The organism is Actinosynnema sp. NPDC037264, assembly GCF_055603705.1.
In genome coordinates this window covers 113998-170002 of the sequence record NZ_JBVJVK010000002.1, presented here as the reverse complement: position 1 = coordinate 170002, position 56005 = coordinate 113998, and the positions used below count along the sequence as shown (strand labels likewise).

The following is a 56005-nucleotide window of genomic DNA, read 5'->3' as shown; positions in this document are numbered from 1 at the left end:
GTCTGGGCGGTGGACCGGAGATTGCCGGGTGCGGCGGGCGCCTCGGTGTCCGGCCGCGGCTGGGTGCGGGCGGTGACGGGCGGGCCGGCCGGCGAGCGGTTGCCCGCCGCGTCCTTCGCCACCACGGTGAACGTGTACTCGGTGTCCGGCGTGAGGCCGTCGACGGTGGCGCCGGTGCCCTCCGCGGTGGCGGCGAGGGTGTCGCCGTTGTAGACGTCGTAGCCCGTCACGCCGACGTTGTCGGTGGCCGCGTCCCACGACAGGGGCACGCTGGTCGGCGTGGTCGCGCCGGCGGTCAGGCCGGACGGGGCCGTGGGTGCCTCGGTGTCCTGCGCCGACGTGACGGTGACCGTGTGCAGCACGGTGCGCTGGGCCGCGTCGACCGGCGTGCAGTCCGCGACGAACGTGCCGAGACCGGTGTCGGTGCCGTCGGCCTTCTTCGGGGTCATGGTGAGCACGAGGTCGTGCACGGACAGCGTCGCGGTGCCCGGCTGGTCGAACCGGAGCGCGGGCGCGGCGCCCGCGGCGTCGATGACCAGGTCGCCGCTGGGCGGGATCGGCTGGTTCGGCACGGCCGCCGGCACCGCCACGGCGAGGTGGCCGCCCGGCGTGCGGACCAGCGACGTCGCGACCGCCGTGCCCTGGATGGTCTCCGCGCCGACGAGCCGCAGGCCCTGGGTCGCGGTCGGCCCGGCGTTCGACACGGCGGTGATGTCGAGCTGCGGCGTGAACTCGCCGACGCCGATCTCCGCCGGCAGGTCGGTGTCGATGTCGACGGTGACGTTCTGGTTGCCGATCAACGGGAACGGGCACGTGTAGACCTGGCGCAGCGGTGGCGTGCCGCCCGTGCCGGCCGGTGTCTCGGGCGTGACGGCGGCGCCCGAGACGGTGTAGGTCTGCAGCACGGTGTCCTGGTCCGGCGTCGGCGTGCAGTCGGCGACGAACGTGCCGAGGTCGGTCGGCGTGCCGTCGGCGCGCAGCGGGGTCATCTCCAGCACCAGGTCGGTCACCTCGACGGTGGCGGCGCCGGGCTGGTCGAAGCGCAGGCCCGGCGCGGAGCCCACGGCGTCGAGCACGAGGTCGTTGCCGACGGCCGGGATCGGCTGGTCCGGCACGTCCGCGGCGACCTGCACGGTGAGCGCGCCCTGGTCGCCGGGCGCGGTGACCTTCGAGGTGGCGCGGGCGGTGCCGCGGATCGTCTCGGCGCCGACGAGCCGCAAGCCCTGCGTGGCCGTCGGGCCCGCGTTCGACACGGCGGTGATGTCGAGCTGCGGGGTGAACGCGCCGGCGACGACCGTGCCGGGCTGGGTGGTCTTGATGTTCACCGAGACGTTCTGGTCGCCGATCAGGGGGAACGGGCAGCTGTAGGTCTGGGTCAGGTCGCCCTGGGCGGCCGAACCGGTGCCCGTGCCGATCGCGAGGCCCGCGACGACCATGGCCGCCACGCCGAGCCTCGTCAGCCCGAGGGCTGGTCTGCTGTGTCTCACGGAAACGTCCTCCCTGACGCCGAGCGCACGTCGGCAATTAAGGGGTGGAATGGTTCGCAGACGTGCTGCAAGGGGAAATTAACCAGGCCGCAACACTTGCGCAAGACTGCCGGATGACCATTCGCGGACGGGCCGGGAAATTGTCATTTTCGGACAATTACCCGGCCCGTGACCTGCATGGACGAGACACAGAAAGGGAAATGGCGAACGATTGGCACGCGGACGCGTATTTCCGGGACGACTTTTGGCACACCTATGACAAACCGCGCGCCGAGTGCTCGGCGCGCGGTCGTCGGGTGGTGAGGTCAGAAGGTGAGCCGCCAGGCGTCCACGTAGCCGGTGTCCTGGCTGTAGACGTCCTGGACCTTGAGCCGCCACGTGCCGTTGGCGACCTCGGAGGAGGCGTTCACGGTGTAGGTCGCGACCACGTTGGGCGTGCTGGAGCCGCTGGAGCTCTTGACCCGGTAGGTGGAGCCGTCCGGCGCGACCAGGTCGATCACCAGGTCACCGCTGTAGCTGTGCTTGATGTCGACGCCGACCTTGAGCGTGGAGGGCGCGTTGCCCGCGATGCCGCTCACCGTGACGTTGCTGTAGACCGCCGCGCCCGCGTCCGGGATGTTCACGTTGTCCAGGTTCTCGAACACCTTGCCGGGCGGCTGGGGCGTGCCGCCGAGGTCGGCCGCCGCCTGGTTGATGGCCGCCGCGAACGTGCTCACCTCGGTGTAGACGCCGGGGTTGTCCGGCCGCGCGCACCCGTTGCCGTGGCTGACGATGCCGACCTGGACCCACGCGCCGTTGTTGTCGCGGCGGAACATGGGGCCGCCCGAGTCGCCCTGGCACGTGTCGACGCCGCCCGCGAGCTTGCCCGCGCACAGCTCGGCCGCCGGGATCAGGTCCGCGTAGTACGGGTCGGAGTTCTTGCACGTGGTGTCGTCGATGTAGTCGACGTTCGCCTTGAGCAGGTAGCGGGACTGGCCGCCGTCCTCCCGCGTGGCGCCCCAGCCGGCCACGGTGAACACGCCGGTGTTGTAGGCCGCGGTGGTGGCGATCGGCAGCAGCGCCGCGCCGGTGATCGGGCTGGCCAGCTTGATGATCGCCCAGTCGCCGCCGGTGGCCGTGCCGTAGGTGGGCGCGCGGTGCACGTAGGTGGACGTGCGGGTGACGCGAGTGGTGTCCTGCAGGTCCACCACGCCGTAGGTGGCGGTGATGGACGTGTTGTTGCCGGTGCGGCTGACGCAGTGCGCCGCCGTCAGCACCAGCTGGTCGGTCAGCATCGAGCCGCCGCAGCCCATGGACAGCCGCACCATCCAGGGGAACTCGCCCTTGGCGGCCTGGGTGCCGCCGACGACCATCGGCGTGGGGTTGACGGTGTCCGGCGGCGGGGCGGCGATCGCCTGGCCCCCGAAGGCGGCCAGGGCGGCGACGATGCCCACACCGAGGGCAAGCGTCCTTCTCACGGTGTCGCGCACGGTTGGTCCTTCCCGCGCCCGGCCGGGATCGTGCTCGCAGGGTGGCCGGACGTCGAGATCGCAGGGAACTATCCAGCCGGCCCCTCTGCCGGCGACTCATCGTGCGTGGCGAACGGCCTGCTCACAATCCGTCGATCGACGGGAGTTCTTCCGGTGTGGTCCGTGGTAGGGCGTGGTTCTGCCGGTCGTGGCTCCGAGCACCGGCGAGCGGTCCGACTTGACTTCCACAGGTGTGAGTGGTTGATTACACCCGTGCCTGCCGCATCGAGTGAACGCCGCCTGTCGACCGCCGAGGAACGTCGGGAGACGGTCCTGCGCACCGCCATCGGCGCGTTCGCCGCCCGCGGCTACTACGGCACGACCACCGGCGAGGTCGCGAAGTCCGCCGGCATCTCCCAGGCCTACGTCTACCGGCTGTTCCCCGACAAGGAGGCGTTGTTCCTGGCCGTGGTGGAGCACAGCTTCGCGCGGGTCAGGGAAAGCCTCGCCGACGGGGTCGCCGAGGCCAAGGGCAGCGCACCGGAGGACGTCCTGTACGCGATGGGCGACGCCTACGCCCACCTGATCTCCGCGGAGAACACGCTCCTGCTGGTGCAGATGCACGCCCAGTGCGCCGCGATCTCCGAACCGGCCGTGCGCGAGGTCTTCCAGCGCGGGGTGGCGCGGACGGTCGAGTACGTGCGCAGCGTGTCGGGCGGCAGCGAGGAGCAGGTGCAGCAGTTCTTCGCCATGGGCATGCTGTGCCACCTGGTGGTGGCGGCGCAGGCGGACGACATCGACGCACCGTGGGCCCGAACCCTGTCGAAGGGCATCCGCCACTACTGATCCCCTGCCTCCCTCAAGTGAGTAATCAACCAGCCACAGTGGTGTGCTGTGACCACAGTGGACAGTCCGCACCCCTTGCGGCCCTTGGGGCATCCGTTGACGTGACACCGGGCTGATCTCTAGGTTCGGGAGTGACACCGCCTCGTCAACGTCGTCGAGGAAAGGGCTTTCCCGTGACAGTGAGTCGACGTGGTCTCCTGGTGGCGGGCGGCGCCGGACTGGCCGCTCTCGGCACGTCCGGCCTCGGCCGGGCCGCCGCCTGGGAGACCGTCATCAACGGATCGTTCGCGAGCTACAGCACGTTGGAGTCGGTCTGGAACTACCGCTACCCGTGGGGTTCGGACCACAACGGCACGGCGCGGATGTACGCGAGCGCGTCCGACCACAACCACGTGTTCCTGGAAGGGTCGACGCTGGTCATCAGGGCGACCCGGATCAACTGGGACGAGGGCAACAGCTCCGCCGACCCGCACCTGCCGATCCGGTACCACTCCGGTGCGGTGCACGCCCGGCAGCACGTGCTGGTCAACGACCAGTTCCCGAACTGGGAGGTGCGCGGCGAGTTCCAGGCTCCGTCGACGCGCGGCACGTGGCCCGCGTTCTGGCTCACGGGTGCGAACTCGTGGCCGCCGGAGAGCGACATCCTGGAGTACAAGGGTGACGCGCGGAACTGGTTCAACACTTACAAGAACGCCTCGGGTGGCTGGTCGAACACCATTCGCCCGGTGTCGTCGCCCGGTTCCTGGCACACCTACCGGGCGTGGATCGCCAAGGTCAGCGCGACCGATGTCGACATCCACTACTACCTCGACGGGACGTGGGTCGGCCAGCACCGGGGCGCCAACTTCGTCGGCAAGCCAATGTGGATCATCATCAACCTGCAGATGGAGGGCTCCTCCGGCACCACCGGCCCAACCACCGACACCTACTACCGCGCCCGCAACCTCTACGTGGGCCGCACCCGCGCTTAACCTTGTCCTACCCGCGCGCCCCTTCGTTCCCGCCGTCCCCATTTCACCCGACGGCGGGAACGCACGCGCTTGCACGTTCCACAATTTCGTGCAAGCTAAGGACCTACCTTCAACCCACCTCTCCCCACCCACCCACACCGCCTCCATCCACCACCCTGAGTTCACCCTGATGGGTTACGTCGTCAGGAAACTTTGAACACACCATTGACGTTGCCGGGAAAGAAGGAGGCGGCAAGGCACGGCGGGCGGCCTGTCACGGAGACAGCCACGACACCCACCACGACCACTGTCAGGGTGCCAGCAGCCTCAGGGTGCCAGCACCGCCGGGCGTCACCCAGCACCGCCGAGCGTCACGAGGCGCCAAAGCGGACCTCGCGGGAGCACGGGGTGCGGGGAGCACGGGGTTCGCGGGCCCCGGGAGTGGGAGTGCGCCGCAGCCACCACGTCGCGGTCGTGGCCCTCCGAGTTGCGTGGGCCCGGTTCGTCGTGTGGGCAGGTTCGTCGTGTGGGCCCGGTTCGGCCGAGCTGTGCCAGGTTCCGCCCGGTTCCCTCGATTCGGGCGATCGCGGGTGGGGGCGGAACTAAGATCGACTTATGCCGTCGACCTCGCTGTTGTTCGCTGGTGATCCGGTTGAGAAGGGGCACGGGTTGCGGGCGGTGGTGTCTTGTGTGGTTGCGGATGAGGTGGTGAGTGGAAATGGGAGTGGGGCGTCGCGGCGGGCCGGGGGTCAGGTCCTGCTCGTGCCGCCGTTGGTTCGGTTGATCGGTGCGCGTGGTGAGCGGCGGGTTGTGGTTGGTGGGGCGAGGGTTGTGGTGGAGGCCGGTGGTGGGACGTCGGTGGCGTTCGTGGTGCAGGCGGTGTGGCGGGAGAGTGGTGGGTGGCAGCAGGAGGCTGGAGGTGGGAGTGGTGGGGCGGAGGCGGATGTCGGGCGCCTGAAGGCGGAGGTGGTGGCGTCGTTGGCGGAGCCCGCGCACCTGGTCGACGGTGAGCCGCGGATGGCGGTGGTGACGGTGGCGAAGGCGTTCGCCGAGGCGTCGCGCAACGAGGTGACGCGGTTGCGCGGGTTGCGGTACGAACTGGAGCGGCAGGTCGCGGATTTGTTGGCGCAGCGGCGGTCGACGGCGTTGCGGTCGTTGTTGGCGCAGGTGATCGAGTTGTCGATGGCGTTGAGCCGGGCCCGTGACCACGCCCGCGAAGCGGTGCGCGACGGGCTTGGGATCGCGTTGTGGGACGTCGACACGTATCGGCACAACCGCGGCGAGGTGGTGGGTTCCACCCGGCCGTGGACGGAGACGCATCGGGCGGCGTTGCGGCACTGCGAGGCGATGGACGTCGAGTTGGCCGAGGAGGTCGCGCGGTTGCAGGCGTTGTTGAGCAGCATGGCGACGTTCGCGGTGGCGCAGGATGGTGAGGCGCAGCAGCGGTTCAACATGGTGGCGGCCGCGGCGGCGGCCGGGCTCGGGTTGCCCGCGTTGATCCTGTCGCTGTACGGCGCGGACTCGTTCCTGCCGTTCTCGTTCGACCGGGCGTGGCGGGCGTTGCTGCCGATCGCGCTGACGGCGTTGCTGGCGGTGGGGGTCGTGTTGCGGCGGATGCCCGGCCGGGCCACGTGGCGGCACTACGTGATCGCGGTCGGGTTGGTGGCCCTGTTGGTGTGCGTGCTGCTGGTGGCCGGATTGCTCGCGCCCACGACTGCATGACGGCGACCACTGCATAACGGCGACGACTGCGTGACGGCGGCACTGAGCGAGAGCGGTGCGCAGCCGCGCGAGCGGCCCGCCTCCCCCCGAGTCGAGGGAGGCGGGCCGAGGCGCGGGACGGGTCAGCCGTTCGCGGTGGTGATCACCGAGAACGTCGACCGCAGGCTCGCGTAGCGGGTGTGGATGTCGGTCAGGATGGTCTCGACCGGCACGTAGTTGTTCAGCTCGCCGGAGACGCACGCGCCCGTGCGGGACTGCTGGTTGCCTTCCAGGATGCCCAACGCGGTGTGGTCGACCTGGCTGAACAGCGGTCCGCCGCTGTCACCCGGGCGGGCGCAGATGTCGGTGTTGATGCCGACGTCGGTCGACAGCACGCGGCCGCAGCGGGTGCCCGGCTTGTAGCCCTTGCCCGCTCCGCTGTCGACCGCGCCGGGCGAGTCGATCGCGTTGGAGGCGGAGCCGGTCGCGCACACGACCCAGCCGGCCTTGACCTCGGCCAGCGTGTGGGTGCCGGTGATGTACTCGTCCGCCGACGTCTCCTGCACGCCGCACGGGGTGTCGGCGTTGCTGTCCGTCCCACCGTTGAAGCAGTACTTCAGCACCCGGTTGCGGCCGGTGTGGTTCTCCAGCCAGGTGTTGCGGGTCGGGGTGTCGACGTACAGCAGCGCCGCGTAGTCGTACGGGTAGGAGTTCCTCTCGATGCCGTGCTGCTGGAGCACGGGCACGCCGTTGTGCTGCGTCGGCGTGTTGTTGGTCTTGGTCGCCATGCAGTGGCCCGCGGTCAGCACCCAGGCCTTGCCCGGGTGGCCGCCGCCGGTGGAGCGCAGGTTGAAGCCGGCCGTGCAGCCGCCCCAGGTCCCGTTGTCGCGCTTCATGTCCAGCCGCAGGCCGCCGCGCATCGGCCCGTAGTTGACGCACGCGAGCGGGTGGCAGGCGCCCTGGTCGGGGAACGTGGCCGCGAGCGGGTTCGGCTTGGGCAGGACCTTGGACCGCACGGCCACGCCGGTCCCGCCGGACTCCTCGGCCACCGCCCGACGTGCCGCGTCACCTTCGTGCGCGACCTCGGCGTCCTTGGCCACCGCGACCTTCTCCCGCGCGACCCACGAGCGCTCCCACAGGACGACCTCGTTGTCGCGCTCGTTGACCGCGGGCAGGTACACGGCCTCGGAGCCGGCGCCCACCTTGGCGGCGATCCGGTCCTTGGCGGCGGTCAGGTCGGCCAACGAGTGCCGCACGGCCTGCGTGCGGACGTGCGCCCGGTCGGGCAGGTCCGCCAGGAGCCGGTTCGCGGCGGCCGGGTCGGTCAGCGCGACCACCAGCTCGCCGGTTTCCTGGTCGAGCCACATGCCGCCGTACTCGGCCGCGTTCTCCTGGCGCAGCACGCCGTCCAGGCGCACCGCCTCGTGCTGGAGCTCGAGCCGGCGCAGCGCCTCCCGCTCGCTGACGCCGTAGTTGTCGACGAGGTACCGCACGGACTCCGCGACCGCCGCCGGGTTCAGCGTGGCGCGTGCCGAGGGCGCGGCGGTGGCACCTCCCGTCGCGCTCACCACGGTCGCCGCGACGACCAGCGAGGCGAACAGGGCCCCCAAGCCCTTTGCTCTACCCACGGACATCTCCTTGCTCGGTGGATGGGGAACATGAGCATTCAACCTGACGTGGACTGGCCGCATCGGTGAAGCCCTGCCGCGCGAGACTAAGACACGGGGTTCCACTTACTTCATGTCCTCACGCGGACGATCGGTTGTCACGAAGTCGCCGGGGACTCCGTCAGGCGTCGAGGAAGGGGATCAACTGCTCCTCCTCGTAGGTCAGGTGGGCCTCCAGCTCGCCGATCAGCCGGTCGACGTCGGCGCGCAGGGTCGTCGCGTCGCCGCGTTCGAGGGTCTGCCGCAGTTGTGCCAGCAGGGCGGCGATCGCTTCGTGCTCCTCGGTGAGCCGGTCGAGGGTGGGCGCGAGTTCCGGGTACCGGTCCCGCAGCATCGTGAACATGCCGGTGTCCTCGGACGTGTGGTGGAAGCTCAGGCCCTGGCACGCGGTCAGGCAGTTGACCTTGAGCTGCGCGCCGAGCGTGGGCTTCGACGCGGCGACCTCCCGGCGGATGGTGGCGAGCTCCCGGCGGAACGCGCCGTGCACGAGCTTGAGCGCGGCGCCCCAGCTCGTCGCGTTCGGCGGGCCGCCGGAGACCTGGGTCAGCGCGACCACGGGGATCAGCCGGGACGTCTTGGCCTGGTACTCGGCCCAGCCCGGGTCGGACTCGACGGCCCGCTCCCACAGCTCGTCGCGCTCCGGTCCGGTCAGGACGGTCGCCTTGGCCTCGTAGGTGAAGACGCCGTCCTCCACCTGCGCCACCGGGTTGGCCACGAGGTTGTGGAACCAGCCGGGGTGGCGTGGCGAGCCGCCGCCGGACGCGATGACGACGATCCGGTCGCCGTCCGGCAGGTAGCCGAGGGGGTGGGTGCGGCGTGCGCCGGTCCGCGCGCCGGTGGTGGTCAGCAGGATGAGCCTGCCTCCTTCGAAGGGACCTCCGACGTGGCCCGCGTTGGCGCGGAACTCGGCGATCACCTGCTGGTGGAAATCCATCTGCGGTTCGTCTCCTGATTTTGGGCATGACCGGATCACCACGGGTGAATTGCGCCGTGGTTTTCGGTGAAGGTTTTGTGGAGGCGCGCGGGCACGACGGTCCCGCGCGGTGGCACGCGTGCGCGCGCCAGTGCGCCGATGCGCTGGTGTGTGGGGGGAACGGGGTGCGGGTGCGTCGCGGCTACGTGCGCGGAAACCCGGGAATCCCCGGTGTGCGGCGGGCCTCTGGCCCACCCGGCGGTCAAACCTTGGCCGGGTGACTCTCTCGCTCGTGGCTCAAGGCCGACCCGGCAGTCACGGGCGTGAGCATATCTCGTGAATGCGCGGTCGAGCAACTTCCCGTCATTGTGCGACGATCGGTGACGTGCCCCGTCTTCCTTTCCTGCTGGTGTGGCGAGTCGGCGGTGACCGGGTTGTTGTGGCGCAACAGCTCGGCCTGCGGCCGTGGACCGCCGCGCCCTGACCCCGCACGACCGGTGCGGCTACGCCCGCATGACGGTGGAGATCGGGATGCGGGCCGCGCGCAGCGCCGGGACGAGGCCGCCGAGGATGCCGGCCACCAGGCCCGCGACCACACCGGCCACGCCCGCCTGCCACGGGAACGCCGTGCCCTCCAGCGACGGGAACCGCGAGCCGAACACCACGAGCGCGAGCTTGAGCCCGACCACGCCCGCGCCGATCGCCAACGCCGCCGTGAGCAGGCCGGTCAGCAACGTCTCGGCCAGCACGATGCCCGCCAGCAACAGCCGGGGCGTGCCGACGGCCCGGCGCAGCGCGAACTCCTCGATGCGCTCGCCGACGGTGGCCAGGCCGACGTTGAGGATGCCCGCCACGCCGATCATGAGCACCAGCGCCGCCATGCCGAGGAAGATCCAGCGCATCAACGCCAGCTCGGTGGACATGCGCTTCAGCGTCTCCACCGTCTGGACGTGGATGCGGTCCTCGGGCGTGCCCGCCGCGACGAGCCTGGCGCGCAGGACGTGCTCGACCTCGACCGCCGTCGGCGTCATGAGCACCTGCAGGCCGGGGCCCGTGTCGCCGCCGCTCATGCTGGTCACCGGCAGCCAGTTCAGCAGCTCGTCGGACCGCACGTAGGCGGTCGGCTGGTAGCCGCCGTCGTCCACCACGCCGATGAACTGCGGCGTGGGGTTGGCGTCCGCGCCGTCGACCCTCATCTCGGCCGGCACCTGGTAGCGGCTGAAGGCCTTCGCCGCCTCGAGGTTGAGCACGAGCCGGGGCGCGAGCGACGGCGCGCCGCCGAAGTCGAGCCACTGGCCCTGCGCCGGGCGGAACGGCCGGAACTGGCGGATGTCGCCGGTGAGCCCGACGAGTTGCAGCTCGATCGCCTGGCCCTGCGGCGCGGTCGCGTTGCCGTCGTCGAGCGGGCGGCAGCCGTTCTCGTCGCACGTCATCGGGGGGCCGCCGGGCTGGTCGATCGGCCCGCCGCCCTCGTTGATCGGCTTCACGCCGGGTTCGCCGATGATCGCCCGCGCGCTGGTCATGGCGACGGCGTCGGTGCGGCCCTTCAGCACCTCCAACGCCACCGGCACGGCCTGGCCCTCCGGCGACAGGTACATCTGCCGGGTGCCGTCCTTGCCCTGGTACAGCTCGACGTCGGCGAGCATGGCCCGGTTCGCGATCTCCGCGCCGGCCTGCACCACGACGACGGCCAGCACGCCGAGGAACAGGCTCACCATCGACAGGAACGTGCGCAGCTTGCGGGCCCGGATGCCCTGGCCGCCGATGATCAGCGACGCCCGGAGCCTGCCCGACAGCCTGATCACGCGACCACCCGCTGCCCGGCCGGGCGCAGCAGGCCGTCGGACAGGTGCAGCACCCGGCCCATCTTCGCCGCGTGGTCGTGGTCGTGGGTGACGAGCACGAGCCCGCAGCCGACGTCGGTGGCCTGGCGCAGGACTTCCACGACGAGGTTGCCGGTCTCGGTGTCCAGGGCGCCGGTCGGCTCGTCGGCCAGCAGGATCCGCGGTTCGCGCACCAGGGCGCGGGCGATGGCGACGCGCTGCTGCTCGCCGCCGGACAGCCGGGGCGGCTTGTGCTTGGCCAGGTGGCCGATGCCGACGCGCTCCAGCGCCGCGAGCACCTTGGCCTTGCGCTTGCGCCTGGGCAGCCAGCCCTGGCCGTTGACCAGCGCCATGGCCACGTTCTGCGCCGCGGTGAGGTGCTTGAGCAGGAAGAAGCGCTGGAACACGAACCCGAACTCGGCGCTGCGCAGCGCGGCGGCCTTGCGTTCGGGGATCTTCGTGATGTCGCGGTCGCCCAGCAGGTACTGGCCGCCGTCGGGTCGGTCGAACAGGCCGATCAGGCTGAGCAGGGTGCTCTTGCCGGAGCCGGAGCGGCCGAGGATGGCGACGCTGTCGCCCGCGTGGACGGTGAGGTCGACGCCCGCGAGGATGGTGCGCGGCTCGTCCTGGCCCTTGAGGGTCTTGGTCAGGCCGGTGAGGTGGATCAACGGAGGCGACGCCACGGGTGGCGGCACGAGCAGGGGTGACGTGGTCACTTGCGGCCCGCCCCGGGCTCGACCTGGCCCGCGGCCTCGCCGGGTGGCAGGTTCGGTCCGGGCACGGCCAGCGTCTCCTCGCCCGTCAGGCCCGACTTGATCTCCACGACCTTGCCGTCGGTGAGGCCGAGCTCGACGTCGGTGGTCACCTTGGCGCCGTCGGGGCCGACCACGTCGACCTTGCCCTTGCCCTGGCCGCCCGCGACCGCCTCGACGGGCACGACCAGCGCGTTCTGCGCGGACGCGGTGACGAGTTCGAGGGTGGCGGCGGCGCCGTTGACCATCTTGACGTCGGCGGGCGCGGTGCACACCAGGCGCAGGCCGGTCGGCTCGGAGGAGGTGTCGGGCTCCCGCGGCTGCTGCTGGGGCGGCGGCGCGGGGGTGTTGGCGCCGGTCGCGTCGGTGTCGTCCGGGTCGGGCTGCGCGGGCGGCGGCGCGGGCACGGTGCCCACGGGCAGTGCGGCGATCGTGCCGAGCAGCGTGCACGGGAACGGGCCGGGGCCGTTCTTGATCTGCGCCTGCACGGTGCCCTGCGCGGCCTCGGAGATCCGGTAGGCCTGCTCGCCGTCGATCTCCGCGACGATGCCGTAGCCCGCGTGCTTCGCCGAGGCGATCGGCATGCCCGCGGTGACGGTGGCCCGGTCGTCGACCAGGCGTCCGCCGAACGTGGAGCCGGCGGGCACGTCGACGTTGGTGGGCTTGCCGTCCGTCCAGACCGTGGCGATCCGGGTGGGCCTGGTCGGCGTGGCGGTCGGTTCCTCCACGGTCCAGTAGCGCACCTGGCCGGCGACCGGGGCCACGATCCCGAACAGCGGGTTCATGGTGACCTTGCCGGTCAGGCTGACCTTGTTGGTCAGGTCCTGCCTGGTCGGCGTGGCCGTGGTCTGCACGGTGCCGCGCGGCGCGAGCTCCGGGTTGACCGGCTCGGCTCCGGTCGACGTGCACGAGGCCGCGGCGAGTACCGCCGCGGCCAGTCCGCACACGCGGACGAAGGCAGATTTCGACACCGGTCCCCCCAAAGCGATTCCCCTGTCCGGTCTCGCCAATTTACCCATATGACGCCGGGGGGATCATCGGGGTTGCGTGTGACGCGGAAACCGCTCTCACCCCGGCTGGGGCGAGAGCGGTTTCCGGTGGTCAGGGCCTGCTACGCGACGGCGTGCAGGTTCCCGTCGGCGCCGGCGAGGCACCGGGCCGAGCCCGCGCCGCCGTTGACGAACTCGGTGAGGCAGCGGCCGAGCTGCTCGTGGCCGGCGGCGTTCGGGTGGAACGACTGCTGGGCCAGGTGCAGGCCGATGGCGTCCAGGCCGCCGGTGACCAACGCGTACGGGTCGACGGTCAGCCTGCGCTGCCACTCGCCCGCGGAGCTCTCGCCCTTGCTGCACGCCTCGCGGTTCTCCGTGGCGCGGGAGAAGTCGAGGAACTTCACGCCCGACCGGGTCGCCACCCCGCGCAGCGCCTCGGACAGCTGCGGCACGGCGGTCGTGCGGCCGTAGCCCGCGTCGGCCAGGCGCAGCGGGCAGCCCTGCGGGCCGTGCAGGTAGCGGTCCATCTTCTCGGTCACCGGCGAGGCGTACGAGGTGAGGATCAGGTTGTAGGAGGAGGTGGCGTACCCGGCCTGGGTCATCGCGGTGCGGACGTCGCGCAGCGCGTTCTCGACCTTGGGCGCCATCCCGGCCAGCCGGCCGGGCCACTCGCGCTCCAACGTGGACCGGCAGCTCGCGCCGAACGGGTTCACCCACGCGGCCACGCAGTCGACCATCGTGTCGGCGAACCGCACGTCGTCGTTCGCGCCGACCTGCACGACGACGGTGGTGACGCGGTACTGGCGGGCGATGTCGATCAGCCGCCGCGCCTGGGAGCCCTCGGTGTAGTGCACGGTGTCGGCCAGGGACACGTTCGCCGAGTCCGCGCCGGAGCACGCGAGGTTGAACGTCCGCTCGGCCAACCGGGTGCGGTGGACCATGGCCTGGGTGGAGCGGTGGCACCAGTTGCCGTTCTCGCCGGCGGTGCCCGGCTCGTAGGACCCGGCGCCCTCGCCGGACATCGCGCTGTCGCCGAGCGACACCACGGCGGTCGGCCGGTCGTCGACGGCGCCGGCCGTGACGGGGACCGCGAGGAAGGTGGAGCCGGTGAGCAAGAGCGCGCTGATTACGGCGCCAACCTGTTTCCGCGACACCGCAGGCCTCCAAAGGGGTTGCCCTCGATCGGACGTGATCCGACCGTAGGGTGCGCGTAACGTGCCGACAACGTCCGATCGGCTGTTTTGCCCGAACCTTCGGCGGTCCGCAGGCGACCGACCCGCGGCGGGCCACGTCGGTCCACAAAGGACGACCGACGATCAGCCCCAGGCGGCGAGTTGGTCCGCGCAGGCCCGGGACACCGCGGCCTCGTCGGACCCGTCGGTCAGCCGGTCCATCGGCAGGGCCGCGCGGACGTCGGCGGGCAGGTCCTCCACGATCTCGGCGGCCTTCTGCGCCACCCACCGCGACCCGGCGCGACCGTCGGCGAACATCCGCGCGACGCGGGTGCAGGAGAGCGCGGCGGCGGCGAGGTCGGCGGGCGGGATCGCCGCGCCGCAGTCGGCCAGCGCTCCCGCCAGCACGTCGCGCACTTCCCCAGGGTCCTGGCCGCTGAGCCCGGCCAACGCGCGCAGGCCGTCACCGTCGTACCCCGCGATCAACCAGTGCGCGGCCCAGCCCGGCACGTCCTCGGCGGGGACGGTGTCGAGGGCAGCCAGGAGCGCGACCAGTTTCGGCGTGGGGACCATGCGCACATCCTGCGGTGCGGGGGGCCGTGGGTCGAACGAGATAGAGCGGTGTGGTGGAGCGGAGGGGAGGCCGCCCCACCACACCCGATCGGAGCTACTCCTCGAAGCCGAGGTCCTCGCCGCCGTCGAACACCTCGTCGACGACCTCGCCGAGCACCATGCCGCCGACGACGCCCGCCGCGACACCGCCGACCACCGCGCCCATGCCCGGCCCGCGGTGGTGACCGTGGTGGCCGTGCTGACCCGGGTGGCCGTAGGCGGCGTGGCCGCCGCGTTCGGCGATCTGCGCCATCCACTGGCCGATCGCGCCCGCCCAGTCGGTGTTCACCGCGTCGGCGTGCGAGGCGTGGAACCGGCCGAAGGCGTCCGAGCCGGAGGAGAACACGCCGCCCCGCTTGTCCGCCTCCAGCACCACGACGAGCTCGTGCGGGCTGGTCACGAAGGTGAGCTCCACCTGGTTCACCCGGCCCGCGAACTGCGCCGGCGGGAAGAACTCGATCTCCTGGTAGAAGCCGAGTTCCTGGTGCACGCCGTGGATCCGGCCGGCCTCGACGTCGGCGGAGCGGAACTGGAAGCCGAGCTGCCCGAACGCGTCGAGCACCCGGTCCTGCGACGGCAGCGGCCCGACCAGCACCGGGTCCAGGTCGCCCTTGTCGGGCGCGCCGGAGATCACCAGCTCGGTCCGCACGCCCACCGTCACGCCGGGCAGCGGCTGGCCGCCGACCGCCGTGATCGGGGTCTCCCACGGCAGCGGCAGCTGGAACGGCACCGCCACCAGCTGACCGGCCGAGACCCGCACGTCCTGCGCCACGTCCAGGCGCAGGAACTCGGAGACGCCGCCGTACTCGTGGTCGCCGTGCTCCACCTCGACCCGGGTGACGAGGGACAGCACGATCCGGTCGATCCGGGCGTCGTTGCTGCCGCCCTGGATGCGCACCTGCCCGGTGATCACCTGGCCGGGCTGGGCGTGCGGCGTGTCGAGGACGGTGTCGACGGACGGTCCGCCGACGCCGAAGGCGCTGAGCATCCGCTTGAACATGGGGTGATGTCCCTCCGGGGCGTGGTCAGTTCGGTTGGTCGGTCTCGTCCTCGAAGTCGCCGATCAGCTCTTCGAGGAGGTCTTCGAGCGCGGCGATGCCGACGACGCGGCCCTCCGCGTCGGCCACCAGCGCCAGCTGCGCCCGCTCCGCGCGCATCCTCGTCACCGCGCCGGCGACCGGCAGTTCGGCGGGCAACGTCAACGGCGTCGTCATCAGGTCGCGGGCCGGGGTGTCGGCGCCGGCGGCGGTCGCCCGCACGGCCTCGCGGATGTGCACCAGGCCGACGAACCGCCCGTCGGCGTCGGTCACCGGGAACCGCGAGCGCCCGCACGCGCGGCTGCGGTCCTCGATCGCCCGCGCGCCGAGGTGCTCGGCGACGGTGACGGTGTGCTCCACCGGCACCATCACCTGCGCCACGGTGGTCTGCTGGAGCTGGAGCATCCGGGTCAGCAGCCGCCGCTGGCCCTCCGGGATCAGGCCGTGCTCGGCGGACTGCCGCACGAGCATCCGCACGTCGTCGGGGTGGTGCTCGCGGGTCAGCTCGTCCTTCGGCTGCACCTTCACCAGGAGCAGCAACGCGTTCGTGGTGGTGTTCAGGCCGCTCAGCAGCCGGCGCACGGCGTGCGCGAACACCCGGAACGGCATCGCCAGCAGCAGCGCCGACCGCTCGGGGTGGCTGATCGCCCACGACTTCGGCGCCATCTCGCCGAGCACCATGTGCAGGAACACCACCAGCACCAGGCTGATCGTGAACGAGACCGCGTACGACACGCCGGCCGGCAGGCCGACCGCGAGCAGCAGCGGGTCGAGCAGGTCCGCCACGGCGGGCTTCGCCAACGCGCCCAACCCCAGCGTGCACAGCGTGATGCCGAGCTGCGCGCCGGCGAGCATCAGCGACAGCTCCCGCACGCCCGCCAACGCGGCGCGCGCCGCGCGGCTCGTCTCGGCGGCTTCCTCCAGGCGGTGCCGCTTCGCCGCCATCAGGGCGAACTCGGCGGCGACGAAGAACGCGTTGGCCGCCAACAGGAACACCGACAGGAGCAACGACCAGGTGGTGCTCATCGCGGCACCCCCGTGGTGAGCAGGACCCGGCTGGGCACGTGCCGCGCCACGGCCGTGACCCGCACGCGGACGGCGCCGGTCGCCACCTCGTCGCCCACGTCGGGCGTCCGGCCGAGCCGGTGCAGCACCAGGCCGGAGACCGTGTCGTAGCTGTCGTGCGCGGGCAGCTCGATGCCGGTGGCGTCGGCGATCTCGTCGATCCGCAGCCGGCCCGGCACCTCCCACCCGTCGGCGCGCCGCTCCACGGTGTCGCGCACCACGTCGTCCTCGTCGTGGATCTCGCCGACCAGCTCCTCGGCCAGGTCCTCCAACGACACCACGCCCGCGAAGCCGCCGAACTCGTCCACCACGCACGCCAGCTGGCGGCGTTCGAGGCGGAGCCGTTCCAGCACGGCGGGCAGCGGCAACGTCGACGGCACCACCAGAGCGGGTGACGCGATCTCACCCACCGGTGTGGTGGCGCGGTCCTCGGGCGCGACGGTCAGCACCTCGGCCAACCCGACCACGCCGCGCAGGTCGTCCAGCCCGTCGCCGACGACGGGGAAGCGGGAGTGGCCGGTGTCCAGCAGCTCGACCACGCGCGTCACCGGCTCGTCGGCGCGGACGGCGCGCACCGAGACGCGCGGCGTCATGGCCTGGTCGGCGGCGAGGCCGCGGAAGTCGAGGCCGCGGTCGAGCAGGCGGGACAGCTCCGGGTCGAGGTGGCCCAGCGCCTGCGCCTCGCCGATGATCTGCCTGAGGTCGTCCGGGGTGGCGCCCTGCGGCAGCTCCTCGACCGGCTCGATGCCGACCGCGCGCAGCAGCCGGTTCGCCGCCGCGTCGAACAGCCTGATCACCGGGCCGGTGACCTTGAGGTAGGCCAGGGTGGACGCGCTCAGCGCCTTGGCGAGGGCGTCCGGTTTCGCGATGGCGAGGTTCTTGGGGAACAGCTCGCCGAGCACCATCTGGACCGCGGTCGCGAACGTGAGCGCGACGGCCATCGACAGCGGCACGGTCAACGCGGGCGACAGGCCCGTGCTCTCCTCGCCGAGGACGGCGGCCAGGCCCTCGCCCAACAGGGGTTCGGCGACGTAACCGGCGAGCAGCGCGGTCACCGTGATGCCGAACTGGGCGCCGGAGAGCATGAAGGAGAGGCGTTGCGTGACGCGGTAGGCGCGGTCGGCGGCCTTGTCGCCGTCCTCGGCCTGCTGGCGCAGGCGGCCCCGGTCCACGGCCAGGTAGGCGAACTCCTGGGCCACGAAGTAACCGGTGGCGGTGGTGAGCAGCACGATCGCCAGCGTGCCGGCGAGGATCAACATGGCGCGGAGTCGTTCAGCCGGGCCTGACCCGGCCGGTTACTGCAGCCTTCATCGGACATACCTCACACTAGCACGTGACACTGTATGGTTTGGGTGGAATCGGTCGAGGTCACGTGCGCGGGAGGTGAGCGGTGGCGGAGGTGCTGCTCAAGATCGGCGAGCTGGCCGCGCGCGCCGGCGTCAGCATCCGCACCGTCGACTACTACACGAGCCTGGGGCTGCTCTCCCCCGCGCGGCGCACGGCGGGCAACTACCGGCTCTACGGGCCCGGTGACGTGGAGCGCATCCACCTCGTGCGGCGGCTGGAGGTGCAGGGCGTGCCGCTGGAGGAGATCGCGACCGCGTTCACCACGCGGCAGGCCGACGTCGGCCCCATCCTGGACCGGATCGGCGAGGACCTGCGCGCGTTGCACACGGCGGCGGAATCGGCCTCGCCGGAGGCGCACGGCGTGCTGACGGCCATCGCGAACCGCGTGCACTCGTTGATCACGCTGGCGCTGGAGATGCCTCCCCTGCCTTGAGACCCGAGACCCGTTTCAGGAGGCCTGTCGTGACCACGCCGGAACCCGGCCCGTTCCAGCCGTACATCTCGGCGCACGACACGCCCAGCACCGCACCCACCTGGAAGCACCACTCGGTCAAGGCGTCGCTGCACCGCATCCGCCACAGCCGGACGGTCGAGGACGCGCACGCCCAGGCGACGACCGAGGCGGTGGTGCTCCTGCACTCGATCCGCCGCACCCTGGTGTGGATCGCGGTGCTGATCACGTTCGTCGTGGTGGTCTTGGTGATCGTGCCGTGGGCCGCACTCGTGTTCGGGTAGCCGCCGTGGACCCCGCCGCGCGGGCGGCGGGGTCGATGACGGAGCCGATCAGCCCAACCAGGGGGCGAAGTGCTCGGCCACGACGGTGGTCAGGCCGCCGACGCTGAGCCGGCCGTCGACCTCGATCACCCGCAGGCCGTGCTCCCGCGCCCGGTCGACCACGTCCTCGGCCAGGAGGCGGTCCCGTTCGAGGCGGTTGGCCTGCGCCCGTTCCGGGTCGCTCACCGCGACCGACACCTTGGCGGCCCTGGGCAGTTCGCGCAGCTGCCGTTGCCGGAACGCCTCGGTCGGCACCAGGAACACGGCCTGGCGCGGGTCGGCGAGCAGCGGCGCGACGAGCTCCGGCCGCAGGCCCCACCCCTCGGCGACGAGCGGACGGCCGCTGGACAGGGCGCGCAGGTCGTCGAGCACCATGCCGAAGCGCTCGGCGTGGCTGTGCTTGCTGTGCTCGGCCATCTCCTGCGGCGACGGCCGCACCCACGTCGTGTCGGGGTCGTGCGCCTGGAGGGTCTGCCACGCGTGCCGGTGCGGGTAGCGACCGGCCTGCGCCAGGGCGCGGTCGTAGTGGCCCCGGGCGTCGTGGAAGTCGTAGTGGTAGGCGGTCAGTCCGAATCGGCGCGACAAGAGCCAGGCGACGGTCGACTTGCCCGACCACTGCGCGCCGCCGATCCACAGGACAGTGCTGAGTTCACCAGAAGGTCCCCACCTCATGGTGGCAAGGGTGACGGCTCCCGATGGCGCGCACAAGTCTTGTTTTTGCTGGTCAGAAGTGGTTTAGTGGTAGGTGTTCAGCCGGTTATATGGTCCCCACCTCGACCGGCGGCAGTCAGGCCCCACCCGTCGCGGGCTCGGTGTGCACGGTGACGGCGGTCAGGCGCGGCACGGCGCGCTTGAGGTGGTGCTCGACCTCGTGCGCGATGCGGTGGCCCTGCTCGACGCTCAGCCCCGCGTCCACCGCGATCGCCAGCTCCGCCCGCAGCACGTGCCCGGTCCAGCGCATCCGCACCCGGTCGGCCCGCACCACGCCGTCGACCTGCGCGGCGGCGCGTTCGGCCAGGTCCACCGACGCCGGGTCGACCGCGTCGAGCAGCCGGCCGAAGACCTCGCCGGCCGCGTCGCGCAGGACGACCAGGATGGCGACCGTCATGCCGAGACCGACGAGCGGGTCGGCGGCGGGGAAGCCGAGGGCCACGCCGGCGCCGCCCAGCACGACGGCCAGCGAGGTGAAGCCGTCGGTGCGGGCGTGCAGGCCGTCGGCCACCAGCGCGGCCGAGCCGATGTCCCGGCCGACGCGCATGCGGTAGCGGGCGACCAGTTCGTTGCCGAGGAACCCGACCACGCCCGCCGCCGCCACGACCCAGAGGTGCCGCACCGGCTGCGGGTCGAGCAGTCCGCGCACCGACTCGTACCCGGCGTACACCGCCGAGGCGGCGATCACCAGCACGATCGCGACGCCGGCGAGGTCTTCCGCGCGACCGAGGCCGTAGGTGAACCGGCGGGACGCGGCCCGGCGGCCCAGCACGAACGCGATGGCCAGCGGCACGGACGTGAGGGCGTCGGCGAAGTTGTGCACGGTGTCGCCCAATAGTGCGACCGAGCCCGTGACCAGCACCAGCACCGCCTGGACGACCGCCGTGGCGAACAGCGCCACGAACGAGACGACCAGCGCCCGCATCCCGCGCCTGCTGCTCTCCAGGGCGCTGTCCACGCGGTCCGCCGAGCGGTGCCCGTGGCCGTGACCGTGCCCGTGGCCATGTCCGTGCGTTCTGTCGGTCACCGTTCCGCCTCTGGTCGACCTCTGACTGGGACGTTGGCAGCATACCTGCGCAGTCACGCAGATACGCAACCAAGTAGGCTTACCCCCATGCACACCGCGTTGTCGGACTTCGACATGCCCAACGACGAGCAGGTCCACCTGGCCGCCGAGTCGTTCCGCCTGCTCGCCGACCCGACCCGGATCAAGGTGCTCTGGGCGTTGTTGCAGGGCGAGTCCTCCGTCGCCTGCCTCGCCGAGCTGGCGGGCGCCGCGCCGACCGCGGTCAGCCAGCACCTGGCCAAGCTGCGCCTCGCGGGTCTGGTGAAGGGCCGTCGGGAAGGGACGTTCGTCTACTACTCGGCCGCCAACGACCACGTGAAATCCCTTCTGGCGCAAGCGCTCTTCCACGCCGACCACGTCGACCGCGGCATCCCGCCCGCCGACGACGCCGAGCAGGAGGTCGCGCACCACCAGCACTGAGCGACACCGGCGGTTTCACCCTTACGTCGCAACGAATCGGGCTTATCAGTGCAGCTCAGCGGGTATCCGAAGCGTCCCCACCCGGTTCGACGAGGAGCAGGATCATGGGCACCTCCCCCTCTCCCCTCCGCGACGGGAGGCCGTGATGGCGCAGTCGCGGGACCTGATCGACATCCGCAGCGGAGACCTCTTCCACCAACCCGTCCCCTACGGCCTGGTGTACCCGACGTGCACGGCGGACGGCGAAGCGCCGCCCAGCCAGCGCGGCCGGACCTGGGAGCACCTGACCGCCTCGGGCCGCGTCCTCGAGCCGGTAGCCCGGTGACGCGCGGCAGCAGTCCCCCGACGGGGCCGCGGGCAGCAGCCCGCGGCCCCGTTCTCGTTGCGGTGCAAGGGAACCTGCCGATGACCGACGCCCGCCGGACGAGGGCGTGACGGCCCGCGTCACGACCTGACGCGCGCCGCGCACACCGCGCAGTCCGGCACCGCCCGGTCCGGCACGCCGAGCGCGGCGAACCCCTCCGCCGCCGCGCGCCACGACCGCACCGCCTCGCCGTGCCGCCCGGCGGCGCACTCCGCCCGCGCCACCCCGTGGTGCCCGCGCGCCCGCTCGTACCGGCCGCCGGCCCGCCGGGCGTGCTCGAAGTGCCGCAACGCCAGTTCCGGCTCGCCGGTCGCCAGGCGCAGCAGCCCCAGCTGGTACCGGACCTCGCCGAGCAACGGCACGTCGTCGGCCACCACGCCGACCGCCAACGCCGCGTCGAGGTGGTCGCGGGCCTGGCTGAGCCCGCCGCGCGCCAGGTGCACCGAGCCCAGCCCGCACAACGCCTCGCCCTCGTGCCGCTGGTCGCCGAGCTCGCGGAACCGGACCAGGGCGTCGCGGTAGTGCGCGGTCGCGCGGTCGGGTTCGCCCGCCTGCCGGTGCACGTGCCCGAGGTTGAGGGTGGCGGCGGCGACGCCGAACCGGTTGGCCAGCTTCTCGAACACGGTCAGCGCCCGCTGCCCGTGGTCGAGCGCGCGGACCGGGTCGCCGAGCCGGAGGTGGAAGCCGCCGAGCGCGGTGTGCGCGACCGCCTCGCCGAACGCGTCGTCCTGGCCGAGCCGCAGCGCCAGCGCCCGCTCGCCCTGCTCGACCGCGTCCCGGTAGCGCCCGGCCAGGTAGTGCACGACGGCGATGTTGGTCGACGTCCGCGCCGCGCCCGCGTGGTCGCCGAGTTCTTCCCACAGCGCCGACGCCTGCTCGTAGGCGTCCACCGCGTCGGTGTGCCGCTGGGAGGTCTGGTGGGCGACGCCGAGCGCGTTGAGCGTCTCGGCCTGTGCCCGGATGTCGCCGAGGGCGCGCGCGGACGTCAGGGCGACCTCGTGGGTGGCGGTCCAGTCGTCCAGCAGGCCGAGGGTGAACCAGTGCCGCCACAACGCGTTCGGCAGGCGCCAGGCGTGCTCGTGCCGGCCGGAGGCGGCGGCGAGGCGGGTGGCCGCGACGAGGTTGCGGCGCTCGTCGTCCAGCCACCGCGCGGCGGTGTCGCGGTCGCCGGCGCCCGCGTCGGTCTCGACCGCGGCCACCGCTGCCGCCGCCCGGTCCAGGTACCAGTCGAGCACCCGGACGACGACGGCGTCGCGCTCGTCGGGGTCGGCCAACTCGGCGGCGTACACGCGCAGCAGGTCGTGCAGCCGGTAGCGGTCGAGCCCGACCTCCTCGACCAGGTGGCCGGAGGCGAGCACGGCGAGCGGGCGGTGGACGTCCGACCCGGTGGCCGCGGCGGCGGCCTCGACGTCGAAGTCCGCGCCGGGTAACGCGCCCAGCAGCCGGAACACGCGCGCCACGTCGGGTGTCAGCGCCCGGTAGGACCAGGAGAAGACGGCGCGCACCGCGGCGGACGGGTCGTCCGGGGGCGAGAGCAGGTCGATCCGCCTGGTCTCGTCGGCCAGCTGCGCGGCCAGCGCGGTCAACGTCACCGAAGGTCGGCGCACGGCCCGGTGCGCCACGACCCGCAACGCCAGCGGCAGCCCGCCGCACAGGTCGACCAACCGTGCGGCGGCGGCCGGTTCGACGTCCACGCGTCGGCCGAGCACACCGCGCAGCAGCGCCACGCCGTCGTCGGCCGACAGCGGCACGACGGCGACCGGGTGCGCGTTGTCGCGGGCGGCGAGGCCGGCGAGCTCCGCGCGGCTGGTGACCACGACGGCGCAGCCGGGCGCGCCGGGCAGCAGCGGCCGGACCTGCTCGGCGGAGCGGGCGTTGTCCAGGACCAGGAGGACGCGGCGGTCGGCGAGCAGGGACCGGCACAGCGCCGAGCGCTCGGCTTCGCTCTCCGGCACGTGGTCGCGGTGCACGCCCAACGCGCGCAGGAACTCGCCCAGCACGGCCCGCGGCAACGCCGGCTCGCCTTCCCCGTGCCCGCCGAGGTCGGCGTAGAGCTGCCCGTCGGGGAACCGCTCGGCGACGCGGTGCGCCCAGCGCAGCGCGAGGGCGGTCTTGCCGACACCGGGCGTGCCGACGAGCGCGACCACGACGGGCCCGGCGAACCCCTCCCCCACCACCGGACCAGCGCCCGACCCCGCCCTCGGGCTCACCGCCGCCCCACCGGCAACCGCCGCGAGCGGCCCGTCCCCCGCCCGAGCCGCCGCCTGCGAGGCGAGCAGGGCGTCCAACCCGGCCAGGTAGCCCTCCCTCGCGACCAGGTCACCGGCCGGAGGCAGCTGGCGAGGTGTCGGCGTGGTGGCGGGGGCCGGGGTGTCGGCGTCGGCCAGCAGCCGTTGGTGCAGGTGGCGCAGGTCCGCGCCCGGTTCGACGCCCGCCTGCTCGATCAGCAGCCCGCGCAACCGCCGGTAGACCTCCAGCGCCTCCACCCGCCGCCCGCAGCGGTGCAGGGCGAGCATCAGGGCGCCGGCCACGCGTTCCCGGCCGGGGTGCTCGGCGGCCAGCGCGGTCAGGTCGCCGACCACGTCGTGGTGCCGCCCCAGCTCCAGGTCCGCCTCCAGCCGGTCCTCCAGCGCGGCCAGCCTCTCCTCGGCCAGCGCGACCACCAGGCGGTTGCGCAGCGGGCCGTCCGCCGTGTCCGCCAACGGCGCGCCGCGCCACTCCCCCAGCGCCGTCGCGAGCAGCCGCCGCCGCACCGCCACGTCCGCCGTGGCCCGCGCCCGGGCCACGCCCTCCCGGAACCGGTGCAGGTCGACGTCCGCCGGGTCGACGTCGAGCCGGTAGCCGCCGCCCGTGCCGACCAGCGCCACGCCCAGCCCGCCGAGCAGCTTGCGCAGCCTCGACACGTACACCTGGAGCGTGCCGCGGGCGGTCGGCGGCGGCACGTCCCACAGCGCCTCCGCCAACCGCGCCACCGGCAGCACGCGACCGGCTTCCGAAGCCAGCACCGCCAGCACGCACCGGAGCTGCGGGCCCGGCACCGGGATCACCCGATCCCCGTGCGCCACCTCGACCGGACCCAGGACCGACAACCGCACCGCGCCCCCCATGGCGAGTGAAGCTAGCGACAGATCCGGCCCGGACACAGGCTGTCCGGCCGTCCGGAGCTGTCCCGGACAGCCGTCCGGGCCGCGCGCGACCGCCCGCGCACCCGCCGCGGCGAAAAGCACGTGACTGTCGGTGGTGATCGGTAGGCTCACCGTGCGGACCCACAGCGGAGGAGGCCGAGTGACGGCGAGCGACGGGCGGCTGGTCGGCGACCTGGCCAGGGCCATCGACGAGTCGGACTTCGCCTGGTCGCTGGTGCTCGTCGGCGAGGACCAGCGCGACAAGCTGGCCGCGCTGACCAGCGACCTGCTCGGCAAGCCGTCGACCAGCGGCGACGGCAAGCAGATCGCCTCCGGCTACGCCTACTGGGGCATCGGGCCGACGATCGCCTGGGCGCACGCCTGCGCCGACCCGTTCTACCTGGTGATGAAGCAGAGCCTGGACTCGTTCACCCGCCGCTGGGGCCGGGTGCGCGGCCGGATCGGCGAGGGCTTCCACCACGTCAGCTTCGGCGTCGGCACCGGGCACAAGGACCGGCTGGTCCTGGAGCACCTGCTGGAGCGCAACCCCGGCCTGCTCTACGTGCCGGTCGACATGAGCTCGGAGATGCTGCGGCTCGGCACGCAGGAGGCCACGCACCGCGTCGGCCTGCGCGGGCACCGGGTGGTGCCGGTGCAGCTCGACTTCTCCCTCCGCGACAACCTGGCCGAGCTGCGCGAGCTGATCCACCGGCTGGTCGGCGACGAGCCGGTGCTGTACTCGCTGCTGGGCAACACGCTGGCGAACTTCGACCACGACGACGAGCTGCTCGCGAACCTCACCGCGCTGGTCCGGCCGCAGGACCTGTTCCTGCTGGAGGTCGCCACCACCGAGGCGTTGAACGACGACCTGGCGCAGGACGCGGTCGAGGAGTACGCGCGCAGCCGCGCCTACCGCGAGTTCGTGACCAGCTCGCTGCTGCACAACACCGACCTGACGATCAACGTGGACGCGGTGCAGTTCCGGGGCGCGGTCGAGGGCGACCGGGCGTTGGCGGTGAAGGTCGTCTACCAGAACCAGACCGGCGGCGACATCATGATGATGCTGCCCGACCGCAACCGGGTGCCGTTCCCCGACCGGGACACCATCCGCCTCTACCTGACCCGCAAGTACGCGCGGAAGGCGTTGGACGGGATCGTGCGCGAGGCCGGGATGCGCAAGGTCACCGGCACGCACTCCGACTTCGGCGTGCCGCGCTCGTCGCAGGGCTTCGGCATGGACCTGCTGCTGCTCGCGCCCGGCGAGCCCGTGCCCGCGCCGAGGACGGACGACAACGTGGCCGACGTCATCTGGGGGAACTGACCCCCGATGACCCGGATCGCGATCACGGCCCTCACGTTCGGCGCGCTCGCGGTGGCGATGGCGCTGGGCGTGAGCTGGTTCGTCGTGTCGCCGCCGGGCGAGCGGTGGGAACCGGCGGTGAACTCGTTGGCGCTGCTCGCGGGCATCACCGGCATCTTCGCCGAGCGGTGGGCCTCGCAGCGCGAGCAGCGCAACCAGGCGATCGAGTCGATCCGGCTGGAGATGGCCCGCAACCGGGAGACGCTCGACGGCGAGGCGTTCAGCGCGTCGAGCTCACGCGGGCGGCGGGTGTACCCGAGGCTGGTGCAGTCGGCGGTGGACTCCGCGCTGTCGTCCGGCGCGCTGAGCCCGCACCGCGACGCCGAGCTGATCGACCTGCTGCACCGGTGGCGCACGGCGGTCGCGTCGGTGAACCGGCGGTTGGAGCTGACCGAGATGCTGGTGTTCACCAGCGCGTCGGACGAGAAGGCCGAGCAGTTCCACACGGCGCTGCACCGCGCCAGCAGCTTCTTCCAGGGCGTTCGGACGCTCCTCGACGAGGCCCAGGCCACCCTCGGCGGGCCGGTGCTGCCCTAGCTCGCGGCCAGCAGCTCGCCGTCGCCCAGCACGAGGCCGAGCCCGTCCACCCAGCGTGCCACGACGGCGGGTTCCGGCCGGACCGGGCCGCGCAGCCTGGCCAGCACGAACGGCGGCTCGGCGCTGTCGGTCTCCACCGCGACCGACCAGCCGCGGTCCTCGTCCCACAGCAGCGCCACGTCGCGGTCGGCGAAGCCGGGCAGGTGGCCGTCGAGCGCGAGGTAGGCGCCCAGGCGGGAACCGTCGGACTGCACGCACGAGCACTCGCCGCTGAGACCGAGCGCCCGCGTCACGTCCGAGACGTAGGCCAGCACCGCGCGCACCGCGCTGTCGTCATCGAATTCCCAGTCCATCCCGCACCACCGTCCCCGCCCCCGCCGTCCCTGGTCGGCGCCGACCACTCGACGCGGTCCGGGGTAGCCCGATCGTGCGGTTTCAAAACCCGGACGTCCGGATTGTTTGGCCGCCGGGACGTCAGGGAGCGGCCGGACCAGGCTTTTCGTACAGGTAGGCACCCACCCAGTCGACCGCGTCCCGGGTGGGCTCCGCCGGAGGGGCGGCCACGAAGTTCGCCGCGTCGTCGACGCTGCCGGTGCCGTCGTAGCGGGCGGTCAGCGGGTACGGGAACACCGGCCGGGTGCGGACCGCGTCGCCCGCCCGGCCGGTGGCGATGACGCGCTCGGGCGCGGTGCCCTGCTCCACCCACGCCAGCAGCTCGCGGATCGGGTCGAAACCGCTCAGCGTGCTGCCGCCGCCGCAGTGGTACATGCCGGGGACCATGAACACCCTGGCCCAGGAGCGGACGTCCTCGTCACGCTGCGCCAGCCGTTCGTAGTAGTCGAGCAGGGCGCGCGGCGGAACGCCCTGGTCGCTCCAGCCGTGCCAGAGGATCAGCTTGCCGCCCGCCGCGCGGAACTCGTCCAGGTCGAGGCTCATCGCGTTGCCGCGCACGCCCTCGACGTTGAGCCGGGCGAACTCCTCGGCGGTGAACTCGACGTCGGCCAGCGACGAGCCCGGCGAGCCGACCGGGAAGCCCATGTGCTTGAGGAAGTTGTCCGCGAGCAGCGCGGAGAACGTGGCGGCGCGGGGGCTGGTGGTCGGGGTGATCCAGTCCACCCAGGCCCGCTCGGAGCCGCGTTCCTGCCCGGCCGGGTAGAGCCGCTTGCCGCGGGCGTCCTTCGGACCCGCGTACAGCTTGCGCACCACGTCGAGCTGCTCGGGCGTGAGGCACTTGCCGCCGGCCGCCGGGCACAGCAACGGCGCGGGGTCGTAGTCGCACCGGCGCGGGTCCTCGATCTGGTCGTCCACCAGGCCGTCGATGCGGTCGCAGTGCTTCATGACGGCGTCGTGCAGCACGGGCAGCAGGTCGGCGGTGAGCACCGGCAGGCCGTCCGCGCCGGTGTTCGTGCGGGCCAGCCACGCCTGGTAGAGCACCAGCGGGCTCTGGTAGTTCGCGGGCGCGCCGGCGATGACGCCGTCGAAGTCGTGCGGGTAGCGCTGGGCCAGCAGCAGCCCTTCCCGGCCGCCGTTGGAGCAGCCGGCGAAGTAGGAGAACGAGGGCGGGTCGCCGTAGAAGTCCTCGATGACCCGCTTGGCGGCCATCGAGACCACGTGCGGCGCGCGGAAGGCGAAGTCGTCGCGGGCCGCCTGGTTGGCGGCGGCGGGCCTGCCGTCGGCCGACCTGACCGTGCCGCGACCGACGTGCCCGTCGTCCGTGGCGGCCACCGCGACGCCGCCGACCTCCGGTCCGCAGTCGGGGAACGAGGGCGACACGAGCTCTCCGCAGAACCCGCCGCAGCCGTACTGGAGGTAACGGCCGGTGTAGGTCGTGATCGGCAGCTTCAGGTGGAACCGGACCTCCGGCTCGACGTACCCGAGCACGGAGCAGTGCGCCGCCTCCTGGCCCTCCCCCACCGCTTCCGCCTGCGTCACGTGCGCACGCGTGCCGGGGAGCTCGAAGTCGCGCACCAGGTCCGCGCACTCGGCCACGGGCCGGATCACCGCGCCCTGCTCGCCGGGCGCGGCGGCGAGGGCGGCCACCAGCGCCACCACCATGCCGACCAGCACGCCCCACCGGATCACTCGCACCTCCATCCCCGCCCATTCTGCCGATCACGCGCGCACCGATCGGATCCCGGGTCCGACGGCGGCCGGGCACGAGCCCGTGCGTGCGGAGTATCCCCTGTTCGGGGCGTTGACGGACGGGAAACGGATCAGGGGCGGGGTGTGAGCACCGCAACGCCCGCGATGTCGTCCAGGTACGCGGAGGTGAACCCACCGGCGACGTTCTCCACCTCCGCGATCACCACCGTGACGCCGTCGAGCACCGCGGAGTCGTAGTTGTGCGCGGTGAACGGGACGTCGGCGACCTGGAGGAGGGAACCGGACAGCGGCGTGAGGTCACCGGTGCCGTGGACGTCCTCGAGCCGCTTGAACTCGCGGGCCTGGTCGCGGTCGTCGAACTCGACCCAGGCGACGAACACGACCGCCGTCCCACCCTTGTCGTCCGTGAGGGTGAACAGCATCCGGTCGAGGGCCACGCAAGGCACGGCCTTCAACAACTCCTGCACCTGCCCGAACGAGTGGGAAACGCACTCGTCGTCAGCGCGGGTCGCCCTGTCGACCACCCGGAGCCCGGTGTCGCGCCAGATCTCGTCCGGATCGCCAGGCGCCGCGAGCCCACCGGCACCAGCGGCAACCACACCGGCCAACGCGGCGGCGGCGACCAACCCACCGGACCCCATCCCACCACCTCCGCCACGACCGGCACCTGTCACCCACTGGTACCCGCTTCGACGGTAACTCCCACCTGCCGACGACGGACAGGCCCAACACCACCAACCCACGCCACACCACGACCACCGGCCGGCGCAGTCGGAACCGCGCCGCCATCCCGAACCCACCCGACACGGACCTCACGAGGGGTTCGGCAGCCGAGTGTCGAATGTAGACGGTGGCGGTGGCAGTGGGCGAAGACGTCGCGTCGGACGTGGCTTCGGTCGTGTGTAGGGCGAACGCCTGACACGCTCGCCCGCTTCGCGACGCTACGTTCCGGCACCATGGGGTATCGAAGCAGGGGGCTCGTCGCGGTCGTGATCGCCGCACTGGCCGTCACTACTGCGTGTGGCGATCGCGGCGGGAGCGGGTCACCGGCCGGCGGCCCGACATCAGGCACCGACCCCGGCAAGTCGAGGAAGATCGACAGTGCCGACGAGGTGATCAAGGTGGTCGACCTGGGGTTCGTCACCTACAGCGTCGGGAAGTCCGTCAAGCAGGACTACCTGAGCTGGGGGTTCGTCATCGAGAACGTCTCCGACGAGGTGGCCCTCAGCGTCTCGGTCGAGGCGGACTTCACCGACGGAGCAGGACAGCCCGTCCCGGGCACCGAAGAAGCCGGCTCCTTCACCGTGGTACTACCCGGCCAGAAGATGGGCGTGGGCGGCAACAGCATGTACGACGGCCCGGTCGTGGCCGACATGGAGGTCAAGGTCACGATGATCGGGTCGCTGGACACCCCGGACGGCAAGCGCCACCGGGACCCGCCCTCCCCCTACCAGGAGCTGCGGGCGAGCAACCCGGTCGAGACCCTCACCGGCCAGAACGACGACAACGAGGTGGTCACGGTCGACGTGACCAACACCTACGGCGTCCCGTTGAAACCGAAGGTGACCGCGGTGAGGCGGGACGCCAACGGCGTCATCGTGGGCGGTCTGGGCAACAACGCCATGGAGGAGAAGATCCAGCCGGGTGCCCGCGCGCAGGCCACCCTCAGCGGGCAGGTCCACCTGCCGAGGCTGACCTCGGGGACCACCGAGTTCTCCGTGGATCCGGTCATGGGGTGGATCGTCACCACTGACCCCGTTTTCGAGGACCTGGGATGACCACCATCGGCAAGCTCGTCGCGCTCGCGTGCGCCGCACTGGCCCTGACGACCGCGTGCGGCGGAGGGGACGGGTCGTCATCAGCCGAGGGCGATACCGGCGAACCGAAGACCATCGCCAGTGCCGACGAGGTGATCAAGGTCGTCGACAAGGGGTTCGTCACCTACAAGGTCGAAAAACCCGGCGTCGAGAGCGACTACCTGAGCTACGGGTACGTCATCGAGAACGTCTCCGACGAGGTGGCCCTCACCGTCCGGGTCGCCGTGGAGTTCACCGACGAAGCGGGCAAGCCCCTCCCGGACGTGCCCAGCTCGGGCAACGAGTTCAGCGTCGTGCTACCCGGCCGGAGGATGGGCGCCGGCCACAGCGAGAGCTACGCCGGCCCCGCCCCCGGTGGCGACCGCCCGACCATCGCCGGCATGAACGTCAAGATCACCCTGATCACCGCGCTGGACACCCCGGACGGCGAGCGCTACCGGAAACCACCCGCTCCCTACGCCGAGTTGGCGACGGGCGACCCGGTCGTCGTCGGCTCGAATGGCAGGAACGAGACGGTCGCGGCCGAGGTGACCAACACCTACGACGTCCCGCTGCGGCCGAAACTGACCGCGGTGGTGCGGAACGCCGACGGCGTCATCGTCGGCGGCATGAACAGCGAGCCGGTCACCCAGCAGATTCAGCCAGGCGACAGCGCGCGGGCTGAGTTCTTCGACAGGGACATCCGGTCGCCGAAGGTCGCCGAGGGGACCGTCGAGTGCTACGCGGACCCCAACCTGGGACGGATGATCACCCGAACCCCCGTCTGGGAGGACACCTGACGCTACGGGCCCGGGGTGGGAGGCCGGTGGTCGGCAGTGCACTTCTTCCAGGCACTTCTTCCCGGGCCACGTCCACGCGGTCAAGGGCCGCGTCCACGCGGTCAAGGGCCTCGGCGGGGTTCCGACGGGCAGAGCGGGGTTTCGACGGGCAAGGGCGGGGTTTCGACGGGCAAGATCCGCTGCGACGACCTCAAGACCCGAACGCCGCCACCACCGCCGCCATGTCCGCCCCTTCCCCGACCCGCCCCGCCGCCACCCGGTAGTGCTCGTGCAACACCCGCATCAACCGATCATCCGTCCCGGCCACCGCCATCGCCGCCACGATCAGCTCGCTGTCCTTCACCGCGCCGTCAACCCCGAACGACGCGGTGAACTCGCCGTCGATCATCGCCCGTCCCTTGACCTGCGCATAAGTGCTGTCGACCGGACCACCGGCGATCACCTCCAAGAACGCGTCGGGGTCCAACCCCAACCCCCGCGTCAGAGCCACCGCCTGCGCGGTCGCGGCCGTGATCGACAGCACCCACGAGTTGGCCGCCAGCTTGAGCCGCTGCCCGTCCCCGGGCCGTTCACCCGCCCACACCGTGCGCAGCGCGATGGCGTCGAACACCGGCGCGAGGAACTCCCGCACCTCCACCGGCCCGGCCGCCAGGACGGTCAGCTTCCCCTGTTCGGCCGGTGCGCGCGTGCCGAGCACCGGCGCGTCCACGAACGGCACGCCGTACGTCGTGGCCAGTTCCGCCAAGTGGTCGACACCGTCCAAGCCGACCGTGCCGCACTGCACCCACACCGCACCGGGCTCGACCGACGGCAACGCCTCGGCCATCACCCCGGCGGTCGCGTCGGCGTCGAACAACATCGTGAGCACGACGTCCGCGCCGACGACCGCGCTCTTCGGGTCGTCGGCGACCAGCGCGCCTTCGTCGGCCAGCGGGCGCGCCTTGGCCACGCTGCGGTTCCACACCACGACGTCCATCTTGGACCGCAGCAGGCTCCGCGCCATCCCGGCGCCCATCAGACCCGTTCCCAACACCACCGCGCGCATGGACCCAACATTCCACCAAGGACGGTGGACCGCATCACGAAGGCGACGAGGCCAGGTAGCCGGGCGCCCGGCGGGCGTGCGCCGCCCGTTCGAACGCGGCGGCGAACCGCAGCACGGTCGCGTCCTCCCGGTGGCCCGCCATGAACGACACACCGATCGGCAACGGCCCGGCGAAGCCCGCCGGCACGGAAGCGTTCGGGTACCCGGACACGGCCGCCGGCGTCGACGACCCCAGCTCGAAGGCGTCACCGTCGCCGTACTCGGTCCGCCACGCCGGCCCGTTCGTCGGCGCCACGATCACGTCCAGCCGGTGCGCGGCCAGCACCTCGTCGATCGAACGGCGGGCGAGCGCGGTCGCGGTCCGGCGCTGCTCGACGTACGTCGGATCGGTGACCGGCCGGGCCTTCGCCGCCTCGACGAACAACTCCTGCCCGAACCTGTCCAGCTCCACCGGGTCGGCCTCGTTGAACGCGATCAGCTCGGTCAACGTCCTCGGCACGCCCGGCCGCGTCTTCAGGTACCGCTCCAGGTCGTGCTTGAACTCCGTGATCAGCGCCGGGAACTCGGCGGCCTCGACCTCCTGCTGGTACGGCAACTCCACCTCGACCACCACCGCGCCGGAGCGCCGCAGCACGTCCACCGCCGACTGCACGACCCGGTCCGCCTCGGCGTTGCGCCCGGCCTTGCGCCACACGCCGACCCGCTTGCCGTCCAACGTCGCCGCGCCGAGGTCCGACGCGTAGTCGACGCCCTCGCCCTCCAGCACGGACATCAGGATCGCGGCGTCCACCACGTGCCGCGCCATCGGACCGGCCGTGTCCTGGCGCGACGAGATGGGCACGATGCCGTCGCCGCTGATCCGGCCGAGCGTGGGCTTGAGGCCGACCACGCCGTTCTGCCCGGCCGGGCACACGATCGAGCCGTCGGTCTCCGTGCCCACCGCGACCTGCGCCAACGACGCCGCCACCGCCGCGCCCGAGCCGGACGACGAGCCGCACGGGTTGCGGTCGAGGACGTGCGGGTTGTTGGTCTGCCCGCCGATCGCGGACCACCCGGAAGTGGACGACGTGGAGCGGAAGTTCGCCCACTCGGACAGGTTCGTCTTGCCCAGGACCACCGCGCCCGCGTCACGCAGGCGTCGCACCAGCTCGGCGTCGTCCCGGGGCGGCACGCGCAGGGCACGTGAACCGGCCGTGCTGCCCATGGTCCTGGTGTCGATGTTGTCCTTGAGGAGCACCGGGATGCCGTCCATCGGGCCTCTCACCTGCCCCAGCCGACGTCGCCGGTCGCTCTCCGCGGCTTGGGCGAGCGCTTCGGGGTTCACCGCGACGACCGAGCGGACCTTGCGGTCGATGGTCTCGATGCGGCGCAGGTAGGCGCGGGTGAGGTCGACCGAGGTGAGGGTGCCCGCGTCCATTCGGCGGTTCAGGTGCGGGATGGTGGCCGCGTCCAGGTCCTCGACCGGGCGGGTGCGGGCGTGGGCCGGTGGCGCGACGACGAGCACGCACAGCAGGGCCGCGAACAGGGATCGCATGCTGGTACCCCAGTCGTGGGGACCGTTCCCGGTCAACCCGCCGTTGGTCGGGGGCTTCGGGATCTTGGGGCTCGGTCGGGACCCGGTCGGCGCAGGTTCTTGATCGGCGCAGGTTCCTCAGTCGGCGCTGGTTCGGCTGGCGCCGGCTATTTGGGCGCTTCCCCCTGGTTGACGCGTGCGTGCAGCCGTTCGCGGATCTCGTCGGGCGTGTAGGCGCGACGCTTGCGTTCCGCGCGTGCGATCACCACCCCGGTCGCCGCGACACCCGCGACACCGGCCAGTCCAAGCAGCTTCCACCAGCGCATCTGCCTAGGCTACCGGGATGGCTGGAACGAAGATCGGTCTGGACGAGGCGGTCGAGCTCACCCGTACCGGGGACGTCTGGTTGTTCCGCGGCAGCTCGGTGGCCGACCGGGCGATCCGGGTGACCACGAACAGCCCGGTGAACCACGTCGGCATGACCGTGGCCGTCGAGGACCTGCCGCCGTTGATGTGGCACGCCGAAATGGGCCGCTCCCTGCCGGACGTGTGGACCGGCACGCACCACCGGGGCGTGCAGTTGCACGACTTGCGTGACGCCGTGCTGGTGTGGGCGCGCAAGTACGGGCAGCGGGCGTGGCTGCGGCAACTCGACCGGCCGACGACCCGGGAGGAGGACGACGCGGTGCTGAAGACGGTGGCACGGCTCAACGGGACCCCGTTCCCGTCCACGGCGAGGATGGCCAGTCGGTGGTTGCGCGGGCGGTTGCCGAACTTGCGCAAGTCTTCGGACACGACGTTGGAGACGGCGTACTGCGCGGAGGTGGTGGCGGTGACTTACGAGGAGATGGGGCTGCTGCCGAGCGGGCGTCGGGTCAATTGGTACGACCCGGGGCGGTTTTGGAGCGGTGATGAGCTGGACTTGGTGGGTGGGGCGCGGTTGGGGGAGGAAATCGGGGTGGAGATACCTCGGGAGTGACTTGGGGGTTGGAGGTTGGGGGTTCGAGGGGTTGGGGGTCAGGGGGCAAGGCTCGGTCGGGTTTGGGCGGGGCTTGGGTTCGATGGTCACGCTCGGGTCCGGCTCGATTTGACATGGGGCCCTTACGGGCACTCCAGGCAGGCCAAACCCGGCAGGCCCGGCGGGGAAAAGCGTCCCGCCAGGCCTGCCGGCTTCGACCAGCCTAAAGCACCCGAACCCATGTCAAATCGGGCCTCTGCGGGGGCGCTGCGGGTCCGTTGTGGGGCTGTTGGTTAGGGCGTTGGTGGTGGTTTCCGTGCTTGCGGCTCACTCGACTGGGCGAAGAGTGCAACCTGTGACAACCCCAATCGCATTTCTCACGTTAGCCGGATAAAACGGCCGGCCCGGCGGCGAACAGGGCTGGGTGGAAGCGGTTCGGTGGTGGGGTGGAGAGGTGGTGGGGCATGGGCAGGGTCTCGGTGCGTCGTGGGATGGAGTGGTGGAGTGGAGTGGTGGGTGGCGCGGGACGCGTGCAGGCGGTGGGGTTGGTGCTGGCGTTGGTGTCATGGTTGATGGCTGGACTGGACTGGTAGCGGGCAGTGGCTGGTTGCCTTCGCTTAAAACAGGAGTGCGGAAGGAGGTTCGGATCTAGCATTCGGTCGGTGGACAAGCGTTCGAGCGTGGCGTTGGGCGTGGCGTTGGTTGGGGCCTTGGTGGTCGGGTGCGCTGCGGAGGCAGAGGTGCCGCAGGTGACGCCCGAGACCGGGTTGCTGGGCGCGCTGGCTGGGGTGCGGGCCACTGCCGAGTCGTCCGTGCTGGTCGAGTACGGGGACGTGGCGGCGGTGCGGGCGTTGGTCGACCAGGACCCCCAGCGGTTCCGGGAGTTGCAGGGCTACGGGTACTCCGACCTGGCCGGGCACAGCCGGGTGCTGCCCGAGCTGGTCGGGTTCGACCCCGCCAAGGCCAGCACGGCGTTGCGGGTGGGGCAGCCGCCGAAGTGGGCGGCGGTGCTGCACATGGACGTGGACGTGCCGGGGGTGGACGCCAAGCTCGCGGGGTTGGGTGGGCGACGTGGTGGTTCGGGCGTCTGGACGACCGGTGAGGACAACGAGATCGACCCGGACGGGCCGTTGGCGGAGGCCGGGATCGTGACCGGGTTCCAGCAGGTGCGGGTGGAGGCGGGTTCGGTGGTGCACTCGCCTGCCGGTGAGTCGCTGAAGTGGGTCACCGAGCCGCCGGGGGACCAGTCGTTGGCCGACGACCCCATGATCGGCGAGTTGGCGCGGTGCCTGGGTGACGTCTCCGCGGCGCTGATCAGCAAGCCGAAGAACGGGTTGCCGGTGGCGGCGGGGGTGCGGACGACGCCGGCGGGCGAGAGCACCGAGGTCGTGTGCGTGCCCGACGAGAATCCCAACGCGCTCAAGGACCTCGTGCGGACGAACCTCGAGTCCTCGCCCTGGGCGGAGGTGCTGCCCGGCGCGACGGCCGAGCAGCCCGCCGACCAGACCGGTGTCGTGCGGGTGCTCGCGCCGACCGCGCCGGGCGCGCGGATCGGTCGGGTGCTCCAGGCGTTGCAGCGCGGCGAGCTGCCGACGTTGTTCGGCTGAGCCGGTCAGTCGAACCGCTGGGCGACCTGTTCCCGGCGGGCCGCGACGGACGAGCCCGACTCACGCCGGGCCATGCGGCGCAGGACGACGGACGCGAGGGCCAGGCCCACGACGGCCCACGCGCCGAGTGCGATCACGGTCTCGAGTTGCCGCCACGAGCCGCCGATCTCGGCGGCGGCGACCGCGTCCGGCAGCAGGGCGGACCGCAGGCCGAGCCCCAGCCAGTAGAGCGGGAACGCCTGGCCGATCCACTGGGCCCACCCCGGCAGGGCGGTGATCGGGTAGAACACGCCCGACACCACCACCAGACCCATGATCAGCAAGGTGACGAAGCCGAGGCTCTGGGTGTTGCCGAACACCGCGCCCACGATCGCCCCGATCGGCAGGACGGCGAGCAGGCCGAGCCCGAGCACCCACACCAAGGTGACCCACGTCGACACGCGACCCGGTCGCAGGCCGTCGAACAGCAGCATCGCGGGCACGAGGATGAGCACGAGCACCGCGACCGTCATCGCCGCCTTGCCCAGCACCTTGCCGATGACGTAGGCGAGCACGCCGTTCGGCGTCGCCTTCGCCCGCAGCAACGTGCCGTCCTCGCGGTCCATGGTGAGGGTCATCGCCAACCCCATCAGGCCGGAGAACACGGCGCTCATCGCGAGGATCCCCGGCACGGCCTGCGCACCGAGCGGGAAGTCCAGGCCGGGCACGGCGCCGTCGCCGAACGCGTACATCACGACCAGCGCCACCACCGGCAGCCACAGCCAGCCCATCAGCTCGCCCGCGTTGCCCATGGTGTGGCCGAACTCGATCCGACCGCGCCGCACCCCCGCGCGCACGGCCACCACCCGGGCGTTCACGCGGTCACCAGCTCGGACTCGCGCACCAGCGCCAGGTACACGTCCTCCAGGCTCGCGCGCCGCACTTCGAGGTCGTCCACCGCCTTGCCGTGCTCGGCGAACAGCTCCCGCACGTAGCCGGTGGAGTCGGCCACGGACAGCACGTGCTCCTCACCGCCCAGCCGGTACCGCACCTCGGCCACGCCGGCGATCCGGGCGGCCAGTTCCGCCGCCGTGCCGTCGGCGACCACCCGGCCGGCCACCAGGATCACGATGCGATCGGCCAGCTTCTCCGCCTCGGCGAGGTCGTGGGTGGTGAGCAGGATGGTGGTGCCGGACAGGCCGCGCACCAGCTCGTGGAACTCGCGCCGGGCCTCGGGGTCGAAGCCGACCGTCGGCTCGTCGAGGAACAGCAGGTCGGGCTGTCCGACCAAGCCGACGGCGACGTCCAAGCGCCGCCGCTGCCCGCCGGACAGGGTGCCGATCCTCTTGTCGGCGTGGTCGGTCAGGCCGACCGACGCGATCAGGTCGTCGAGGTCGAACGCCCGCCCGCGGTACGGCTCGTAGCACAGGCTCAGGTAGGACAGCAGCTCGCGCACCCGCCACCGGCCGTGGTCGCGCCACGACTGCAGGACCACGCCGAGCCGGGCGCGCCACGTCTCGTCGCCGTCGTCGGGGTCGACGCCGAGCACCCGGACCTCGCCGGCGGACCGCTTGCGGAAGCCCTCCAGGATCTCGATGGTGGTGGTCTTGCCCGCGCCGTTGGGTCCGAGCAGCGCCACCACCTCGCCCGGTCCGACGGTCAGGTCGACGCCCTTCAGCACGTCGGTGGACCCGTACCGCATGCGCAGGTCCCGCGTCTGCACAACCGACGGTTCCCGCTGGTTGTCGTTGGTTTTCATGTGTTAAACCGTATCGTTGAAGTACCCTGTTGAGACTTTCTGCGACTTGTGCGAGGAAGGCATCGGACAACCTTCAAATTCCCGTTGAACCTGAACGCGTGTGGGGTGCTTGCCGTGGGTCTTCGCCCGGTGGATCTGGCCCGTGCCGCGGGCATCTCGGCCCAGCAGGTGCGCAACTACCTCGACGCCGGGGTGCTGCCGCCGGCCGAACGCTCACCGGCGGGGTACCGGGTGTTCGACGAGCGGCACCGGCAGGCGTTGACGACGTACCGGGCGCTGGGTCGCGGGTACGGGTGGGACGCCGCCAAGGCCATCATGCGCTCGATCCACGCCGGCGCGCCCGACCAGGCTCTGGTCCGGGTGGACGCCGAGCACGCGGCGGCGCACGGGCAGCGGCTGGCGTTGCGGGCGACGGCGGAGGCGTTGGAGGCGGTGGCCGGGCACCCGCCGGACACCGTGCCTCGGACCGGGTTGCGGGTGGGTGAGTTGGCCGCACGGCTCGGCGTGCGGCCGTCGGCGTTGCGGGTGTGGGAGGCGGCGGGCCTGCTGCTGCCGGGGCGGGACACCGACGGGCACCGGCGGTTCGGCCCGACGGACGTCCGCGACGCCCGCCTGGTGGCCACGCTGCGGCAGAGCCGCTACCCGCTGCCGACGATCAAGCCGATCATGGACGAGTTCCGCAGCTCGGGCGGCGCGGACGCGTTGCGCGCCGCGATCACCGACCGGGAGGCCGAGATCGGCCGGCGGGCCCGGTCGATGCTCGAAGCCGCCGCCGCGCTGCACGGCTACCTGGCGGTGGTCAGCCCCGCCTCGTAGGCGAGGATCGCGGCCTGGACCCGGTTGGTCACTTCGAGGCGTTGCAGGATCGCGCTGACGTGCGCCTTCACCGTGCCCTCGGCGACGGTCAGGCACCGGGCGATGTCCTGGTTGGACAGGCCCTCCCCCACCAGCGCCAACACCTCGCGCTCACGTCCGGTCAGCGCGTCGACCCGCTTGCGGGCCTGGTCGTAGCGGGTGAGGCGGCCGCCGCGCAGGTCGGCGACCACGCGGTGGGCGACGCGGGGTGAGAGGTAGGCGGCGCCCTCGGCCGCCGCGCGCACGCCGATCAGCAGTTCCCTCGGGTCGGCGGCTTTGAGCAGGAAGCCGTTGGCCCCTTCGCCCAGCGCCCGCGCGACGTACTCGTCCTCGTCGAACGTCGTCAGCATGACCACCGCGACCTCCGGCATGGCCTGGCGCAGTTCCGCGGCGGCGGCCAGGCCGTCCAGGCGGGGCATCCGGATGTCGAGCAGGACGACGTCGGGCTGGTGCGCTCGCGTCAGTTCGACCGCCTCACGCCCGTCGACGGCCTCGGCGACCACTTCGATGCCCGGGTCGGTGTCGAGGATGGCCCGCACGCCGGCGCGGACCATCGCCTCGTCGTCGGCGAGCAGCACGCGGATCACGCCCCACCTCCCCGCGGCAGTCGGGCGGTCACCGTGAACCGGCCGTCGACCACACCCGACCGCAGCGTGCCACCGACCAACCGGACGCGCTCGGCCAGGCCGGCCAAGCCGCTACCGCCGCCGTCGCCGACGGGTGTCCGGTCGACCGGGTTGGCCACGGTGACCAGCACTTCGTCGGTCGTCGCCAGCTCCACCGCGACGGGAGCGCCGGGCGCGTGCCGGGCGGCGTTGGTCAGCCCCTCCTGCACCACCCGGTGCACGGCGCGGTCCAGCAGCGGCGGCAGCGGGGTGGTGTCGCCGGTCCGGGTCAGGACCACCGGCAGGCCGGCGACGGCGGCCCGGTCCACCAGCGCCTCCACGGTCTCGTCCGGCGGCTCGACCGGGGCGGCGCCCTCCCGCAGCACGCCGACGGTGCGCCGCAGGCGGTCGGTGGCCGTCACCGCGGACTCGCGCAGGCCGGCGGCGGCCCGGCGGGTGGACTCGGTGTCGCCGGTCAGCTCCAACGCGCCGGCGCGCAGCGCGATCAACGTCAGCTCGTGGCCGAGCGAGTCGTGCATGTCGGCCGCGATCCGGGCCCGCTCCCGCAACCGGGCGCGTTCGGCGACGAGTTCCTGCGCCCGTTCCAGCTGCACGATCCGCTCCCGTCCCACCGCGATCAGCTCGGCCTGCTGCCGCCGGAACCGGCCGGCGAGCCACGGCAGCACCACGAACAGGCCCAGGCTCGCCAGCGCGCCGACACCTTCCCAGACCCGCACCACCGCGATCACCAGCCCGACCGCCGCCACCGCGCCGACGACCAGTTCGCCCCGGCGCACCGGCAGGTGCCGGCCGTGCAGGTAGACCAGCACGGCCAGCGCCGGGTAGAGCAACTGCCGCCACACCGGCAACGCGTCCGTGGCCAGCCCGTTGACCAGCCCCGCGAGCGCGAGCGCCGCGAGGACCACGCCGTTCCGCATGGTGCGGACCCTACCGAGGGTCATCCGGTGTGGACCGTCGCACGCAGGCGGAGCAGCCGGGCCGTCGCCGTCGCCACGCCGGCCAGGGCCGCGACGACCACCGTGATGGTCAACGGCAGGGCGAAGTAGGTCAGCTGCGCCCACGTGACCGTGCGCCCGTTGACCAGGATCGAGGTGAGGTCCGGATAGGCCGCCGGCAGGCCGACCGGCACGAGCAGCGGCACGAAGCGCAACGCCACCGACCACACCGGCGAGCCCGCCCGCCGTCGTGCCCAGCGCGCCGACCGCCGGACACCCAGCACCCCGAGACCGATGGCCGCCAACGCGATCAGGCCCAGCACCAGCTCGAACGACTGCCGACCGGCGCCCGCGGGCGCCGGATCACGGCCTTGGCTCAACGCGATCAGCCCGTTGAGGATGTCGTAGGTGTCGTCGTGCAGCGACGCGCTGTTGACCAGCACCGCGAACCCGTGCCCCGTGGCAGGCACGATCGCCTGCACGGCCGAGTACGTGAACAGGTTCCCGGGGTGCACGAGCTGCTCCACCCCGTCCGGCCCCTGATCGGGAATCCACCCCATGGCATACTCGTCCACAGTGGACGACGTGTGCATCACGCGCAGTCCCTCGGCCGACACGAGCTGCGTGCCGATGCCGTTCTGGCTGATCAGCCACTTGCCCATGTCGGCCGCCGTGGTGACGACCCCGCCACCGCCGCTGTGGAACCCCGGCAGCTCGGGCCTGCTCAGCCACGCGCCGAACACCGAGTTGTACCCGTCGGCGGGTCGGATGACGTCCGTCGACACCGTGCTGCGCGACATGCCGAGCGGCCCGAACACGCGCTCCTTCAGGTAGTCGTCGAACGACCGGCCACTCGCCACCTCCACCACCCGAGCGGCCAGGTCGTAGTTCACGTTGCAGTACTCGTAGTGCGTGCCCGGGTCCGCCGCCAACGAACCGGAGGACAGCTTCGCCGTGTAGTCACCCAGAGAGGTGGCGGTTTCCAACGCGGTCACGTCGATCGTGGTGTCGGAGAACCCCGAGGTCTGGTTCACCAACTGCCGGACGGTCACGTCGGCGAACCTCGGATCCGCCATCGTGAAGCCGGGCACCTGGTCGGCCACCGAGTCGTCCAGCTCGATCCGGCCGTCCTCCACCAGCGTCATGACGGCCATCGCGGTGAACGACTTGCTGACCGACGCGATCCGCATCGGCGTGTCCGCCGTGACGGGGGCACCCTCGGAGTCCTCGCCGTACCCGGCGGCGTGCACGACGCGGTCGCCCTGGGTCACCACCACCGACATCCCCGGCAAACCGGTGTCGTGCATGACCTGCGCCAGGTACTCGTCGATGGACGTCGGTGCGGCGTGCGCGGCGGGGCTCAGGAACGCCCCCGCCGCGACCGCGATCAGGATCAACATCGCCTTCATGCCGAGAACCGTAGAAATCGCCGCCCTGCCCGGACATCAGCCCGCAGGCCGGACCCACCCCTGACGAAAGTCATAGACCGGCACCGAGGTGTCATCCCCGTCAACAACCCGAGCAGTCCCCGATCCCGACGGTCTCAGCGCCCTGGTCCCGAAGTGCTCAGCGCTTGAAGGTAAAGGCGAAGTCGCCGGAGAGCTTGCCACTCAACCGAACCGCCGACACGACCTTCCCCTCGGCGATCAGCCTCTCGACCTCACCCCGCCGAAGACCGAAACCCTCAGCGATCAGGCGCACCGGCCGAACGGGGATCCGCGCCACGAACCGGACCGACACGTCCACCACCTCGTGGTCCAGGTGATCCGATCCGCCGGTGTCGAGCCGCCAGGCGTCGTCCCAGTCGAGGGCGACGCGATTGCGACTCTGCACCACGGGGTCCTGGAGCAGGTCGGCGACCAGGCCGAGATCGTTGTCGTGCAACCGGTTCAACAACCCGGGTCGAACAGACCGCACGTTGACCCGCTCCAGGACCGTGAGCTTCACGGTGTCCCCGCACGCCGCGCAGAGCAGCAGGAGCCAGGCGTCGAGGACTTTGTGGTTCGCGTTGACCCGGAACTTCCCACTCGCCCGGAAGCGGTCGGACGCGCACACGTGACAACGGCGGCGAACGAGCGGCAGGCGGGTAGGCACAACCAACCAATTTTCGGACACAGCAAATACACCGGTTCTGTGAGAGCAGCAGAGGGAGCGCGAGCGCACCGGCGCAACGCGCGACAAATCAGCTCTGGGTCCTTCTCACAGGATGTACAACGGTGTGTCCTCACCTCGACAACGTGACTCCGCCGCACGTTAACGGCCCACCACGCCCCGCTCCACCGAATTTCGAACGCGCCCACCGTGGTCACCTCGCCGATGCAGACGCGGAACTCCAGTCGCTGAGCGCGACGGACACGACTCGCGCGCGACTCGCTCCCTACCTGCGGCGATGCCAGGCCACCCTCTCGGTGGGCGCTTCTTCCGGGAGCGCCACGCTCGACGAGGAAAGGACTCTCGCTGATGCAGATTCGACCGAAACCCCACCCGGTGCGGAGGGCGGTGGTCGCGATCCTGGCTGCGCTCGCCTTGACCACGACGGGAGCAAGTGCCCAGGCCGCGGCCGGCGACCGATGCGCGCCCACCCCGTTCGCGGTCGCCGAGACGAACTGGGACCACAACGTCATCGGCCACTACACGTACTACATGCGGGTGAATTCGGAGCTCTACCGGTGCGGCGGCTACGTGCGTGCCATCCACACCGTCTACCTCGACGGCCGCCGTCTCACCCCCGGAGCGACCGTCGTGTTCTTCGTCGGAACCCGGCGCAGCGACGGCAAGTGGCACGGACTGCCCCCGCTGGAGATCACCTCGTTCAAGAACGTCGTCGGCCAGCGCTACCAGCAGACCCGCGGTGTCGGCGGCGGGCTCACGATCACTCACGTGCGGCTCAACCACTTCGCCGCCTCCGGCCAGGCGAACGCCACCCCGCCCTCAAGCAGCACCGCGAACTACGTGAAGTGGAACGGCCCGGAGGCAGCCCCCCGACGTGGCTGACCACCTCCCGACCGGTGACCCGTACCAGAAAGGAACGTTGTCATGCATAAGACTGCGACCACGCTACTGGCGACAATCGCCACCATCGGCATCCTGGCCCCAGCACCGACCGCTCACGCGGCGACCGTCGCCAGCTGCCAGTACCAGGTAACCGCCGACAGAATCTCCGTGTGGGAACTGCCGACCAACTCCAGCACCCGGCTGAAGTACAAGTACCGAGGCGACGTGGTCGGCGGCTACTGCGACTGGACCTACTACAACGAAACCGAGAACCGCGAATACCTGGCAGTCGCCACCACCGCCGCCGCCGACGACATCGGCTGGGTAAACCGCGACCTCGTCCGCAAGCTGTAGCTCCGCCACGGCCTCATCGGCGGCTCACCTCGAACCCCCGATCCCAAACAGGCCACCAGTGTGTTCACACCATCACTCCACCGCTGGGGGCCGACGAGGCAGGCGTCCGGGCCCGTGCCCCCAACGGACCCGCAGCGAACCCACCGAGGCCCGATTTGACATGGGTTCGGGTGCTTTAGGCTGGTCGAAGCCGGCAGGCCTGGCGGGACGCTTTTCCCCGCCGGGCCTGCCGGCTTTGGCCTGCCTGGAGTGCCCGTAAGGGCCCCATGTCAAATCGAGCCGGACCCGACCGCCCGCCACCACCAACCCCGGACTTGCACCTGACCACCGACCCTAACCCGAGCGTGATCAACCGCGGTCGACCGGCAACTCCTCGACACCCCACGCCATATCCGGCTCGGCCGCCACGTCCACGACCAGCTCCCCGCCCCGCGTCACGAAGTCCTCCGACAGCCAAGACCTCCCGTGCACCCGCCCGTCCAACGTCGCACCACGCACGTACACGTTCGACGGCGACGCCTCAGGCGCGCTGATGGTGAGCGTCGGCCCACCGTTCCGGTTGATCTTCGCCTTCACGAACATCGGGCTGGACAACAGCAACTCCGCCCGGCTCGGCGTCTGCGGGTACACGCCGAGCGCCGCGAACACGTACCAGGCCGACATGGTGCCGAGGTCGTCGTTCCCCGGCAGCCCGTTCGGACCCGTCCGGTACACCAGGGACGCCATGGCGCGCACCGTCTCCTGCGTCTTCCACGGCTGCCCCAACCCGTTGTAGAGCCACGGGGTGTGGATGCCGGGCTCGTTGGTCGGGTCGTAGCGCAGGCCGTCGCCGCCGGTCGCCCACGAGCCGTCCGGCTTGTGGAAGAACGCGTCCAACCGCTGGACCGCCCGCTCACGCCCGCCCATCGCCGCCGCGAGCCCGGACACGTCGTGCTGCACCATCCACGTGTAGGTCGAGCTCGTCCCCTGCGCGAACCCGAGGTCCGACGACGGGCTGAACGGCGACACCCACGTGCCGTCCGACCGCCGTGCCTGCTGGTAGCCGACGCCACCGGCCGAGGGGTTGAACGTGTTGCGCCACCAGCCCGCGCGCGGCAGCAACGCGGCCCGCACGTCGTCACGCCCGAGCCGCCCCGCCCAGTCGGCCAGCGCGAAGTCGGCCGTGGCGTCCTCCAACGTCTCCGCCGCGCCGCCCCAGCAGTGGCACGTGTCCTGCGGCGCGTAGCCCAGGCGCAGGTACTCGGCCAGGTTGGGCCGCTGCCCCTCGCACTGGCCGGGGCATCCCTTGTCGGACAGGCCGTCGGGGTGCGGCACGGTGGCCTGGCGCACCAGCGACTCGAACGCGGACCGCACGTCGAAGTCCCGCGCGCCCATCGCGTGCATGCCGGCCAACGCGGGCGCGGACGGGTCGCCGGTCATCACGTGCGTGGGCCCGTTGACGTGCACCCAGCGGTCCCACACGCCGCCGTTCTGGCGGGCCAGGTTGAGCAGCGACTGGGCGTAGTCGGAGGCGACCCCCGGTTCGAGCAGGGCCAGGAGCTGGGTGTGGGCGCGGTACTGGTCCCAGCCGGAGAAGTTGCCGTACTGGGCTCGTTGGCCGCGTTCCAGGCGGTGGACCCGCCGGTCGCTGCCGAGGTACGTGCCGTCCACGTCGCTGGTCACGTTCGGTTGCAGGAACGCGTGGTAGAGGGCGGTGTAGAACGTGGTGCGCTGCGCGTCCGTACCGCCGGAGACCTCGACGGCGCGCAGTTGCCGCGCCCACTCCCGCCGCGCGTCGGCCGCCACGTCGTCCACGCTGTCGTGGGGCCGGATCTCGCGGTCCAGGTTGCGCCGTGCGGCTTCCGCGCTGGTGTACGAGATGCCGACCCGGACGCGCACGTCGTCGTCACGTGAGGTGTCGAAGGTGACGTAGCCGCCCGACCCGCGCCCCTGCCGCGCCGCGCCGGTCTCGTAGCCCTCGCCGCCGCTCGCGGTGGTGGCGCCTGGCTGGAGCGCGCCGTCGACCCACGTGCCGGTGCCCGCGAACGCCCGGTCGAACGACGCGGTGAAGTACAGCCGGTAGTAGGTCTTCTTGTTGTTCGCGCCGCCGTTGGCCCGACGACCGCAGAACGCCCCGGTCAGCACCGACCCCGACACCGTGCGGGTGGCCGGGTCGATGGCGACCTCGGCGTCCTCGCTGCCGTTGAGCGAGTTCGAGACCCGGAACAGCAGGGCGGCGGGCCGGTCGCGCGGGAACGTGAAGTCGCCGACGCCCGCCCGCGTGGTCACGCTCAGGTCGGCCGACGCGCCCGAGGCCAGCTTCACCGCGTAGCGGCCCGGCGTGGCCGACTCGTCGGCGTGGGAGAAGTCGGCGGCGTAGACCTCGTCGCGGACGTCGGCGGTCGGCGAGCCGGTGACCTCGCCGACGAACGGCATGATCGGCACGTCGCCCGCCGCGCCGGGGTGGCAGCCCGCGCCGTTGACGTGGGTGAGGCTGAACCCGCGCACCCTGGTGGCGTCGTAGGCGTAGCCGTTGGCCGCGCCGGTGTTGGTCTGGTCGCCGCGGGTGCTGGTCGGGCTCCACGAGATCATCCCGAACGGCCGCACCGCGCCGGGGTAGGTGTTGCCGCCGCCCGCCGACCCGATCAGCGGGTCGACGTGGTCGACCGCCGGTGACGCCGTGGCCGGCGCCTCCACCGCCGTCGCCAGACCTGCCGCCAGCACGATCGCCAACCCTGCCGTGAGCACCCGCACCGCGTCCCCCACCTCTCGACTGCCTCCAGGGTCTACCCAATGCGGCGGGCCGACCGGAAGACCCGGCGCGCTTTCTGTCCGCTGTTGTCACGGGAGCGCTCCGTGCCGTCGACCGGCACGTCACCTGCCGTCCACCGTGGACCGTGCGGCTAGGGTCGCGGCATGCCGGGGCAGGTCGAGACCGAACTCCTGACCGCCATCGCGCGGTTCGCCGGGCCCGTCCGCGGTGTCGGCGTGACGCTGATCAGCGTGTTCGGCGTGCTGTCCGTGCCGACCGACGCCCTGCCGCTGGGGCTGGGGCTGCTCGGCCTGGTGCTGATCGGCGCGGTGGCGGACTTCGGGCCGACGCGGCTGTCGTTCGCGCTCGCGGTCGTGCGGGTGCTCGCGCTGTGCGCGGCGCACGGGCAGATCGGCGGCACGGGCCAGTGGACGTTCAACATGCTCACGATCACCGCGATCACGGTGCAGTGGCAGTGGGGGCCGAGGGTCACCGTGCCGACCACGGCCGTGCTGCTGGCGGTGTACGTGGCCGCGGCGGGGTTCGACGGCGCGGCGGTGCTGCGGGTGCTCTTGGAGTGCGTGCTGGCGCGGGTGGCGTTCCAGCTGCTGCGCCGGTCGTCGCGGCGGGTGGACGAGCTGCGGACCAGGCGGGCCGCGATGGAGCGGGCCGAGGCGGTGGCGCTGGAGCGGCGCAAGCGTGAGCGCGAGTACCTGGCGTTGCTGCACGACACGGCGTCGGCGACGTTCCTGGTGGTGGCGGTGAACGGGCGGGACGCCGACCCGGCCGAGGTCGCCGGGTACGCGCGGCGGGACCTCGACCTGCTGACCGGCACGTCGGGCGTGCCGCGGGACAGCGCGGTGGACGTCGGCTCGTCGTTGCGGGCGGTCGTGGAGCACAGCCCGTTGGCCATCGACGCGCGCTGGGACAGCGCGCTCGTGCCGGCTTCGGTGGCGTTGGCGCTGGTGCGGGCGGTGCGGGAGGCGTTGGCGAACGTGGAGCGGCACGCGGGCACGGGTGCGGCCGAGGTGCACGTGACGGCGAACGGCGGTGGGGTCGAGGTGCGGGTGACGGATGCCGGGCGCGGGTTCGACGTCGGGGCGGTGTCGGAGCACCGGCGCGGCATCCGCGGGTCGGTCGTCGAGCGGATGGCGGCGGTGGGCGGCGCCGCCGAGGTGACGTCGCGGCCGGGCCGGACCACCGTGCGGCTGGAGTGGCCACGTGGCTGACCGCCCCGGACTGGTGCGCCGGAACCACCCCGCCGACCTGACGAACCGGCACGACCGCGAAACCGAGCGCAACGTGAACCCCGAAACCGCACCCGACCTGAACCCCGAAACCGGGCGCGACCTGAGCCCCGAAACCGCGCCCGACGTGGGCCGTGAGGCCGAGCGCGACGTGTTCGCGACCCTGCGGCTGATCCTGCTCGGCGTCACCGCCGTGTTGCAGCCGGGCCTCAGCGTCGCCCCGTTCCTCGCCAACGAGCACGAGCCGGCCGAGCGGGTCGCGTTCGCCGTCCCCGCCCTGGTCACGCTGCTGTGCGCGGTGTGGGTGGTGCGGCGCAGGCCGTTGCCGCCGCCGGTGGTGGCGGTCGGGGTGGTGGCGGTGGTGGCCGCGGCCGCGGTGGCGACCGCGACCTTGCCGCCGCACGCCCACTTCGGCCCCGCGGACTGGTCCTACGGGCTGGTCGGGTGGCACCTGCTGCTGTTGCTGCTGGACCGCGTGCCCGCGCTCCTCGCCGCCCAGGCGGCGCTCCTCGTGCTCACCATCGCCCTGTGGCTGGTCGACGGCGCGCCGGACCGGGCCGAGATCGGCAACGCGGGCGTCGTCACGCTCAGCATGACCAGCGTCCAGCTCGGGGTCGTGGTGATGTCCCGGGTCCTGCTGCGCAGCGCGCGCCAGGCCGCCCAGGTCGCCGCCGAACGGGAGCGCGCGGCGACCCGTGCGGCGTTGGCCGAGCAGTGGGAGCAGGACCTGCGCGCCGGGTTCGCCGGACAGCTCGGCGCCACCCTGCCGCTGCTCGCGGGCCTCGCCGACGGGGTGCTCGACCCGCGTGCCGACGAGACCCGGCGGCGGTGCGCGCTCGCGGCCACGCAGTTGCGGCGGTTGTTCGCCGAGAACGACGACGTGCCCGATCCGCTGGTGCACGAGGTCACGGCGTGCGTGCACGTCGCCGAGCGGCGCGGGGTGGCCGTGTCGCTCGCGGTCAGCGGCGCGCCGGTCCCGGTGCCGACCGACGTGCGGCGGCGGCTGACCGGGCCGCTGGCGGAGGCGTTGTCGGCGGCCCGGGAGCGCGCTCGGGTGAGCCTGCTGCGCACGGGGGACGAGGTGCGGGTGGCGGTGGTCTCCGACGCGGACGTCGAGGTGGGAACCACGACGGGTCCGGTGGAGGTCGAAAGCGGCACGTACGGTCGGCACACGCGGATGGAGGCCAGATGGCGGACGAACTGAGCGCGGTGGTGGTGGACGACCACCCGGCGGTGCGCGCGGGCGTCGCCTACTGGCTGTCCTGCGGCACGCCGCCGATCCGGGTCGTCGCGAGCGGGGACGACGTGCGCTCGGCGTGGCTCGGCGAGGGCGCGGACGCCGACGTGGTGATCCTCGACCTGCACCTCAACGGGCCGACGCCGGTGCTCGGCGACCTGCGCCGGCTGGTCGAGGCGGGTCGGCGGGTCGTCGTCTACTCGATGCGCGCCGACGACGACATCGCGTTGCAGTGCCTGGAGCTGGGCGCGTTGTGCTACCTGACCAAGGCGGAGGGCGCGGAGCACCTCGTGCAGGCGACCCGTGCGGCGGCGGAGGGCAGGTCGTACACGCCGCCGTCGCTGGCGGGCGCGTTGGCGGGCGACCGGTCCGACCACCGGCCCGCGTTGTCGGCGCGCGAGGTCGAGGTGCTGGTCGAGTGGTTCCAGTCGGAGTCCAAGGAGTTCGTGGCGCAGCGGCTGGGCATCTCGCTGAGCACGGTGAACTCGCACCTGGAGCGGATCCGGGTCAAGTACGCGCTGATCGGGCGGGAGGCGCCGACGAAGGCCGCGCTGGTGGCGCGGGCGATCCAGGACGGGCTGATCGGCGTGGACGACCTCTGATCCCCCGACCGCGGGCCGGACGCCCTCGACGCCACCCTCCACCAAGATCACCCGATCGTGATCACGGCCGGTAGTCGTCCCGGCACGGTACGGTGGCAGCACACCGCCTCCCTCACATCGTTGTGATCACCGGAGGTAGCAGTACATGAGATCCCTCATCCGCGTCGGCCACGCGCTGACGGCGGTCGCGATCGCCGCCGGGCTCGTCGTCACCGCCCCCGCCGGCGCGAGCACGGCGCCGCACTGGTCGCCACGCGTCGACAACCCGTACGTCGGCGCCCGCCCCTACGTCAACCCGGAGTGGTCCGCGCACGCCGCCGCCGAGCCGGGCGGGGCGGCCGTCGCCCAGCAGCCGACCGGCGTGTGGCTCGGCAGCATCGCGTCCGTCCGGGGCGCCAACGGGAAGCTGGGCCTGCGCGGCCACCTGGACGAAGCCCTGCGGCAGAACGCCGACCTGGTGCAGCTCGTGCTGTGGAACCTGCCCGGCCGCGACTGCGGTCGGCTGGCCACCAACGGCGAGCTGGCCTGGAACGAGCTGCCGCGCTACAAGCAGGAGTTCATCGACCCGATCGCCGCGATCCTGGCCGACCCGGCGTACGCGCGGCTGCGGGTGGTCGCGGTCGTGGAGCCCAACTCGTTGCCCTACCTCGTCACCCACGTCCAGCCGCGCTACGACGCCACGCTGACCTGCGAGTACGTCAAGGCCGCCGGCTCGTACACCGAGGGCATCGGGTACGCGCTGGCGAAGCTCGGCGCGATCCGCAACGTCTACAACTACCTGGACATCAGCCACCACGGCCACATCGGCTGGGACGACAACCGCAAGCCGACGCTGGAGCTGCTGGTGAAGGCGGCGACCTCGGGCGGCAGCCGGCTCGGCAGCGTGCACGGCTTCATCGCCAACACCGCCAACTACTCGGCGCTGCGGGAGGAGTTCATCGTCAAGACGGTGATCAACGGACAGCACATCCAGCAGAGCAGGTGGGTCGACTGGAACCCGTTCATCGACGAGCTGTCCTTTGTGGACTTCTTCCGGGCCGAGGCCGTCGCGGCGGGCTTCGACCCGCACGTCGGCGTGCTGCTCGACACCTCGCGCAACGGCTGGGGCGGCCCGAACCGGCCGACCAAGCCGGGGTACGAGACGACCGTGGACACCTACGTCGACACCAGCCGGCTCGACCGCCGGGCCCGGATCTGGAACTGGTGCAACCAGACCGGCACGGGCCTGGGCGAACGCCCGGTCGCCGCGCCCCGGCCGAACGTCGACGCGTACGTGTGGATGAAACCGCCGGGCGAGTCGGACGGCGTGAGCTTCCCGGTGCCGATCGACGGCGAGAACTTCAACCGGGAGTGCGACCCCACCTACGACGGTCGCCCGAACGCCAGCCCGGACCCGACCGGGGCGATGGGCGACTCGCCGTTGGCCGGCCACTGGCACTCGGCGCAGTTCCAGCAGTTGCTGCGCAACGCCCACCCGGCGCTCTGAACTCGGTTTCTTGCGGATAATCCAGTGTTGTACCGGTAGCTAGACTGGGGCCATGTCCGCCATGGCCCCAGCCCGCACCGAGTCCGACCTGTCGTTCCTCCTGGACCACACCGGTCACGTGCTGCGCACCCGGATGGCGGCGGCGTTGGCCGAGATCGGCCTGACCGCCCGCATGCACTGCGTCCTCGTCCACGCCTTGCAGGAGGAGCGCACGCAGATCCAGCTGGCCGAGATCGGCGACATGGACAAGACCACGATGGTGGTCACGGTGGACGCGCTGGAGAAGGCCGGCCTCGCCGAGCGCCGGCCGTCCGGCACCGACCGGCGGGCCCGGATCATCGCCGTCACCGAGAAGGGCGCCGAGCTGGCGAAGCAGAGCCAGGCGGTCGTCGACGGGGTGCACCGGGCCGCCCTGGAGTCACTGCCCGACAAAGATCGAGAAGCACTCCTGCACGCACTGAACCTGCTGGTCAGCGGCCATTTGTCGACCCCGATCCCGGCACCGCAGACGGCCCGTCGCGCCCGCGAGACCACAAGGTAAGTCCGCGACAGATTGTCTGTAACAAAACTATCCGCTACGGTTCCTCCTGTCCTCACCGGAACAGGAGAGACCCATGTCGTCCTCGCTCGACGCACCGCACGACACCCCGGTCGGCACACCCCGCGCGAACCGCTGGTCGGCGCTGGTCGTGCTGTCCGCCGCGATGCTGATGACCATCCTCGACGGCAGCATCGTCACCGTCGCCATGCCCGCCATCCAGCGCGACCTGGGCTTCTCCCCCGCCGGCCTGAGCTGGACGGTCAACGCCTACCTGATCGCGTTCGGCGGTCTGCTGCTGCTGGCCGGCCGGCTCGGCGACCTGATCGGGCGCAAGGCGGTGTTCCTCGCGGGCAACGCGGTCTTCACCGCCGCGTCCCTGCTGGCGGGCGCGGCCGGCACGCCGGAACTGCTGATCGCGGCCCGGTTCCTGCAGGGCGCGGGCAGCGCGATGGCGTCGGCGGTCGTCCTCGGCATCCTGGTCACGCTGTTCACCGACCCGGCGGAACGCGCCAAGGCGATCGGCGTGTTCAGCTTCACCGGCGCGGCGGGCGCGTCCATCGGGCAGGTGCTCGGCGGCGTGCTGACCGACGCGCTGAGCTGGCACTGGATCTTCTTCATCAACCTGCCGATCGGCGTGGCCACCGTGCTGCTGGCGGTCCGCGTGCTGCCGGCCGACCGGGGTGCGGGTCTGTCCGCCGGCGCCGACGTGCTCGGCGCGGCGCTGGTCACGAGCGGCCTGATGCTCGGCATCTACACCGTGGTCGAGGTCGAGCGGTACGGCTGGACGGCGACCCGCACGCTCGGCCTCGGCGCGCTGTCGGTCGCGTTGCTGGCCGCGTTCACCGTTCGGCAGGCCCGGGCGCGGACGCCGTTGATGCCGCTGCGGATCCTGCGGTCGCGCAACGTGGTCGGCGCGAACCTGGTGCAGGTGCTCACCCTGTCGGCGATGTTCGCGTTCCAGATCATCGTCGCGCTCTTCATGCAGAAGGTGCTGGCCTACAGCGCGCTCGCCACCGGGTTGGCGATGCTGCCGGCGGCGGTCGCGATCGGCGGCGTGTCGCTGTTCGTCTCGGCCCGGTTGAACACCCGCTTCGGTGAACGCGCGGTGCTGCTGGCCGGGCTGGCGCTGCTGGCCGGCGCGATGGTCAAGCTGGCCGCGGTCCCGGTGGACGCCGACTACGCCGCCGACCTGCTGCCCGTCATGCTGCTGATCGCCGGCGGCGGGCTGGTGCTGCCCGCGTTGGCGTCGCTGGGCATGTCCGACGCGAAGCCCGACGACGCGGGCCTGGTGTCCGGCCTGTTCAACACGACGCAGCAGGTCGGCATGGCGGTGGGAGTGGCCGTGCTGTCCACGCTGGCCGCCGCGCGGACCGAGGAGGAGCTGGCGTCCGGCGCCGCCGAGCCGGCCGCGCTGACCGCCGGGTACCACGTCGCGTTCACCGTCGCCGCCTCGCTGCTGGCCGCCGCGTTCGCGGTCACGCTCCTCGTCCTGCGCAAGCGTTCCCGCTGACTTCCTCGAAGGAGATCGACATGACCGTCAACGCCGGCCCCGCGCCCCGCACCCTGACCGACGACGAACTGGTGGCCCTGATCGGCGGGCAGCGGTTCGGCGTGCTCGCCACCGTGAAGCGCAGCGGCCACCCCCACCTGTCCACCGTGCTCTACCAGTGGGACGCGGAGGACCGGGTGATCCGGGTGTCGACCACCGCCGACCGGGTGAAAGCCCGCCAGCTGCGGGCCGACCCGAAGGTGTCGCTGCACGTGAGCGGACCGGACGTGTGGTCGTTCGCGGTGGTGGAGGGCGAGGCGGAACTGGTGGAGACGACGGACGGCCCGGACCTCGCCCCGGACCGCCGCCTGACCATCACGTTCCCCGCGACCCGCCTCTACGGCACCGCGCTGGACGTGGGGCCTCAGACCGGCGCCTGACCGGGGCGGCTGATCAGGGGCAGCTGAGCGGGGCGATCGGTCGGGGCGGCGTTCACACGTCGTCCCGACCGATCCACTGCAGGGTCGCGAACAGGTTCGGCCGCGGCTCCACGAAGGCCGCCTCGACCAACGCGGACTCCCGCGCGTCCTCGACCACCTGCGGCCACGGCTTCCGGACGTCGAGGCGCAGGTCGAGCCCCTCGTGGCTGACCCAGGTGGTGTGCGCGGGGAACACCAGCGCCAGCCTGAAGCCCAGCACCGCCTGGTCGTGGTCGGCCAGGTCGTCGACGACCTCCGCCAGCCGGTCCGACGGCCAGGCCCGGGGCAGGTCGCGCGCCGTCGTCCGCAACGACGCCGTCAACGGCGGCCAGACCTCCCGCCGCGCGCCCAGCCGCGTCAGCGCGCGACGGACCTCGACCGCTTCACCCCCGTCCGGCGGCCCGCCCTCGGCGCGCAGTCGTTCGCGCGCGGCCGACAGCGCCGGCAGCGCCTCCCGGAGGCGGAGCTCGCCGACCGACCAGGTCGACCACCTCCGAACCGCCTCGTCCTCGCTGCCGAGCAGACCGATCAACGCGGGACCGGCGGCGGGGTCGCCGAAGTGGTCGAAGACCTCGATCGCGCACAGCTGCCCGTAGGCGTCCAGCGACCCCACCGCGTCCGCCAGCGGCCGGACCACCTCGCCGCCCATCGAGATCAGCTCGGCCTCCGCGTTCCGGACGACCTCGATCGAGTCGTCGTTCAGGAGCCCGATCAGGCGGGTGATCTCGTCGGTCACGGTCGAGGAGTCTGCCTCGCCGATCGCGGCGCTCACCAGCGAATTCCCGGGCTCGCGGACGCCGCCGTGTGAGCAGTGGCACGCGGTGGCGGGGGGTGGGCTGGGCGGGACGGACCGCTAAAGTCGTTTCGGTAGCTAAGGAATCCACGTCGCGCGGTCACTGTCGACTCGGGACAGCTGACAGGAGCGACGCATGACGGCGACCGTCGAGTCCGCGGTGACTCGTCGTGGCAAGGGCGGCGGGGCGGCGATGTTCGCGCTCGCGCTGGGCGGGTTCGGCATCGGGACGACCGAGTTCGCCACCATGGGCCTGCTGCCGCAGATGGCCGCCACGTTCGACATCTCCATCCCCACCGCCGGCCACGCGATCAGCCTGTACGCGCTCGGCGTGGTGGTCGGCGCGCCGCTCATCGCCGGGCTGGCCGCGAAGCTGCCGCGCAAGGGCCTCCTGATCGCCCTGACGCTGGCCCTGGCGCTCGGCAACGGCCTGTCCGCCCTCGCGCCGAACACCGCCCTGCTGATGACCGCGCGGTTCGTGGCCGGGCTGCCGCACGGCGCGTACTTCGGCATCGCGGCCGTGGTCGCGACCACCCTCGTGCCACCGGAACGGCGTGGCACGGCGGTCGCCCGGATCATGGTCGGCCTGACCGTGGCGAACCTGGTCGGCGTGCCGGTCGCCACCGCCGCCGGTCAGCAGATCGGGTGGCGGGTCGCGTACCTCGCGGTGGCCGCGATCGCGGTCGCGACGGCGTTGGCGGTGGCCAGGTGGCTGCCGCGGGTGCCCGCGCCGAGGGACGCGAGCGTGGCCGCCGAGCTGAGCGCGTTCCGCCGGCCGCAGGTGTGGTTCGCGCTGCTCACCGGCATGATCGGGTTCGGCGGCATGTTCGCCGTCTACTCCTACATCTCGCCGATCACCACCGAGGTGACCGCGCTGTCCTCGTCCGCCGTGCCGTGGGTGCTCGCGGTGTTCGGGCTCGGCATGACGATCGGCGCCACGGTCGGCGGCCGGTTCGTCGACCGCTCGGTCATGGGCACCGTCTTCGGCTCGCTGATCGCGGTGACGGGTGTGCTCGTGGTGTTCGCGCTGACCGCGACCTCGCCGGTGATGGCGTTCGCGACCGTGTTCCTGATCGGGCTCGTGTCGCAGGTGCTGGCCTCGGCGTTGCAGGTGCGGCTGATGGACGCCTCGCCGGACGCGCCGTCGCTGGCGTCGTCGTCCAACCACTCGGCGTTGAACATCGCCAACGGCGCGGGCGCGTGGCTGGGCGGGCTGGCCATCGGCGCGGGCTGGGGCTACACCTCCACCGCGTGGGTCGGGGTGGCGTTGAGCCTGGCCGGGCTGGCGGTGGCCGCCCTGTCGGTCCTGGTCGGCCGCACCCGCGTGCCCGCCTAGCGCCGAAGCCGGACGTCACACCAGGCGCGCCGGCTGTCCGGCGTCCTGTCCCGGTGGCTCCTGGGTCGCCGCCCGTGCCGCCGCCATGGCCGTTTCCGCCGCCTCGTCGGCGAACCTCATCGCCTCGGCCGCCGCCTGCACCGCGACCTGGGCCTGCTCGGCCGCTTCGGCCGCGTGCCGGGCGGCCTCGAACGCCACGGTCGCCTGATCGCCGGCACCTGCCCGTTGGGCGGTCTCGGCCTTCTCCCGTGCCAGCACGGCGGCGGTACGCGCTTGCGCACCCGCGTTGTAGACGGCGTCCACCACCCGGTCAGCGGCCTCGACCAGCGCCATGTCGCCCAGCGCCGCCGTCGCCTGGTCCCGCAGCGCGCGCACGTGGGACTCGCGCAAGGTGATCTCGATGCCGTCACCGATCGCCAGGAACGCCTGGTCGTCCAGACCGCCCCGCAGGTCGACCGGCACACCGTCGCCCACGTCCATGCGGACGCTCGTCGCGATCCGGCCCCTCGCCCAGCTCACCACATCACCACCAGGTTCCTCGATCGTGTCGGTGTTCAAATGGGTGCACGTGCGA

54 protein-coding genes and 1 pseudogene (1 of these 55 cut by a window edge) are annotated in these 56005 nt (G+C 72.1%); 24 read left to right on the top strand and 31 right to left on the bottom strand.

Annotation, left to right across the window (positions count from 1 at the left end; genetic code table 11):
• From ACZ7GX_RS03265 to ACZ7GX_RS03255, 3 genes and pseudogenes are all read right to left on the bottom strand, one after another.
• A protein-coding gene (locus ACZ7GX_RS03265; protein ID WP_498772310.1) for a DUF6801 domain-containing protein crosses the window boundary here: on the bottom strand, positions 1–1487 show its 5' portion. Its footprint begins 751 nt before the window's first position; only the first 1487 of its 2238 coding nucleotides appear in the window; its start codon is at positions 1485–1487; its stop codon lies beyond the left edge, outside the window.
• A 305-nt stretch (positions 1488–1792) separates the two neighbouring features.
• Entirely contained in the window at positions 1793–2065 is a 273-nt protein-coding gene (locus ACZ7GX_RS03260) for a proprotein convertase P-domain-containing protein (RefSeq protein ID WP_498772805.1), read from the bottom strand.
• Between the two features lie 93 nt (positions 2066–2158).
• Positions 2159–2956: pseudogene (locus tag ACZ7GX_RS03255) on the bottom strand (S1 family peptidase); the annotation flags it as partial.
• A gap of 252 nt (positions 2957–3208) precedes the next feature.
• Between ACZ7GX_RS03255 and ACZ7GX_RS03250 the strand changes: the two are divergent.
• The 3 genes from ACZ7GX_RS03250 (at position 3209) to ACZ7GX_RS03240 (ending at position 6453) form a co-directional block, all read left to right on the top strand.
• Entirely contained in the window at positions 3209–3781 is a 573-nt protein-coding gene (locus ACZ7GX_RS03250) for a TetR/AcrR family transcriptional regulator (RefSeq protein WP_498772308.1), read from the top strand.
• Positions 3782–3954: 173 nt separating this feature from the next.
• Positions 3955–4752: a family 16 glycosylhydrolase gene (locus tag ACZ7GX_RS03245; RefSeq protein ID WP_498772306.1), complete on the top strand. Its 798-nt coding sequence runs from the start codon at positions 3955–3957 to the stop codon at positions 4750–4752.
• Between the two features lie 837 nt (positions 4753–5589).
• The gene (locus tag ACZ7GX_RS03240; RefSeq protein ID WP_498772304.1) at positions 5590–6453 is read left to right on the top strand and encodes a hypothetical protein; all 864 of its coding nucleotides are present in this window, start codon (positions 5590–5592) and stop codon (positions 6451–6453) included.
• A gap of 122 nt (positions 6454–6575) precedes the next feature.
• Here the strand turns inward: ACZ7GX_RS03240 and ACZ7GX_RS03235 are convergent, their stop codons facing one another.
• The 10 genes from ACZ7GX_RS03235 to ACZ7GX_RS03190 all read right to left on the bottom strand — a co-directional run bounded on the left by ACZ7GX_RS03235 (position 6576) and on the right by ACZ7GX_RS03190 (position 17721).
• Positions 6576–8066, bottom strand: a complete 1491-nt coding sequence (locus ACZ7GX_RS03235) for a chymotrypsin family serine protease (protein WP_498772302.1) — start codon at positions 8064–8066, stop codon at positions 6576–6578.
• Positions 8067–8220: 154 nt separating this feature from the next.
• Positions 8221–9033 carry a nitroreductase/quinone reductase family protein gene (locus tag ACZ7GX_RS03230; protein WP_498772300.1) on the bottom strand — a complete coding sequence of 271 codons (813 nt, stop codon included), beginning with the start codon at positions 9031–9033 and terminating at the stop codon, positions 8221–8223.
• Positions 9034–9515: 482 nt separating this feature from the next.
• The gene (locus ACZ7GX_RS03225; protein WP_498772298.1) at positions 9516–10817 is read right to left on the bottom strand and encodes an ABC transporter permease; all 1302 of its coding nucleotides are present in this window, start codon (positions 10815–10817) and stop codon (positions 9516–9518) included.
• Entirely contained in the window at positions 10814–11551 is a 738-nt protein-coding gene (locus ACZ7GX_RS03220; protein ID WP_498772296.1) for an ABC transporter ATP-binding protein, read from the bottom strand. Before ACZ7GX_RS03220 ends, ACZ7GX_RS03225 begins: the two co-directional genes overlap by 4 nt.
• Positions 11548–12558: an efflux RND transporter periplasmic adaptor subunit gene (locus ACZ7GX_RS03215; protein ID WP_498772294.1), complete on the bottom strand. Its 1011-nt coding sequence runs from the start codon at positions 12556–12558 to the stop codon at positions 11548–11550. The genes ACZ7GX_RS03220 and ACZ7GX_RS03215 overlap by 4 nt, the downstream gene beginning before the upstream one ends.
• A gap of 140 nt (positions 12559–12698) precedes the next feature.
• A complete protein-coding gene (locus ACZ7GX_RS03210; protein ID WP_498772292.1) occupies positions 12699–13691 on the bottom strand; it encodes a GDSL-type esterase/lipase family protein in 993 nt (330 codons plus the stop codon).
• Between the two features lie 201 nt (positions 13692–13892).
• Positions 13893–14321 carry a hypothetical protein gene (locus ACZ7GX_RS03205; RefSeq protein ID WP_498772290.1) on the bottom strand — a complete coding sequence of 143 codons (429 nt, stop codon included), beginning with the start codon at positions 14319–14321 and terminating at the stop codon, positions 13893–13895.
• A 94-nt stretch (positions 14322–14415) separates the two neighbouring features.
• Positions 14416–15360 carry a sporulation protein gene (locus ACZ7GX_RS03200; RefSeq protein WP_498772288.1) on the bottom strand — a complete coding sequence of 315 codons (945 nt, stop codon included), beginning with the start codon at positions 15358–15360 and terminating at the stop codon, positions 14416–14418.
• A gap of 25 nt (positions 15361–15385) precedes the next feature.
• Positions 15386–16423 carry a hemolysin family protein gene (locus tag ACZ7GX_RS03195; protein WP_498772286.1) on the bottom strand — a complete coding sequence of 346 codons (1038 nt, stop codon included), beginning with the start codon at positions 16421–16423 and terminating at the stop codon, positions 15386–15388.
• Positions 16420–17721, bottom strand: a complete 1302-nt coding sequence (locus ACZ7GX_RS03190; RefSeq protein ID WP_498772284.1) for a hemolysin family protein — start codon at positions 17719–17721, stop codon at positions 16420–16422. The genes ACZ7GX_RS03195 and ACZ7GX_RS03190 overlap by 4 nt, the downstream gene beginning before the upstream one ends.
• Positions 17722–17852: 131 nt before the next feature.
• Here ACZ7GX_RS03190 and ACZ7GX_RS03185 point away from each other — a divergent pair, with 131 nt between their 5' ends.
• Together ACZ7GX_RS03185 and ACZ7GX_RS03180 are read left to right on the top strand one after the other, a co-directional pair.
• Complete coding sequence (locus tag ACZ7GX_RS03185; protein ID WP_498772282.1) at positions 17853–18242, top strand: MerR family transcriptional regulator; 390 nt, start codon at positions 17853–17855, stop codon at positions 18240–18242.
• A 29-nt stretch (positions 18243–18271) separates the two neighbouring features.
• Positions 18272–18544: a hypothetical protein gene (locus tag ACZ7GX_RS03180; RefSeq protein WP_498772280.1), complete on the top strand. Its 273-nt coding sequence runs from the start codon at positions 18272–18274 to the stop codon at positions 18542–18544.
• Positions 18545–18592: 48 nt separating this feature from the next.
• On the opposite strand, the gene ACZ7GX_RS03175 is transcribed toward ACZ7GX_RS03180, so the two are convergent.
• Together ACZ7GX_RS03175 and ACZ7GX_RS03170 are read right to left on the bottom strand one after the other, a co-directional pair.
• Positions 18593–19255 (bottom strand): hypothetical protein, encoded by a 663-nt coding sequence (locus ACZ7GX_RS03175; RefSeq protein WP_498772278.1) that lies wholly within the window; start codon positions 19253–19255, stop codon positions 18593–18595.
• A 115-nt stretch (positions 19256–19370) separates the two neighbouring features.
• Entirely contained in the window at positions 19371–20321 is a 951-nt protein-coding gene (locus ACZ7GX_RS03170; RefSeq protein ID WP_498772276.1) for a cation diffusion facilitator family transporter, read from the bottom strand.
• An 87-nt stretch (positions 20322–20408) separates the two neighbouring features.
• Between ACZ7GX_RS03170 and ACZ7GX_RS03165 the strand changes: the two genes are divergently transcribed.
• Together ACZ7GX_RS03165 and ACZ7GX_RS03160 are read left to right on the top strand one after the other, a co-directional pair.
• Complete coding sequence (locus tag ACZ7GX_RS03165) at positions 20409–20780, top strand: ArsR/SmtB family transcription factor (RefSeq protein ID WP_498772274.1); 372 nt, start codon at positions 20409–20411, stop codon at positions 20778–20780.
• A gap of 145 nt (positions 20781–20925) precedes the next feature.
• Positions 20926–21105: a hypothetical protein gene (locus ACZ7GX_RS03160; protein WP_498772272.1), complete on the top strand. Its 180-nt coding sequence runs from the start codon at positions 20926–20928 to the stop codon at positions 21103–21105.
• A gap of 119 nt (positions 21106–21224) precedes the next feature.
• On the opposite strand, the gene ACZ7GX_RS03155 is transcribed toward ACZ7GX_RS03160, so the two are convergent.
• Positions 21225–24251 carry an AfsR/SARP family transcriptional regulator gene (locus tag ACZ7GX_RS03155; protein WP_498772270.1) on the bottom strand — a complete coding sequence of 1009 codons (3027 nt, stop codon included), beginning with the start codon at positions 24249–24251 and terminating at the stop codon, positions 21225–21227.
• A 178-nt stretch (positions 24252–24429) separates the two neighbouring features.
• On the opposite strand from ACZ7GX_RS03155, the gene ACZ7GX_RS03150 reads away from it, so the two are divergent.
• Together ACZ7GX_RS03150 and ACZ7GX_RS03145 are read left to right on the top strand one after the other, a co-directional pair.
• Positions 24430–25590 (top strand): L-histidine N(alpha)-methyltransferase, encoded by a 1161-nt coding sequence (locus tag ACZ7GX_RS03150; protein WP_498772268.1) that lies wholly within the window; start codon positions 24430–24432, stop codon positions 25588–25590.
• A 6-nt stretch (positions 25591–25596) separates the two neighbouring features.
• On the top strand, positions 25597–26166 hold the full coding sequence (locus ACZ7GX_RS03145; protein ID WP_498772266.1) for a hypothetical protein: 570 nt from the start codon (positions 25597–25599) through the stop codon (positions 26164–26166).
• On the opposite strand, the gene ACZ7GX_RS03140 is transcribed toward ACZ7GX_RS03145, so the two are convergent.
• The 3 genes from ACZ7GX_RS03140 to ACZ7GX_RS03130 form a co-directional block, all read right to left on the bottom strand.
• Positions 26163–26519: a DUF6292 family protein gene (locus ACZ7GX_RS03140; RefSeq protein ID WP_498772264.1), complete on the bottom strand. Its 357-nt coding sequence runs from the start codon at positions 26517–26519 to the stop codon at positions 26163–26165. The genes ACZ7GX_RS03145 and ACZ7GX_RS03140 overlap by 4 nt on opposite strands.
• 121 nt (positions 26520–26640) lie before the next feature.
• Positions 26641–28260 carry a tannase/feruloyl esterase family alpha/beta hydrolase gene (locus tag ACZ7GX_RS03135; protein WP_498772262.1) on the bottom strand — a complete coding sequence of 540 codons (1620 nt, stop codon included), beginning with the start codon at positions 28258–28260 and terminating at the stop codon, positions 26641–26643.
• A gap of 119 nt (positions 28261–28379) precedes the next feature.
• Positions 28380–28910 carry a hypothetical protein gene (locus ACZ7GX_RS03130; protein WP_498772260.1) on the bottom strand — a complete coding sequence of 177 codons (531 nt, stop codon included), beginning with the start codon at positions 28908–28910 and terminating at the stop codon, positions 28380–28382.
• Between the two features lie 480 nt (positions 28911–29390).
• Here ACZ7GX_RS03130 and ACZ7GX_RS03125 point away from each other — a divergent pair, with 480 nt between their 5' ends.
• Both ACZ7GX_RS03125 and ACZ7GX_RS03120 read left to right on the top strand, forming a co-directional pair.
• Entirely contained in the window at positions 29391–30047 is a 657-nt protein-coding gene (locus tag ACZ7GX_RS03125) for a hypothetical protein (RefSeq protein WP_498772258.1), read from the top strand.
• Positions 30044–30865, top strand: coding sequence for a hypothetical protein (locus ACZ7GX_RS03120; RefSeq protein WP_498772256.1), 822 nt, complete (start codon positions 30044–30046; stop codon positions 30863–30865). The genes ACZ7GX_RS03125 and ACZ7GX_RS03120 overlap by 4 nt, the downstream gene beginning before the upstream one ends.
• A gap of 190 nt (positions 30866–31055) precedes the next feature.
• Here the strand turns inward: ACZ7GX_RS03120 and ACZ7GX_RS03115 are convergent, their stop codons facing one another.
• The 3 genes from ACZ7GX_RS03115 to ACZ7GX_RS03105 form a co-directional block, all read right to left on the bottom strand.
• A complete protein-coding gene (locus tag ACZ7GX_RS03115; RefSeq protein WP_498772254.1) occupies positions 31056–31910 on the bottom strand; it encodes an NAD(P)-dependent oxidoreductase in 855 nt (284 codons plus the stop codon).
• Between the two features lie 34 nt (positions 31911–31944).
• Complete coding sequence (locus tag ACZ7GX_RS03110) at positions 31945–33444, bottom strand: amidase (protein ID WP_498772252.1); 1500 nt, start codon at positions 33442–33444, stop codon at positions 31945–31947.
• 146 nt (positions 33445–33590) lie between these two features.
• The gene (locus ACZ7GX_RS03105) at positions 33591–33749 is read right to left on the bottom strand and encodes a hypothetical protein (protein WP_498772250.1); all 159 of its coding nucleotides are present in this window, start codon (positions 33747–33749) and stop codon (positions 33591–33593) included.
• Between the two features lie 17 nt (positions 33750–33766).
• On the opposite strand from ACZ7GX_RS03105, the gene ACZ7GX_RS03100 reads away from it, so the two are divergent.
• Both ACZ7GX_RS03100 and ACZ7GX_RS03095 read left to right on the top strand, forming a co-directional pair.
• Positions 33767–34402, top strand: a complete 636-nt coding sequence (locus ACZ7GX_RS03100; RefSeq protein ID WP_498772248.1) for a hypothetical protein — start codon at positions 33767–33769, stop codon at positions 34400–34402.
• Positions 34403–35043: 641 nt separating this feature from the next.
• Complete coding sequence (locus tag ACZ7GX_RS03095; RefSeq protein WP_498772246.1) at positions 35044–35988, top strand: hypothetical protein; 945 nt, start codon at positions 35044–35046, stop codon at positions 35986–35988.
• Positions 35989–35993: 5 nt separating this feature from the next.
• Here the strand turns inward: ACZ7GX_RS03095 and ACZ7GX_RS03090 are convergent, their stop codons facing one another.
• Entirely contained in the window at positions 35994–36845 is an 852-nt protein-coding gene (locus tag ACZ7GX_RS03090; RefSeq protein WP_498772244.1) for an ABC transporter permease, read from the bottom strand.
• Complete coding sequence (locus ACZ7GX_RS03085; RefSeq protein ID WP_498772242.1) at positions 36842–37726, bottom strand: ABC transporter ATP-binding protein; 885 nt, start codon at positions 37724–37726, stop codon at positions 36842–36844. Before ACZ7GX_RS03085 ends, ACZ7GX_RS03090 begins: the two co-directional genes overlap by 4 nt.
• 114 nt (positions 37727–37840) lie before the next feature.
• Here ACZ7GX_RS03085 and ACZ7GX_RS03080 point away from each other — a divergent pair, with 114 nt between their 5' ends.
• Positions 37841–38542: a MerR family transcriptional regulator gene (locus ACZ7GX_RS03080; RefSeq protein WP_498772240.1), complete on the top strand. Its 702-nt coding sequence runs from the start codon at positions 37841–37843 to the stop codon at positions 38540–38542.
• Here the strand turns inward: ACZ7GX_RS03080 and ACZ7GX_RS03075 are convergent.
• From ACZ7GX_RS03075 to ACZ7GX_RS03060, 4 genes are all read right to left on the bottom strand, one after another.
• A complete protein-coding gene (locus ACZ7GX_RS03075) occupies positions 38512–39168 on the bottom strand; it encodes a response regulator (protein ID WP_498772238.1) in 657 nt (218 codons plus the stop codon). The genes ACZ7GX_RS03080 and ACZ7GX_RS03075 overlap by 31 nt on opposite strands.
• Positions 39165–40124 (bottom strand): sensor histidine kinase, encoded by a 960-nt coding sequence (locus ACZ7GX_RS03070; RefSeq protein ID WP_498772236.1) that lies wholly within the window; start codon positions 40122–40124, stop codon positions 39165–39167. Before ACZ7GX_RS03070 ends, ACZ7GX_RS03075 begins: the two co-directional genes overlap by 4 nt.
• 20 nt (positions 40125–40144) lie before the next feature.
• Positions 40145–41551: a serine hydrolase domain-containing protein gene (locus ACZ7GX_RS03065; RefSeq protein WP_498772234.1), complete on the bottom strand. Its 1407-nt coding sequence runs from the start codon at positions 41549–41551 to the stop codon at positions 40145–40147.
• Positions 41552–41708: 157 nt separating this feature from the next.
• Positions 41709–42305, bottom strand: a complete 597-nt coding sequence (locus ACZ7GX_RS03060) for a DUF1062 domain-containing protein (protein ID WP_498772232.1) — start codon at positions 42303–42305, stop codon at positions 41709–41711.
• Positions 42306–42602: 297 nt separating this feature from the next.
• On the opposite strand from ACZ7GX_RS03060, the gene ACZ7GX_RS03055 reads away from it, so the two are divergent.
• Together ACZ7GX_RS03055 and ACZ7GX_RS03050 are read left to right on the top strand one after the other, a co-directional pair.
• Positions 42603–43136 carry a hypothetical protein gene (locus ACZ7GX_RS03055; protein ID WP_498772230.1) on the top strand — a complete coding sequence of 178 codons (534 nt, stop codon included), beginning with the start codon at positions 42603–42605 and terminating at the stop codon, positions 43134–43136.
• Positions 43137–43178: 42 nt separating this feature from the next.
• Positions 43179–43490 carry a hypothetical protein gene (locus ACZ7GX_RS03050; protein ID WP_498772228.1) on the top strand — a complete coding sequence of 104 codons (312 nt, stop codon included), beginning with the start codon at positions 43179–43181 and terminating at the stop codon, positions 43488–43490.
• Between the two features lie 348 nt (positions 43491–43838).
• On the opposite strand, the gene ACZ7GX_RS03045 is transcribed toward ACZ7GX_RS03050, so the two are convergent.
• Positions 43839–46223, bottom strand: a complete 2385-nt coding sequence (locus tag ACZ7GX_RS03045) for a GH92 family glycosyl hydrolase (RefSeq protein WP_498772226.1) — start codon at positions 46221–46223, stop codon at positions 43839–43841.
• Positions 46224–46385: 162 nt separating this feature from the next.
• Here ACZ7GX_RS03045 and ACZ7GX_RS03040 point away from each other — a divergent pair, with 162 nt between their 5' ends.
• The 7 genes from ACZ7GX_RS03040 to ACZ7GX_RS03010 all read left to right on the top strand — a co-directional run bounded on the left by ACZ7GX_RS03040 (position 46386) and on the right by ACZ7GX_RS03010 (position 53263).
• Positions 46386–47450, top strand: a complete 1065-nt coding sequence (locus ACZ7GX_RS03040; RefSeq protein WP_498772224.1) for a sensor histidine kinase — start codon at positions 46386–46388, stop codon at positions 47448–47450.
• Positions 47443–48672 (top strand): hypothetical protein, encoded by a 1230-nt coding sequence (locus ACZ7GX_RS03035; protein ID WP_498772223.1) that lies wholly within the window; start codon positions 47443–47445, stop codon positions 48670–48672. The genes ACZ7GX_RS03040 and ACZ7GX_RS03035 overlap by 8 nt, the downstream gene beginning before the upstream one ends.
• Positions 48657–49307 carry a response regulator gene (locus ACZ7GX_RS03030; protein WP_498772221.1) on the top strand — a complete coding sequence of 217 codons (651 nt, stop codon included), beginning with the start codon at positions 48657–48659 and terminating at the stop codon, positions 49305–49307. Before ACZ7GX_RS03035 ends, ACZ7GX_RS03030 begins: the two co-directional genes overlap by 16 nt.
• Positions 49308–49452: 145 nt before the next feature.
• Positions 49453–50793 (top strand): glycoside hydrolase family 6 protein, encoded by a 1341-nt coding sequence (locus tag ACZ7GX_RS03025; protein ID WP_498772219.1) that lies wholly within the window; start codon positions 49453–49455, stop codon positions 50791–50793.
• A gap of 52 nt (positions 50794–50845) precedes the next feature.
• Positions 50846–51334, top strand: a complete 489-nt coding sequence (locus ACZ7GX_RS03020; RefSeq protein ID WP_498772217.1) for a MarR family winged helix-turn-helix transcriptional regulator — start codon at positions 50846–50848, stop codon at positions 51332–51334.
• A gap of 73 nt (positions 51335–51407) precedes the next feature.
• Positions 51408–52844 (top strand): MFS transporter, encoded by a 1437-nt coding sequence (locus ACZ7GX_RS03015; protein ID WP_498772215.1) that lies wholly within the window; start codon positions 51408–51410, stop codon positions 52842–52844.
• 20 nt (positions 52845–52864) lie between these two features.
• Positions 52865–53263 carry a pyridoxamine 5'-phosphate oxidase family protein gene (locus ACZ7GX_RS03010; RefSeq protein ID WP_498772213.1) on the top strand — a complete coding sequence of 133 codons (399 nt, stop codon included), beginning with the start codon at positions 52865–52867 and terminating at the stop codon, positions 53261–53263.
• A gap of 52 nt (positions 53264–53315) precedes the next feature.
• Here ACZ7GX_RS03010 and ACZ7GX_RS03005 read toward each other — a convergent pair whose 3' ends face one another.
• Positions 53316–54074: a HEAT repeat domain-containing protein gene (locus tag ACZ7GX_RS03005; RefSeq protein WP_498772211.1), complete on the bottom strand. Its 759-nt coding sequence runs from the start codon at positions 54072–54074 to the stop codon at positions 53316–53318.
• A gap of 157 nt (positions 54075–54231) precedes the next feature.
• Between ACZ7GX_RS03005 and ACZ7GX_RS03000 the strand changes: the two genes are divergently transcribed.
• On the top strand, positions 54232–55431 hold the full coding sequence (locus tag ACZ7GX_RS03000) for an MFS transporter (protein WP_498772209.1): 1200 nt from the start codon (positions 54232–54234) through the stop codon (positions 55429–55431).
• Between the two features lie 15 nt (positions 55432–55446).
• Here ACZ7GX_RS03000 and ACZ7GX_RS02995 read toward each other — a convergent pair whose 3' ends face one another.
• Positions 55447–55950, bottom strand: coding sequence for a hypothetical protein (locus tag ACZ7GX_RS02995; RefSeq protein ID WP_498772207.1), 504 nt, complete (start codon positions 55948–55950; stop codon positions 55447–55449).
• Positions 55951–56005 lie beyond the last annotated feature (55 nt).

Bases quoted from the DNA above. Each gene is read 5' to 3' on its own strand.
- ACZ7GX_RS03235 (WP_498772302.1), bottom strand. From the start codon at position 8,066: ATGTCCGTGGGTAGAGCAAAGGGCTTGGGGGCCCTGTTCGCCTCGCTG.
- ACZ7GX_RS03230 (WP_498772300.1), bottom strand. From the start codon at position 9,033: ATGGATTTCCACCAGCAGGTGATCGCCGAGTTCCGCGCCAACGCGGGC.
- ACZ7GX_RS03205 (WP_498772290.1), bottom strand. From the start codon at position 14,321: ATGGTCCCCACGCCGAAACTGGTCGCGCTCCTGGCTGCCCTCGACACC.
- ACZ7GX_RS03200 (WP_498772288.1), bottom strand. From the start codon at position 15,360: ATGTTCAAGCGGATGCTCAGCGCCTTCGGCGTCGGCGGACCGTCCGTC.
- ACZ7GX_RS03195 (WP_498772286.1), bottom strand. From the start codon at position 16,423: ATGAGCACCACCTGGTCGTTGCTCCTGTCGGTGTTCCTGTTGGCGGCC.
- ACZ7GX_RS03190 (WP_498772284.1), bottom strand. From the start codon at position 17,721: ATGTTGATCCTCGCCGGCACGCTGGCGATCGTGCTGCTCACCACCGCC.
- ACZ7GX_RS03175 (WP_498772278.1), bottom strand. From the start codon at position 19,255: ATGAGGTGGGGACCTTCTGGTGAACTCAGCACTGTCCTGTGGATCGGC.
- ACZ7GX_RS03165 (WP_498772274.1), top strand. From the start codon at position 20,409: ATGCACACCGCGTTGTCGGACTTCGACATGCCCAACGACGAGCAGGTC.
- ACZ7GX_RS03160 (WP_498772272.1), top strand. From the start codon at position 20,926: ATGGCGCAGTCGCGGGACCTGATCGACATCCGCAGCGGAGACCTCTTC.
- ACZ7GX_RS03155 (WP_498772270.1), bottom strand. From the start codon at position 24,251: ATGGGGGGCGCGGTGCGGTTGTCGGTCCTGGGTCCGGTCGAGGTGGCG.
- ACZ7GX_RS03145 (WP_498772266.1), top strand. From the start codon at position 25,597: ATGACCCGGATCGCGATCACGGCCCTCACGTTCGGCGCGCTCGCGGTG.
- ACZ7GX_RS03140 (WP_498772264.1), bottom strand. From the start codon at position 26,519: ATGGACTGGGAATTCGATGACGACAGCGCGGTGCGCGCGGTGCTGGCC.
- ACZ7GX_RS03135 (WP_498772262.1), bottom strand. From the start codon at position 28,260: ATGGAGGTGCGAGTGATCCGGTGGGGCGTGCTGGTCGGCATGGTGGTG.
- ACZ7GX_RS03130 (WP_498772260.1), bottom strand. From the start codon at position 28,910: ATGGGGTCCGGTGGGTTGGTCGCCGCCGCCGCGTTGGCCGGTGTGGTT.
- ACZ7GX_RS03120 (WP_498772256.1), top strand. From the start codon at position 30,044: ATGACCACCATCGGCAAGCTCGTCGCGCTCGCGTGCGCCGCACTGGCC.
- ACZ7GX_RS03115 (WP_498772254.1), bottom strand. From the start codon at position 31,910: ATGCGCGCGGTGGTGTTGGGAACGGGTCTGATGGGCGCCGGGATGGCG.
- ACZ7GX_RS03110 (WP_498772252.1), bottom strand. From the start codon at position 33,444: ATGCGATCCCTGTTCGCGGCCCTGCTGTGCGTGCTCGTCGTCGCGCCA.
- ACZ7GX_RS03105 (WP_498772250.1), bottom strand. From the start codon at position 33,749: ATGCGCTGGTGGAAGCTGCTTGGACTGGCCGGTGTCGCGGGTGTCGCG.
- ACZ7GX_RS03100 (WP_498772248.1), top strand. From the start codon at position 33,767: ATGGCTGGAACGAAGATCGGTCTGGACGAGGCGGTCGAGCTCACCCGT.
- ACZ7GX_RS03085 (WP_498772242.1), bottom strand. From the start codon at position 37,726: ATGAAAACCAACGACAACCAGCGGGAACCGTCGGTTGTGCAGACGCGG.
- ACZ7GX_RS03070 (WP_498772236.1), bottom strand. From the start codon at position 40,124: ATGCGGAACGGCGTGGTCCTCGCGGCGCTCGCGCTCGCGGGGCTGGTC.
- ACZ7GX_RS03065 (WP_498772234.1), bottom strand. From the start codon at position 41,551: ATGAAGGCGATGTTGATCCTGATCGCGGTCGCGGCGGGGGCGTTCCTG.
- ACZ7GX_RS03055 (WP_498772230.1), top strand. From the start codon at position 42,603: ATGCAGATTCGACCGAAACCCCACCCGGTGCGGAGGGCGGTGGTCGCG.
- ACZ7GX_RS03050 (WP_498772228.1), top strand. From the start codon at position 43,179: ATGCATAAGACTGCGACCACGCTACTGGCGACAATCGCCACCATCGGC.
- ACZ7GX_RS03040 (WP_498772224.1), top strand. From the start codon at position 46,386: ATGCCGGGGCAGGTCGAGACCGAACTCCTGACCGCCATCGCGCGGTTC.
- ACZ7GX_RS03030 (WP_498772221.1), top strand. From the start codon at position 48,657: ATGGCGGACGAACTGAGCGCGGTGGTGGTGGACGACCACCCGGCGGTG.
- ACZ7GX_RS03025 (WP_498772219.1), top strand. From the start codon at position 49,453: ATGAGATCCCTCATCCGCGTCGGCCACGCGCTGACGGCGGTCGCGATC.
- ACZ7GX_RS03020 (WP_498772217.1), top strand. From the start codon at position 50,846: ATGTCCGCCATGGCCCCAGCCCGCACCGAGTCCGACCTGTCGTTCCTC.
- ACZ7GX_RS03015 (WP_498772215.1), top strand. From the start codon at position 51,408: ATGTCGTCCTCGCTCGACGCACCGCACGACACCCCGGTCGGCACACCC.
- ACZ7GX_RS03010 (WP_498772213.1), top strand. From the start codon at position 52,865: ATGACCGTCAACGCCGGCCCCGCGCCCCGCACCCTGACCGACGACGAA.
- ACZ7GX_RS03000 (WP_498772209.1), top strand. From the start codon at position 54,232: ATGACGGCGACCGTCGAGTCCGCGGTGACTCGTCGTGGCAAGGGCGGC.